A 54,148-nucleotide genomic window follows, 5' to 3' on the forward strand; every position below is an offset into this window, starting at 1 on the left:
TGATCCTCCGATCCGCCATGCCCTCCCACAACGACAACCTGACGTTGACGATGCCACCATATCACGGGATGCTGCGTCGCATCCGAGGTCGGGGCTGAGCCCAAAACATCGGATGTTGCGTAGCGATCGAACATCCGCTTTGCGATTTCACGGCAATAGGGAAGTTGGTTCCATCGTGCATCTCCGCCGATCCCGGATACGAAAATCGTGAACTCTCGGCCAGAACGTCCGCCACAAAAGGGGATGTGGCCACCACTTGCAATAACCATTGGCTAAATGGTTTCCTATTCTAATTGTGTCCCGCAATGTGCATGGTTGGGGCCATGTCTTTCACGCTGAAACAGATCAGGTATTTCGCTGCGGCTGCCGAGATGGGCTCGATCAGCGCCGCGTCGCATTCGCTGTCGATCTCGCAGAGCGCGGTGACTGAGGCGATCAAGGATCTTGAGGCGATCTTGGGCGTGAAGCTGTTCGAGCGCCACCCCCGCGGCCTACACATCACGCCGGAGGGGCGGCGGTTTCAGCGCAGCGTCACCGCGATCCTGGCGGAGGTTGCGAATGCGACCCGCGTGCTGGCCGAGGGTTCAAAGCGCGTTGGCGGGCAGTTGAACCTTGGCGTGACCTCTCTGACGGCGGGCTATGTTTTGTCCGAGATGCTGTCGAAATTCCGGCGCCTTCATCCGGATGTCGAGGTGACCGCCATCGAAGATACCGGGGAATATCTGGAGCATCTTCTGGTCGGCGGGGAGTTGGACGTCGCTGTCATGGTGACGACCAACCTGCGCAATGTTCACGCGCTTCAGTCCGAAATTTTCGAGGTGTCGCCCTTCCGCCTCTGGCTGCCGATCGACCACCCGCTGGCCAAGCAGCAAAGCATCGCGCTGCCGGATGTGGCGGATGAACCCCTGATCGTTCTGGATGTCGACGAGATGGAGCAGGAGGCGGTCAAGCTACTCTCGGCCTTTGGTAAACGGCCCAAGCTGGCCTTCCGCACCCGCAGCGTCGAGGCTGTTCGGTCGCTTGTGGCAACCGGGGCGGGCGTCGCGATTCTGCCCGATCTGGTCTATCGGCCTTGGTCGCTGGAGGGCGATCGGATCGTCAGCCGGGATGTCTCCGGGGCGCTTCCGGTGGTTCAGGTCGGGCTGGTCTGGCGCAAGGGTGCGGGGATGTCCGAAGCCACGCAGGAATTTATCACGATGATGCAAACACTAACCGCGTCCGGGGTCCGATGATGGTGCTCCCTATCGGAAAAGCCGATACAAAACCATCTGATTTTTGAATTTGCGATATCTGGTCGCCGGGCGCATCCTCTCAAAAAAACATATCGAACCTTGGGAGGAGTGACATGAAACGCTATCTGAAATCCTGCACCATATTGACCTTTGCGGTCGGTATCGCAGTTCAGCCGGTTTATGCCGAGATGATGACCTCGCTCGGCGCGGGCGAAGGCCAAGTCAGCATCGTCGCCTGGCCGGGTTATATCGAGCGTGGCGAAACGATGGAGGCCTTCGACTGGGTGACCGGCTTTGAGGCCGCCACTGGCTGTATCGTCAATGTCAAAACCGCGAACACCTCGGACGAGATGGTCGCGCTGATGAACGAAGGCGGGTTTGACCTTGTCACCGCGTCGGGCGACGCGTCGCTGCGCATGATTGCCGGTCGTCGGGTTCAGGAAATCAACCCGGCGCTGATCCCGTCCTGGGGCACTTTGGACCCGCGTCTGGAAAGCGCACCCTGGCATACCGTCGACGGCAAGCATTACGGCACGCCCTATATGTGGGGCCCGAACGTGCTGATGTATAACACCGAGGCCTTTGGCGGCAACGCGCCGACCTCGTGGAATGTGGTCTTTGAAGAGCAGATCCTGCCGGACGGGCAGAGCAACTCGGGCCGCGTGCAGGCCTATGACGGACCGATCCACATCGCCGATGCCGCGCTCTACCTGATGCATCACCAGCCGGAGCTGGGCATTACATCGCCCTACGAGCTGAACGAAGAGCAATATGCGGTTGCGCTGGATTTGCTGCGCGGTCAGCGCAAGCTGGTCGGCCGCTACTGGCATGACGCCTTCATCCAGATCGACGACTTCAAGAACGAAGGCATGGCGGCCTCGGGCTCGTGGCCGTTCCAGGTGAACCTGCTGCAGGGTGATGGCGCACCGATCGCCTCGGTCATCCCGGTCGAGGGCGCAACGGGCTGGGCCGACACCACCATGATGCATGCCGATGCCGAGCATCCGAACTGTGCCTATATGTGGATGGAACACACGCTGAGCTCGAACCTGATGAGCGACCTGTCGGTCTGGTTCGGTGCCAACCCGGCTGTGCCCGCCGCCTGTACCGATGGCCGCGGCATGCAGAATGCCGAGGGCTGCACCAAGAACGGCTTTGACGATTTCGAGCGTATCGCGTTCTGGCAGACCCCGGTCAGCAAATGTGAAAGCCAGGGCGAATGTGTGCCCTACTATCGTTGGGTCTCGGATTATATCGGCGTCATTGGCGGCCGTTGATTTGACCTGAAACCTCTGCCGTCCCGGTCCTGCGGGGCGGCAGGCTGCTATCCTAGAGAGACACCATGACTACTGCAGTCCGATTCCGCGGCGTTTCCCGCCATTTCGGAAATGTGAAAGCTGTTGACCGCGTAGACCTTGAGGTCGCGCCTAGTGAGTTCTTTGCCATGCTTGGCCCGTCGGGCTCGGGCAAGACGACCTGCCTGCGGCTGATCGCCGGGTTCGAACAGCCGACCTCTGGCGAGATCGAGATTTTTGGCGCGGAATCCTCGCGCGTGCCGCCCTATCGCCGCCCTGTAAACACCGTCTTTCAGGATTATGCGCTGTTTCCCCATCTCAGCGTGACCGAAAACGTCGCCTACGGGTTGATGATCAAGGGGCTGGGCAAAGCCGAGCGCCGCCGCGCCGCCGAAGAGGCGCTGGAGCTTGTCGCACTGCCGGGTTATGGCGGCCGCAAGCCCTCGGACCTGTCCGGCGGGCAGCGTCAGCGTGTCGCGCTGGCCCGTGCGCTGGTCAACAAGCCCAAGGTTCTGCTGCTGGACGAGCCGCTGGGCGCGCTGGACCTCAAGCTGCGCGAGGCCATGCAGGAAGAGCTGAAAACCCTTCAACGGCAGCTGGGCATCACCTTTGTCTTTGTCACCCATGATCAGGGCGAAGCCTTGTCGATGGCCGATCGGGTTGCCGTTTTCGATCAGGGCAAGATCCAGCAAATCGGCTCGCCCGAGGATATCTATGACCGCCCCGACACGCCGTTCGTGGCGGATTTCGTGGGCTCTTCCAACGTGCTCCACCCAGAGCTGGTCCGCAAACTGACCGGCAAATCGGCCCATGCCAGCCTGCGCCCCGAGGCGATCCGCCTGACCAGTGAAGGCCCGGCGGCCACGGTGCAGTCCTGCGCCTTTCTGGGCTCGGCGACCCGTGTTTCGCTGGACTGGGATGGCGAACAGGTCGCCGTTCTTCTGCCCAAAGGCGCAGAGATACCGGTGCCGGGTCAGACTGTTCACCTGTCCTGGGAGGCCGATGCGCTTTACCTGATGGAGGGCGCTAATGGCTGACGCACGCCCAAACGGCGCGTTCGGACGCCTGTCGGATCTGCTCTGGCGCAGGCCGCGGGTTCTGCTTCTGCTGCTGATCGGCCCGCCCGCCTTGTGGCTTGGCGTGATCTATCTGGGGTCGCTCTTTGCGCTGCTTGCGCAAAGCTTCTTCTCGATTGACGAGTTCTCGGGCCTGATCAATTACGAATTCACCCTGCGCACTTATGGCGAGCTATTCCGCCCGGCCAATCTGGATATCATCCTGCGCACCGTGGTGATGGCGACCAGCGTGACCATCGCGGCCGCGGTGATCGGCTTTCCGGTCGCCTATTACGCCGCGCGTTTCGCGCGTGGGCGCTGGAAGGCGCTGTTTTATCTGGGCGTGATGCTGCCGCTTTGGTCCAGCTATCTGGTCAAGGTCTATAGCTGGAAGCTGATCCTTGCGAAGGAGGGCATCCTGAGCTGGGTCTTTGCAGAGCTGCACCTGACCTGGCTGCTCGAGGCCTACCTCTCGATCCCGGTGCTGGGCGGTAACTCGCTTTCGGTCAGCTGGACGGGCACCTTCCTTGTGTTCCTCTATGTGTGGATCCCCTTCATGATCCTGCCAATCCAGGCGGCGCTCGAGCGCGTTCCGGCCTCGATGCTCGAGGCCAGCGGAGACCTGGGCGCCCGGCCGGGCCAGACCTTTCGCCATGTGTTGCTGCCGCTCGCGCTGCCGGGTGTCATTGCGGGGTCGATCTTTACCTTCTCGCTGACGCTGGGTGACTACATCATTCCGCAGATCGTTGGCACCTCGGCCAGGATGATCGGTCAGGCGGTCTATCAGTTCCAGGGCACGGCCGGGAATATTCCGCTTGCCGCCGCCTTTGCCATCGTTCCGATCCTGATCATGGGCGTCTATCTCTATGTCGCACAACGAAAGGGGGCTTTCGATGCACTCTGACCGCGCCTCCTTCGGCCTGAAACTCGCAGCAGGGGCGGGGCTGACTTTCATGCACCTGCCGATCCTGTTGATCTTCGTCTATGCCTTCACGACCGAGGACAAATCCTATCAATGGCCGCCCCCCGGCCTGACACTGAAATGGTTCGCCGTGACCTGGGAGCGTCCGGACGTCTGGGAGGCTCTCTCCCTGTCGGTGCGGGTTGCCAGCATCTCGACCGTGATCGCGCTTCTGTTGGGCACGCTCTGCGCGGCGGCCGTGGCACGCGCCAAGTTCTTTGGTCGCGAGACGATCTCGCTGCTTGTGATCCTGCCGATTGCACTTCCCGGCATCATCACCGGCATCTCGCTGCGGGCGGCCTTTAACCTGGGGGACATCCCGTTCAGCTTCTGGACTATCGTCCTGGGCCACGCGACTTTCTGCATCGTGGTTGTCTACAACAACGCGGTGGCGCGGTTCCGGCGGACTTCGGGCAGCCTGGTCGAGGCCTCTATGGATCTGGGCGCGAATACCTTCCAGACCTTCCGCTATGTCATCCTGCCCAATACCGCCACGGCGCTTCTGGCGGGCGGCATGCTGGCCTTCGCCCTAAGCTTTGACGAGGTGATCGTGACCACCTTTACCGCCGGGCAGCAGCAGACGCTCCCAATCTGGATGTTGGAAGAGCTGGTGCGCCCCCGTCAGCGCCCCGTGACGAATGTCGTTGCCATGGTCGTGGTGCTGGTGACCTTCCTGCCGATCCTCGGCGCATATTATCTGACCCGCGGCACGGAGAGCGTGGCCGGGCAAGGCAAATAAAGTAGAAAGGGCTCCCTGATGGAAACCAACATGCTGATTGGCAATTCTTTCGAAGCAGGCACGGATCAGGAAGAAATGGTCCTGAACCCCCGCACGGGCGAGGTGATTATCCAGATCCCCGAGGCCGACCCGGCGCAGATCGACCGCGCCGTCACGGCGGCGCGCGCGGCCTTCACCGGCTGGGCGCTGACCACCCCCGGCGAGCGCGCGGGCTATCTGCTGCGGATCGCGGATGCGGTCGAGGCTAATCTGGAGATGCTCGCCCAGCTAGAGGCACTGAACTGCGGCAAGCCGATCGACGGTGTGCGCAATGACGAAATTCCGGCGGTCGCGGATTGTTTCCGCTTCTTCGCGGGCGCGGTGCGCAACATGCATGGGCCGATTGCCGGGAATTACCTGCCGGGCCATACCAGCATGATCCGCCGCGACCCGATCGGCGTCGTCGCCTCGATTGCGCCGTGGAACTATCCGATCATGATGATGGCCTGGAAACTGGCTCCGGCCCTTGCAGGCGGCAACACCGTTGTCATGAAACCGTCCGAGCAGACGCCCCTGACCGCACTGGCTTTCGCCAAGATCCTAGCCGATATCCTGCCGGAAGGCGTGGTGAACGTGATCGCCGGCAAGGGCGGCTCGGTCGGGAACGCGCTGATCAACCATGACGGCGTCGATATGGTCTCGATCACCGGGGATGTGGCGACGGGGAAAAAGGTGCTTCAGGCCGCCTCGCGCACCGTCAAGCGCACCCATCTGGAGCTGGGCGGCAAGGCTCCGGTCATCGTCTATGACGATGCCGACCTGTCAGCGGTGGTCGAAGGGCTCAAGGCCTTTGGCTATTACAATGCCGGGCAGGACTGCACCGCAGCCTGCCGGATCTATGCGGGCGCAGGGATCTATGAAAACCTTGTGGCCGAGCTGTCCGCCGCAGCGGCCAGCATCGTCTATAACAATGCCGATGACAGCCTGAACGAGATCCCGCCGCTGATCTCGCCGCGCCAGCGCGACCGGGTCGCCAGCTTTGTCCAGCGCGCCGCTGACCTCTCGCATGTCGAGATCGCCACCGGTGGCGCAACGGTGGACGGGCCGGGCTTCTACTACAAACCCACCGTCGTCGCAGGCGCCCGCCAGGAAGACGAAATCGTCCAGCGCGAAGTGTTCGGCCCCGTGGTCTCGGTCACCCGGTTCACCGAGGACGACCCGGTCGTCGATTGGGCCAATGACAGCCAATACGGCCTGGCCTCGTCGGTCTGGACCGGAAATATCGGCCGAGCGATGGATGTCGCCGCCAGGCTGCAATACGGCTGCACCTGGGTGAACACACATTTCATGCTGACAACGGAAATGCCGCATGGTGGGCTCAAGCAATCGGGCTATGGCAAGGACATGTCCATGTATGCGCTCGAGGATTACACTGCGGTCAGACACATCATGGTGGCGCATTGACTGCGAAACTGGAGTTTCCGGTCTTGAACAACTCGGCACTTGGGAAAGCGTCGCGTCACCCCTTGCAACGGGGGTGTCCGGACGTTTGGAAAGTTGGGCGCTTCAGCAGGGGAAGCCGCCGTTCGCAATTCTGAGTCCAAGGCCCGGAAAGTCCCGCATGTAGCGAGTTCAGACAGCCTTTGTTTTGCGCTCGCAGCGAACGGCAGGTTCGACGGGCAGCCGGTAGGTGTAAGCTTCTCTTTGTTTATACTTAATTTTTCTTAGATTGACCAAGCGGCAATGGCAGCCTGATCCGATCAGTCCATATTGAGTGTTAGTGCATGACGGGCCTCTGGTCTATGTGAACGACGATTTCCGGAGCAGGCGGCTGGTATCCCAATGCGCTATGTGGCCGCTTGGTGTTGTAGTGTTTCCTTCAGCCTTCAATGATGATCTGAGCTTCTGTGAGCGATTAGAGAATTTCACGGTTCAACAGCACGTCGAGGAACCGCGCGCTGAAACTCTCGATATAACCGTTCTCCCAAAGTGATCCCGGCTCGATAAAGGCCGTCTTGACACCGACCCTCGCGATCCAATCCCGAACGGGCAATTCAACCGATATGGGATTGAACCGACGCCTGATAGGGATCAAGGCGTAGTCTTTCCGCTCAAACGGCCACAATGTCTGCTAGACCCGCAAAGCAGACGCCCAACGAGCTCTTTCTGATGGCTGCTTCTGACCTCACCAACGCGTATCCTACGCTTTATTTCGATTGGTTGTTAAGGCAATGCGACCGGGTTTTCATCGAGTGTCCGGAGGTAAGAAATCAAGTCTGCGCGATCCTGATCAAACCAAACTCCATCTAAGTCCATCTTTGTTCCCGGAATGTATTCTCGTGGACGCCCAAGAAACGAGTTGAGATTGTCGTAGTCCCAGACACCTGAAGTCGCTGAGAAAGCCGTCGAGTACTCGTAGCCATCGTACGAGCCAATGGTGCGCCCGAGAACTCCCCAAAGTGGCGGACCTTCATTGGCTTGAACTTGCCCATTGTTCTCCAGGCTGTGACAGGCTTTGCAGGCACCTGCCAGAGTTTTTCCTCGGCCCCTGTCGGCATTACCAATCAAGTGCTTCACACTAGGGATACTTGCACTTGTAGGTACGCCAGCATCCAATAGCATGGTCACGATTTCGTCGTGCCCACGCAACGAGGCGAAATGCAGTGCTGTCCCAAGCCAAGGATCCACGACAGTTGGATCAGCACCGGCTTCCAAAAGCAATCGAACAACTTCTGTGTGTCCGTTGCTTGACGCAACATGGATTGGGTATGCAAAAGTTTTTTCGTACTCAGCATTGGGAAGAGAGTAGTTTGGGTCGGCCCCAGCCTCCAACAGGGCCGCGACCACGTCCGTACGACCGAACCGAGATGCTACTACGAGTGGTGACGAACCTTCAAAACGAGCGCCTGTGGTGCTCGGCAGATCCACCGGCACTCCTTTTTCGATTTCTGACATAACTTTTGCGACATCGCCTTTTCGAGCCATCAAGTGGATCATTTCAGCGGAACTTGTCGACATGGTGGCGCATAGCGCAGCCACCCCCGCGAGAAATGTTTTCCAAGTTCTGTTCATTGCGGCATCCCCCCGGTTGTGGGAGCCTTAATATCACAACTAGTCGTCAATTTCATTTCTTGCAAAGAGTGGCCGCTTTGTCCCGCAATTCGGACATCGATCGATTTTCCCCAAATAACCGCTATGCGGGACAAACCGGCCGAACGACAATCGACGCAACCCGCGCATGAGCGGTCTTTCAACGAAAGAAAGCGAATGACCGCTCTTGAATTAGAGTGCCCGACTCCTCTGAGAGGACCGACCCACCTGCGGAAACTGCAACTTACCTGTCGTTACAAGTTACCTCTCGTTACAAGCCCTCTGATGACGCTTCAAGTAACAGAAAAACGGCCCAAGGAAACCAACTGAGCAAAACAAGTGTCATCAGCCGGGCGTATACCAGATTGGCGACGTATAAGCTCGCTCCTGCGTCTCTGTCGGCGCTTCTTCGGGCAGCGACGCGCCCATTCGGAAGGCATCGTAGACCGTCCATCGTGGTGTCGGGATTTCAATGACCCGGGCGTAGTAGAAAGCCGATTGCGAGGGATCGAAGTCGGGGTCAGTCCAGACCGTACCCATCTCTGCCTGACCAATCGAGTTCGTCCACGTGGCGCGCTCCACGTCGACGGTCGATCCGATGGCGGGCAACTTGCCGTTCGCATCGGGCTCGCGGTCCCCCGCCCAGACAACGTCATAAACTTTCTCCTGTGTCTCGCCATCGGCATCGAGCCAGCCCTTGACGATCTGAATGCGATCGAGGTTACCACCAATGGGGTCCTTCAAGGCATAGACCATGAAAGTAGGCGCTTGCGCGCCTTCCGGTGCCGCGGACAGATCACCTCCCATTGGCGTACCCTTTGCGTAGCCCGCCGTCGCGGGGGTCCGCGAGGTCAGATCATCCGTCGTATAGTTCCATCCACCGAAGAAACGCACGCCAATACGTGAACCTGTGGTGGCGTAGACCTCCTTTCGTTCCATCGCGTCGAAAATCGCTTCTCGCGTGTTATCGGTCGCCCAGACCGCTGCTAGACCCGAAGCGACCATCTCCCAGCCAAGGATCGCCACATCACCGAACTGGCCAACGATGTGCTCAGGCCGTTGCGGGTTCGGTTCGGCACCGGAGTGTTTGCCGAAGAAGTTGTCTTCCTGTGCGGTGGCGAGCGATGTATGGCTGTCGGTCGATCCGACCATGCCGAACTTGTAGGGGTTGGTGCCGAGCCGGGCTTCGAGCTTCAGGCCGGTCTTCAGCGCCTCGCGCGCGTACTCGCCCGCCAGCATGTCGTCAGTTTTCAGTTCCGACAGGTTCAAGTTGCCCTTGTCCCAGGTCTCGTAGTCTGCGAATTCGTCGTTGGGGCTGAGGAAGGGATGTGTTTCCCCGTCCCCCTTGATCTGCGTCGCCTCGTACATTGGTTCCCGGAGCGCGCGGGTCGCAACATATTCCTCGTCGAGTTCGGTGCCGTCATACTGAACGGTTTCGGGGAACATGATGCCGTTCGATAGATTCCCGTTGTGCGCCAGCGCCAGCACGTCGCCGCGCGTGCGCTCTTCGTAATTGGCCATCCAAGACCAGAGGTCTCGGGGGTTGATAGAGCCCATTGGCGCTTCAGTTGTAAATGGGTCGACCATGCCGGCCTTTTCGCCTCCGTCGCGGTAGATCACTACGCGATGCATATTCCCGCCCTGAATGAGCGAGGTCCATTCATAGCCTATGAAGCTGGTAAACAGGCCAGGTTCATAAGCCTCTTCGGCAGCCTCGATCTGGCGCTGCCAGACTGAGCGGAAAGGCTTTGAACCCGCTTCGACTGCAAGAACCGGGGAAATGGCCTCACCACGCGAATAGGCGTCGATCAGTTCCAGCGCCGCAGCCACTGCTTCATTCCCGCCATTCGCCACCATGGTAGCAATACGGTTGCCCTCGGGATCCGACATGATGGCCGGGTCCTGCGCGTAGATCATATCGAAGAGACCCATGTTGTCGGAATGGTCGGCGACCACCAGCCAGTCAAGCGGCCGCGACAACCTTGCCATGAAGCCTGTCGTGGCTTCCACTTCCTGTCCTTTGGCGAAGCGATAAGCGGCTCGGGCGTCCAATCTGTTGCCAAAGGCACCCGCATCAAAAGAAGTAGAAGTGTGCAGGTGGGTATCTCCCCACAACGGGCGGTCGGGTATGCCTCGTTGGGCGTAAGGAGAATACGACTTGCCGGGGAAAGCCTTGCTAAGGCTCGATCCCTCAGGTGTTGGTTCGAACGGCAGAGCTGCTGTACCGCAGACGGAAAGTGCTGTCGTTATCGAAAGAAGTAATCTCATAGTGTCCCCCACATTCGGTCCGCATCAAGCTTACCACAGGATGCCCGCACCAGGCTAAGTGAAGTGTGATTTTTTTGTATTCCTTTGACTCGGATCTGGCATCAAAAGCGGACACTCGCGCCGAAAATGCAAATGTCGGGTCCTAATCTAGCGCAAACAGACACAGTAAGATCATGACTTCGGCTTTGGGCTCAATGCGGTCTTTCAGCCAAATTTATTGAACGGCTGCAATGCGGGACAAACCGGTCGCTCATTCGGAGGTGAATGAGCCGAAATGTGTTTGCAACTTCCTTACTCCAAATTGCATCGATCCAGAATTTCTCTCGCTCTGAGAAAATCCGGCAAATCTCTTCCCTCCGTGAACTTTGTCAGGATTGGCTCCAGATGGTCGCGCGCAGCTTGCAGATCCCCGGACTGCAGGCGCAACTTCGTGAGATCCACCGCCGCCCGCAGCTCGAAAAGCCGCGCTTGCCGCGCTTGGGCTGCTGCCTTGGCTCTCTCGAAGCACTCCTTCGCGGCGTGATGCTCCGACGCGTCTTTGCAAAGAAGAATGTTTCCGCGGATCCGGTTAAATTCCGCATCCCACCAATGACCACCCGTATTTCCACCCATCTCGGACGCAGTCTCAACGATCTGCAGCGCAGCCTCGGCATTGCCCTTTTGGGCGAGCGCCAACGCAAAGGCGGCGTCCAACGGAAAACACCAAGCTCCCCAGAAACCCTGCCATCCGGAAATCGACCTTTCCATACGAGCCAGGCCCTCGGTTTCGGAGCCAGTTTCGGTTTCCACCCAGCCGACAAAACCACTTGCCAGATCGCGTGCCTCCGGCGGTAAACGTCCGGCATCCGTCAACGCGATAAGGCGACCGGCTTGTGAATTGATCGCATCATACTCCGATCTGAGCATCATGACGATCAACGAACAGAAGAGCGTTTCGAGAAGCGAATAGCCGTGGTTCAGGCGAATTGCCTGCCCGATCGCTTTATCCGCAATCTCCTTGGCGCGATCCGGATACCCTAAAACACACAAGTTCACTGCCTTCAGACTGTGGGCACAAAGCCCCGGATCGTGACCACCGTAGTGAAATGTCATCCAATGATGTTTTTCCTCTTCATAAGCCTCAATGCCTTTTTCCGTAGACGTCAGCGCACCGGCAAAATCGCCCAGCAAGGACAGAGCAGCCCACTCGCAGTGGTGACCTTCCAATTCGAGCGCTTCGTCCCCGATTTCCTTTGCCAGTGGAATAAGTCGATTTGCGAGGTCGTGCATCTTTGGCACTGCGCCGAGCATGAAATAGTAGAACCAAAGGCCCCAGAGTGCTTTGAACCGTTGCTCCGGCGCCCCGTGATCATCGCCAAGCTGCAGGGCGGTAAAGTAAGTTTCATACACTTCATCACTGGCGGGGCCGAGCACCTGTACCTGGCACGGTCCAATTGAAAGCAGGACGTCGATTTCCTTTGCGTGGCGCGCTTCACTCGCCGAAATCTCCCGCAAGTGTTCCAAAGCACGCGAATAGTTCTCAAGTGCTTCGGCAAATCCAGCAGTTTCATTGGATCGATCACCCGCCGCTATCCAAAAATCGATCGCCTCCGGGCGCAGACCAGCCTCCGTCAAATGATAGGCGATCATCGCAGGATCACTGTATTCGGCATGTTCCATGAGATGGCGTCCGATACGCTCGTGCAAATCGGACCGTCGCGACTTGAGAAGCGACCCATAGGCGGCTTCCTGGATCAAGGCGTGCCGAAATTCGTAGACGGCTTCGGACCCCGAACCGCGCCGTGACAGAAGCCCTTCCAGTTCAAGTGTTCTTAGCGACGAAAAAAGTGTTTCTTGATCGGCTTGATAAGCAACCAGAATAAGATCGGCTGTGAAACGACGACCAATGACTGCGCCAAGCTGTGCAACGTCTTTGACAGGCGACAATCTGTCCAGCCGCGCCATCAGTGTCTCTTGCAACGTCATGGGAATGGCTTGCTGAGGGATGTCACCCGCGACCACAAGGCGGTCCCCATCCTCTCGCAGATAGTCCGAATGAAGTATCGAGCGTGTCAATTCCTCAATAAATAAAGGCACACCGTCCGTACGTTGCGCGATCTGGTCTTGCACGCCGGCGGGCAACGAACGATCTTGCGTAACCGCTTGAATAAGAGCTCGCACCGCCTTCCGGTCCAGTCGCTTCAGCATCATGAATGAAACATGCGGATCGTTGGTCCAAGCCACTTCGACACCTGGACGTGCTGTGACGACCAGTAAAATCGGCAGTCTGGACGCAGCGTCGACAACTCGATTGACGAATTCCAGTGTTGAATCATCGCTCCAATGCAGATCTTCGAACACGATGAGCATGGGCCCCTTCGCGCTGCGTAACTCAACCATTTCCATTAGCTCAACCAGAACATGTTCCCGGCGCAATTCCGGATCAGGTTCGATGTCCGACATCGTGCGAGCGTTTTTCAGACGGAGGAGAGACGCGATTATCTCGTTTGGATTTTCACCAAGCGCGGACTTGAACTTGGACAAGCGTCTTTCAGGGTTGTCGTCGTGGGCAAGCCCTGCCACGTGCTCAAAATACCCGATAACGGGCGCAAAAGCAGTTCCCCTGTGAAAATTCGAACACTGGAATTGCAGTCGGGTGATGTCGTCATTCACAATTTCGCGTCGCAGGCTTTTGAGAAGCCTTGATTTGCCAATTCCAGCTTCTCCCGAAATGAAAACAACGGAACCGGTTCCCTGCTCCACCGAAGCCCATCGGCGCCGAAGCAGGTCGGCTTCCTCTGATCTGCCCACCAAGTCAGTAATGTCGGCGCCGCGCAGCACATCGAACCGGTTGGTGCCTGTCTTCTCGTGTAAAACGCGCCATGCGGGCAGAGGATCGGAAAAACCGGAGATTTGTTGCGCGCCCAACGCTTCGTAATCGAAGACATCTCCGACCAACGCGTGAGTTTCTGCCGAGATGACGATTGAACCGGGGTCGGCCAGGGTTTGGAGGCGGGCCGCCAAATTGGGTGTCTCACCGACGACCGAGTCAAAATCAGTCACTGACGCACCCGTCATATCACCGATCACGACCGTGCCTGTTGCAATCCCAATTCTGACTTCCAGACTGTCCGGGGCGCCAGGTCCGACGGGTGAGACTTGGCTTACACTCGAGACGACATTTCGCGCCGCCCGAACAGCGTTTTCACTGTCATTTTCTTTCGCGTCCGGAAACCCGAAGTAGGCGAGGACCCCGTCGCCCAGCAACTTGGCCACATGGCCACCATGATCGACTATCGTTTGGGAAACTGCGTGATGATACTGCTGCATGAGGCGACGGAGATCTTCCGGGTCGAGTTGGGCAGACAGTTTGGTCGACCCCACTAAATCGCAGAACATAACGGTCAATTGCCGCCGTTCGGCCAGCACGTCTTCCTGCTCAGTTCTTGGCTGTTTCTTTTCAGAGGTTTCGTTCGTTTCCAAGAAATTGAGCGCGGCAATCAATTTTCGCCGGTGACCAAGGGAAAGGCCCAACGAGATCAGATCATCATCAGTCAGATGGTGCAGAGTCTCGAAATCCACATCGTTATCGTTGAAAACACTCAGATACTGCCCAAGGGCCAAGCTCTCGAGAAACTCAGTCAGATCTACCATCGGCGCCCCTCAAAAACCTTTAACTCGCGCTCACGGCACTCGTTGCAAAGAGACCCTAGCAATAACTTAGAAAGTTGTCGCTGCTTACTCTGAACCGCACCGGGTTAGCCGGAGGCTCCAATCACTTCAACCAGGAAAGATTGCTAGCCAGCAGAGATGCCTTCTGGCTAATATGCACCGTCACTCTCGCCGAGTGGAGCGAATTTGGTGCGGCCTAAAAGGCAAGTCTACGAGCCTAGCCGAGACTGGTTCGAACCGGCTGCACAGTATCCATCGATACGCTTATTGATCCTTGTCAAGATTTGAACGAGCAAGGAATGGTACAGTCAATGGTAATTCAGGGCTGAAGCGCTTGAGAAGACTACCGGTGACCGTATCACGTTGCGCAGGACCGCAGTGTATTCGGTGGCAGAAGGCAAGATTGTGCTGGAAGAGTTCTTCATGCTGCCTAAGTAAGAAGAGCGATTAACAACATCGTCTATTTGTTGGTTTAATCAGTGCGCATGGCTCTTGGGCGAATTGAAATTCCGGACGGAGGTCGGGAATGCAACACAGAACAGTGGCATATTATGTAGGAGTTGATGCTGACGACGCGTCGATTTTGGAATGCGCTGAAACTGCCCGTATTCAGAACGGCCACTTGATTTGTGTAATGATCGCGGCTTTACCTAACCTGCCTTACTTAAAGTATGGATCAAACAGGTTCGTTGAGGGGGGTCTTCCCTCAAACTGGTTGGATGTTCTTAACGCGCAAAATGCCGCCTTGATGTCCCGCGCCACTGAAGTTGAAGCGTTTCTGGTCGAGCAGGGCGTACCGGCAAATGTGATCGCCTTTATGGGATCTGGAGCAGAGTTACAGCATCTTGTGGCAGGACAAGCAAATTGCTCTGATATCGCTTTTCTAGACGCTGAGTTGCGAAAAGACCCCGATTTATTTCACAAGATCGCGTGCGGAGTGTTGTTTCATTCGCCGGTCCCCCTGATGATCAATGGAGATCCGTTTGCCCAACGCGACTGCATTTTTTTGGCATGGAATGATAGCCTGCCTTCGTCTAGGGCTGCGCATTTAGCTTTACCCTATTTTCTGGCGGCCAACGAAGTTGTGATTGGGTGTTTTGATTTGCCGTCGCCTGATGACGTAAAAGATCAAGTGCCCGGAACTGACATTGCTGGATGGCTCAGCCATCACGGTTGCAACGCGACCGTGTCGCAGTTCCCATGTAGTGGGGCTTCGATCGAACACTGCATTCAAGAACGCGCAAGAGAATTGGGGGCCGACCTCGTTGCTATGGGCGCTTATGGGCATTCTCATTTGCGTGAGTCAGTTTTTGGGGGAACGACGCAAGCAATGTTAGAGCAGACGAGGTTGCCAGTGCTTTTCGGACACTGATTAAACGAACCGGCGACTGTGATTTGCTGGGAGCCATAGCTAAAAATGTTCACCTGCAAATGCGGGAGCAGCCAGTTGTTATTAGGGAATCGCTTGAGATTGATGCTGGTTTGCCCGACTGTTTCAGCCAAGGAAATCTATTACAATTGACGTCAGTTCGTCCCAGTCAGTAAATTCCCGAGCCCCATCTTGTGGATCGATTTTTCGACCGAGCAAGACAACGTGCTTAAGGACCTCCCTCTCAAAATACCCGTAGTTCTCGGGCCTCACCGCGCCTGCGATCAACGCCGTCGCATTCGGTTCAAAACCTGTTCGCATAAACATTTCGTTGAGATAGTCGCGTGCTTCTTCTCGACCTGACGCGAAAGAAGCTTTTAGACCAACGGAAAGCACGAGAGACTTTCGTTTAGTTAGGGCATCTCTATTTGAAGTGACAAAAGCCTCGAATGACTCGGGGTGCCTACGTTCGTGGACAGGGGCCAGAAGAACAACCTTGACCACACCGTCAAGCGATACGTGGCCAGAGAAATCATCGGTATTGATCAGGTTTGTTTTGAAACCGGCATTCTTCGCGACATTACAGATGAAACGCGCAATCTTTGCTGTGTGGCCTTCGACGGTAGCGAAGGCGATGAGTACGGTCATTCCGATCCTCCCAAAATCGGCCTGAATAGATTTTTTATTATGAGAAAGTGGCGAGCGTTGCCCTTGATCTCCATCAAAGGCGTTTCTTGGCAACATATCGGGATAGTTGTGGTACGTAATTGCTGTCCAAGCGGAGAATGATTTTGAGGAAGTTCGCGACGACAGCTATTTCCAAGAGAACTTGCTTGTTTCGGCTGACAATTTTGAAACTAGCAAGGCCAAATGGTCCGTTTTGCTATCTTAAGGAAAAGGTCAAGGCAGCGGTGAAAATTGTAAAACTGATGCACCCGCATAGTCACATCCATACCTAAGCTGGAAGAGATGAACCTGAACCGGCCAGACAGTAGGAACTCGACTAAGATTATTGAAAACGCAAGCATTCCAAGCCCAGACGCGAGCTCTTGATGAAATGATCGCGGTGGCCATCCCAGAGACCAAGAAAAACCCAAGGGAGCCAAGATCAGCAAAACGTAAATCAGCGCCAGATAAGGCCATTTCATACGGTTTTGCTCCACTGCGCTAAAGGTAGGCAACTCGGGCTCACTTAGAATAAACGCTAAGCTGACCTGGGGTTCCGATCAAGACTACTGAGATTGGTGTTAACTCCAGCACGACCTGGCAAGTCTGTTGGACGACGGTTCCCGTTTCTGTTCGTTCAACCGGTGCGAGCGATCTGGCGACGGATGAGGTTGTATGCTTGCGCAAGATCAAGGTCCTTGACCGCGTTTTCTGCCATAATGTTGCGCGCGAAATCAGACCAAAGGAGGAGGCTCAAAAAATGCTAGAAGACAAAAAGTCCCCGCAACTTTTCACTGGAACGCATCCGCTCTCCGACAACTTTCGGCGTGAAATGGAAACGTTGATGTCGCGTTTTTTGGGGGGAGGATCACCCTTCCTGCCGATGGAAACGGCTGCGCAACGCACGGGTTTTCCGTCTCTCGATATGACGGGGGCGATTTCACCGGCAATCGATGTCCAAGAAACGGATTCTGCGATTGTCCTGACGGCTGAATTGCCAGGGCTGGAAGAGGATGACGTGGAAATTGAAATCAAGGATCGTAGACTAATCCTGCGCGGTCAGAAGAAGATTGCGCATGATGAAACGGGCGACCTGCGTGTCAGCGAAAGAAGCTATGGCAGCTTTTCCAGAGCCATGTCGCTACCAGACACTGTGGAAATCGACAAGATTTCAGCAACATTCGACAAAGGCGTTCTACATATCGAAATGCCGAAGACTGAGCCTCAGGATCCAAGCCGTAAGATCAAGGTATCGTCGAAATAGACGGTCAGCTGGCTCGATACGAAGCTTGAAAATGCCAAAGCAGAGGGTCGATCATTGATTGGCCTTCTTTGAGCTGCGGCCTGAAAGATGTTTTTCGGTTGAATCCGGGCAGACATTGCAAGTGTTTATATAAATGCGTTTTTTGTACATTCGCACCAGGCCATGGGTTTGGTGTTGCAGCGTGGTAGAATGCCCTCACGCGTTTGGATAGGGGGCCTTAATGCAAAACCAGAAGCGAGTAGCATTACACCCTCAGGACACGCTGGTGAAGGTGAGGTTCGGGCCTTTCTGGAGAGCCTGACCGGACCATCGCGCAGAAACGTGAATTGGCTGGTCGATAAAGCTCAGACCGTTTCTGTTGACGATGGCAGGGTGTTAAGCCTTCGACCTAAAGGCAACCTGCCTCCGCATGATAACGATATTGCGACCCTACAGTGGGTTGACGAGGGTTACACAATAACCACGTCAGCAGGGCGCAATATATGGGTATACGGACAAAAAGCCTCATCGGCGTCTCTTAATCATGGCGACATGATCGAGTTTGGCGAAACGAGCCCTATGTCTCGATACAGGTTGTGCGATCACTCATTTCCCGCGCACCATACGGTCGAAGATATCTTTAGTGACGCATATGCCTACGCCCGAGCGAGCCGCCGACCTTTTGCTAAAAAGATGTCTGGTGCCCTGCGCGATAGTGGACGGCGGCTTGCGTCTCAGACCACGATACTGTTCAGGATAACAGTTCTTGCAACGCTTCTTGTGATCGCGGGGATTGGGTACCTGCTTTACTAGAACGACCGGCGCTTGGCGGATATTATCGAACAGGAGTCCCGTAAGATCGAAGCGGTCGCGGTTATGCTCGCCCAGACGCGAGAAGATGCACTTACGCCTGATGAACTGGCTTCGTTGCTGTCTGACGTCAGCACCAATGGGACAGTTTAGGTCGATTTGATAAGAGAGGGTTTCTGGCTCTTCGTAACCGCCAAGGAGTGGAGATGAGACAGAAACCCGGAACACGCAAGAGCCATGGCGAAAAGATCGTCAAGGACATCCGCCGCGCGACGCGCAAACAGTATTCAGCAGAAGAGAAGTTTAGGATCGTGCTGGACGGCCTGAAGGGGGAGGACAGCATTGCGGAGCTATGCCGTCGCGAGGGTATTGCCCAGAGCCTGTTTTACAGTTGGTCCAAGGAGTTCCTCGAAGCTGGGAAGAAGCGCCTGGCGGGTGATACGGCCCGTGCAGCGACATCGACCGAGGTCAAAGATCTGCGCCGCGAGGCACGCGATCTGAAGGAAGTGGTTGCCGAACAGGCTCTTGAACTGCGGTTGCTCAAAAAAAGCATGATCGCGGATGGGGGCGACGACGAATGAGGTATCTGTCACCCGGCAGTCGCTGCTTGCAGCGATGAGAGGGCTGCATCCGAAAACTGGAGATCATCCGCCTCGTCGAAGGTTCGCATCTCCCGACCAAGCGCACTTTGGAAAAGCTGAGCATCCCGAAGTCCACCTTCTATCGCTGGTATGACCGGTATCTGTCGGGTGGTCCTGAGGCGCTTGAGGATCGTAGTCCCAAGCCATCACGGGTCATGTCCGAGGGGCGCCATACTATCCGCAAACTCAGGGAAAGATCGAGCGCTGGCACCAGACCTTGAAGAACCGTATCTTGCTGGAAAACTACTACCTGCCCGGTGATCTCAGGCAGCAGATCGATGCTTTCGTCGATCACTACAACCACCGGCGCTATCATGAGAGCCTGCAAAACCTCACCCCGGCCGATGTCTACTTCGAGCGCGGCCACACCATTCTGAAACAACGAGAAAGGATCAAACGGAAGACAATCGAAACCCGGCGCTTGCTTCACCGCAAATCCGCCGCATAATCAAACCAAACAGATGCGCCAGATCCTCTCTTAGCTCAGCCGGCCATCTGTCCCAAAATCCCTGACGACGGACAGGAGGAGAATATGCAGGTTTATCGAGGCATTTTACTGGCACTGTTAGTCACGGGGCCTGCACTAGCGCAGGAGGTCCGCCTCAGTGAGGGAAGTGATTTGTACCGGACGTATTGCTGGCAATGTCACGGTTTCGAAGCGACCGGAGACGGGCCAATGGCCGAAATGTTGGCTATTCGAACACCCGACCTTACCAAATTGGCGGGCGAAAACGACGGTGTGTTTCCGATAGTTCGCATAGCTGAACAGATTGATGGTCGTTCACAATTGCTCGCTCATGGGGGCGAAATGCCAATCTTTGGCGCGGTGTTTGAGACAGACCAGCAAATCGCGGTGGCTTTGCCCAATGGGCAACCTATGATGGTTGGCCTGCCGTTGGCGAATTTGCTCGCTTTTCTTGAATCGATCCAGTCTGAATAGCCGCTGACCAATCCGCTAGTCGGTATCCGCCGTGCGTCTGATCGACATGAGAGTCAACGGCGGCCCCAACACCTCGAAGGCCACAGTACTGGCCAGAGTAAAGGCCATGATCGACGCGGCCCAATGCGGAAATTGCTCTCCAGCTACAAGGGCCATTCCGACCGCAACACCGGCCTGTGGCAACAAAGCGGGACCGTACCAGCGGGTCTGACGGCGAGGCAGGCCGCCCAGTTTTGCTCCGCAGTAACCTCCGACAAGGCGGGCCACGGCGCGCAAAAACAGAAAAAGTGCACCAGCCCAGCCCATCAAGCCGAAGGCTTCAATGTCCAACGTGGCGCCAGCCAGCAGAAAGAACAGAATCATGAACGGCCACTGAATGTGCTCGATCTCATGAAAAGCACGGTCGTGATGGCGCGCAAGATTTCCGATAACCGCGCCCGCAACCATGCCTGCTACCAAGAATGAAACCTCCAGCCAAAGCGCGAGGCCCGCTGTCAGAAAGACTATGCCCACTGCTTCTGCCTGCATGGGTTCTCCGGGTTTCAAGCGGCCTGTCAGGTAAGCGGATGGCACGCCCAGTGCGGTACCCAATAGTATCGCCCCTCCGAAGTCCCACATCGCTGTGGTCGTGACGGTGGCCCAACCAACCGAATGACCGGCCAGAACCAAGGCGATGCTGAAAACGATCAGACCCCAAGCGTCATCAATTGCGACTACGCCCTTTAATGTTTCGGTAAAGCTGTTGGACACCCCAGATTGTTTGATCACGTCTGCAATGGCGGCCGGAGCTGTAGCCGTGCCAATTGCCGCCAGCACCAACGCCAACCCGAACGGTACGCCAATTGAGGTCAGTCCAACCGACACAATAACAAGGGTTGCAACCACGATTGAAATCGAAATCGTCAGAATGGCTCGGCCATGCCGAACCAGGTTTTTGCGGGTCAAAGATCCTCCAAGAAGAAACGCGACCATCGTCAAGGCAACAATGGAGATCTCATCGAACCACTTGGCAACGTCGACCGGGATCACCCCGAATCCTGCGTTCCCGGCAATCAGGCCGAGGAACAGTAAGGTTGTAACACGAGGAAGATGCGTGGCTCGGCCAAGTTGATCGGCCGCCAATCCGGCAAGGAAAAGGACACCAAGGGTAATCAGAAAGCCGGCAATGTGCATAGAAAACCGCGCGTTAAGTTCTTGTCTAGACTACTCTAACTCCAACCCGGCCTGCTAGGAACCGATGTCGGAGAGATTGCGAGTGTCCCGTCGCATCTTTAGCCGAAGGTCCTAAAAATAAGGGATATTGATCTGTATTAAGGCGAAAGCGCGCCGCAGGTGGCACAATAACCCATTCAGGGAATGAGGAGGAATTTTCGATGCCGACAAAGAAATCTAACACAAATAGCCCGACCTCACTTTTGGATGTTTTCAAGCAAATGCAGCCGCCCATTTCTGGCAATCCGGCCTTTGGTGCCCAGATCGAACAATTTTGGGACGCGCAAGAGAAATTGCTCGAAGAAACCGAGGCCTTTGCGCAGCATTGGTTCGAACGGCGTCATGAGGCGGTCCGGACGGCTCTAAAAGCTGCACGCAATGTGTCTTCCGCGAACCCGTCCGATCCTTCTAAAGCCTTTCAGAGCATGGCGGAGTGGCAGCGCCATTCGGCGGAGCGGTTGGTTGCTGACGCTCAGGAATGGTTCGAAACCGTGTCCCGTTGTGCATCTTATGTCGCTGAAACCGAAGCTGAAGCTGTTGAGAAAACAGTTGATGATGTTGTAGCCGCTACAAAGGGCGCGGGGAAATCTTCAAAGTCTGAGCCTGTGTAGGTTTCCTGCTGCCGAGGAACCAAACTGGAATCATTGGAGCAGTAGATAGGAGGTCAAATGTACAAGAATATCCTGATCCCGGTTGCTCTGGACCAAGAATACGACACACAAGCGTCGTTTGAAGCCGCGCGCCAATTGGCTGATGCGGACGCTGTATTCACTGTGATACACGTCCAAGAGCCAATTCCGGCGTATGTAGGGTCTCAGATTCCCAGCGAAGTACTTGCCAATACGCGGCATGAAATCCTGGAAAACCTGCATCAAACTGCTTCTGAAATTCCAGGCGCGAAGGCTCGGCTCATCTCTGGGCACGCGGGTAGGGCTATTGTAGACTTCGCAAATGAGAGCGACGCGGATTGCATCGTCTTGGTTTCGCACAAGCCTGGTTTTGAGGACATATTTTTAGGTTCCACTGCGAACAGAGTCGTGCATCACGCCAGGTGCTCGGTTCACGTAATTCGCTGAACCAAACCTTGCGGTGAGAGATCTTGATCGAATGGCCTCTTTCTTCGTCTTGATTGTCACTGAGCGGCAATTCAGGAGACGAATTTCCGCTCCTGACGTAGAATTTTTCCTGTGGTGGTCCGCGCTTCGACGGCAGCGTCAGCTAGACCGGTGTGTTTGTGGGCTTCACTGTAGCCATCTGCCGTAAGCCCCCCTCAGCAGGGGATCGACTGTTGAACCGAACGAGGAATTGTGCGCACCCGTGGCCGAATGGGTGGATATTTAGGTGGACAAAATCAAACTTCTATATGGATTTTTTATAAAAATCATAAAGATAATGAATACTAGTGGTGACATTCGCGACACCCTGGCCCCAATCTGGCACACAAAAGCCGACACAGCGCGCAAAGCAATGAACCGGCTAAACATTGTCTTTCGCCACGCGGCCGCGCTTGGATTGGACGTTGACCTTCAGGCAACAGAAAAAGCCAAAGCGTTGTTGGGAAAGTCACGTCACAAGCCGAAACATATCCCAGCAATGCTGTGGAGCGATGTCCCTGCTTTCTACTCAAGCTTAGCGGAACCGTCTATCTCGAACTTTGCAATGAGGCTGCTGATCTTGACAGGCGTTCGTTCAAAACCTTTGCGGTTTCTCAAGCTCGAACAGATTAAGGGAGACGTTTGGACTATACCCGGTGAGGCCATGAAAGGTCGAAAAGGGGCAACAAGTGATTTCCGTGTGCCGCTTTCGCAGGAAGCGCAACGCGTTATCGACCTTGCCCTACCGCATTCCAGAAATGGTTTCCTTTTTCCGAATACACGGCAGGGCGTGATCTCCGATATGACGCTCTCAAGGATGATGGAGCGTCGCAAATTGGACGCCCGCCCGCATGGCTTCCGCAGCAGTCTTCGCGACTGGCTGGCTGAAGCCACCGACGCACCTCACGAAGTAGCGGAAGCAATGCTGGGACACGTAACTGACTCTGGTGTCGTTCGAGCTTACAGACGCACAGATTTTCTTGAGCAGCGTGGGTTGTTGAGCGACCAATGGGCGAGCTACGTGTGCGGTGGAACTAGGGAAGTCGTGTCTTGCGTCTCAACACAGTAATTAACGCTAGCCTGGACCACTCTAAATACAGTGGCTGAGCAAATCTAAACAGCTACATATTGAATTGCACCAATTAGTCCGCTAACATTGGAACTGTTGCTGCGCAAGATGTGCAGCTCGTCTTCCCCGACACGGGGGCACCCATTGGTGGGACGAGCGGCCGTTTGCGATCATTCTGGCTTTCGTCCCGAGTAAGAAAGGACGACTGTCACAATGAGCACATTCACGGCGACTTCCGCAAAATACCTGACCCTAATGGAACTTCGCGAGAAGCTCGGGAACCGTTCTCGTTCATCCATTTATGCCGACCTAGCTGCAGAGCGGCTTCCCAAACCCGTCAAACTCGGTGGCCGTTTGTTGTGGATCGAGGAAGAAATCGATTCCCACCTCCGCGCTCTACGCGATGGCGACATATGCTAATCGCGCGCAGTGGAGGATCCATTATGGTCGATCGCTTCGATACATCGACAATAGCTAACATCACTTGTGACGCTGTAAGCCCAGGGGAACTTGGAAAGCTGCGGAAGGTTACTTAAGATGAGTAATTTCAACGCCAAACGTGCCCGCACAAAACGTCCCTGCCCACTTTGGGTAGACGCATTCCAACGTGATACACAACACCTCGCAGCCGATGAAGTTGGCGCCTACATGCTTATTCTCATGGCGATGTGGGTTCGCGAAACATGTGATTTCCCTGATGATGACCGCCGCCTTGCGGCGGTCTCCAGGGTGTCTTCCCGCCTCTGGAAATCGCGTATCGGATCGGTCATCAGGGAGTTCCTTAAAGTCGACGGCGGCATGCTGGTTTCCCGGAGGTTACGGAAAGAAGCCGCTTACGTTGAACAACAGGTTGCGCGACAGTCAAACCGAAAAAAGGGTCAGAATCCAGATAAGCCTCTGAAAAGTAAAGATACGATAGCAACCGTGGATCCTTCCGCGGAGCAACCTACCCAACAACCCAACAACCCAAATAATTCCGATACTTACGTATCGGCGTTTGCCGACACAGTCGATTTCACAAAAGAAGTCTTCGACAGAGGTGTTGCCTTCCTTGGCAAATACGGAACTCCTGAGCCGAAAGCGCGCACTCTTATTGGGATGTGGCGCAAGCAATCCGGCGACGCGGCCACATTTAATGCGCTTCGGGACGCAAGCCGAATGGGTGTGACAGAGCCAGTCTCTTGGATCACCGCCGCCCTTAAAACCAATACCTCAACCAAGCCCGACCTTGATGCGCTCATGAACGGTGTCAGTTTTGGAGGCCACAAATGAACCATCGTGAGAATTTCTTGAAATCCAAGCTCAAGGATCTGCTTGAACGGCGCTCTATGCCCCGGCATCTGGCCGGGAATGGAAAGGCCCAGAGCGAAGAAATGAAGTCGCTGGCAATCACAGTTGGTAAGTTTGCGCCTCGCAGTGGTTACGAGGATTGGTGGCCGAAGTTCCAACAGCAGTTGGACGAGGACGCCAAAACACGCGCTTGGCCCACGGCCTTCGAAATAAAGTCTGCGGCTCAGTTGGTGCAGGGGACCACGACCCACCGCCCCGCGCAGGGCGACGAGATTGACACTCTTAAGGTTTACGCCGACCGAATCAAGGCAGGCGAAGCTGTTGATGAAGGCTGCCTGTTTGGCGCCATTTGTGTTGAAATGAAGTCTCGCGGACTGATGAAGCCGGACACGCTCCGCAACCTTCGTATGGCTTGGTACTCAAACGTCAAAGAGGTCTATGGCGAGCAAAAGGCAAACCAGATGGAGACAGAAATGATCAAACGTCAAGAAGCCGCTGAGAAGGCAGCGCACGCGGAATCTAAGCCCCAAACTCTCCCCTCCACCAATTCACTGCAGTCAATTCGATACGATTGGGATAGTTCAGAATGAACTCAGTGGAAACACCTGCCATTGTGGGAAGCAAGGCGATGGGCGGTAAACCCGTCGCCTCACGCGCATCATGGGGTTTGCAGAGTATGTTAACAATTGCTGTGGTTTTTTGATGGGGCGACCGACCAATTTTGAGAAGAAATTCCGTGTGCGCTGTCAAGGCGACCCCATAGACTGGCGCGCGCTTCTGTCACGTTGGCGGCCTTGCCCTGCGGAAGCGCACAAACACAGAAACTACCAGAGGGATTGCTCACAGTGCCAAGGCGTAGACTGCAAGCGGATGGCTGAACTGGGCTTGAACGATAGTGGAGAACCACTGCCTAAGTCAGAGCGTCCAACGTGCGGCGCAAAAACACGTAACGGCGGCCAATGTCAGGCCCTAGTCGTTCCTGGCAAACGGCGCTGCCGATTGCATGGTGGGCTTAGTACTGGTCCGAAGGGCAAACATAGAGTTTTCGCAAAGAGTCCGTAGAACCGTAAGCGGCGACTGCAGGTCATTGTGTTTTCAGCTTGACGGCTTAAAGATCCACGAGAGCAGATCGTCGATCTTGTTTTTGGGGTGACCAGTTGCGATGGCTTCGAGCGTGGCCTTGAGATTTGCGAAGGGTTAGGATGCAATTATTCTCAGCACGCTCAAATTGCTCAAGTGTCCGGCGCGCTTCTGCGGGCGTTTGGTTTCCGAGAGATGAGTGCGGTCTGACGTTGTTGTAGTCGTGTCGCCAGAGCGCCAATTTGCGGCGGGAGTCATCCAGACTGTCGAACATCTCCTTGTTCAGAAGTTCATCGCGCAGGCTGCTATTGAATGACTCGATGAAGCATTCTGCTGAGGCTTACCAGGATCGATGTAGTGCCATTCGACTTCGTTGTCGTTGGCCCATTTCAGGATCGCGCGACTGGTGAACTCCGTCCCATTGTCAGTGACAATCCGACCGTTCTGACCGACGCGGCATTTGCCTACATCTGGTTGGGTCTTTTTCTGAAAGCTGAACCCATCGCCGAACGCGCGGTAGAGCTCAATCCGAACTCGGCATTCAACTGTTCTGTCTGCGGCCACGTTCTAGCAATCGTTGGCCGAAAGGACGAGGGCATCAAGTTGACTCGAAAGGCTTTCCTTTTGAGCCCGAGAGATCCGCTGGAATACATGTTTCATCTCTATGAAGGCTCTGCGCTCTTCTTCACAGACGACCTCCGCGCCGCCCAACGTGCTCTTGAACATTCTCTTCGGCTAAAGCCCGATCTTATGTTTCCCCGAATGTTTCTTGCCGCGATCTTTGAAAAAGAAGGCCGCACCGAAGATGCTCAGCTCCAATTGAAAAGAATTATTGATTTCGGATCCGGGGACGCGATCAAGAATATTTTTCGCCCCCGTCCCGAAGGAACCTTGTGGCCCTCCCTAACCGAACCGATCAGGAGGGTTTACGATGGTGATGTTCCTAGTCCGTTAGGTGCCTGAGTGTCTGAGCTCTGTTTCTCGTTTGGTAAAGTCTGCTTAGTCCCGCAAAGCAGATATTGAGCAGATTTCACGAAATGTCCGCTCCGAGCCCAAAGAAGTCGCTGAGTTCCTTTCTGACTGGGGTTGCTTTGCACGAAGGGTTGCCCGCATGCTCTGCGCCATTCATCTGTGTGAAGATAGGATACCAAATGCATATTTTATCCAGGGCCACTGGCCTCCTGTTGTCCGCAATGGGCGCCTTGCCGTTTGCAGCCAGTGCCCAGAGCCAACCGAAACTGATCCTCCAAATAACCGTCGATCAGCTACGCGGCGATATGCCAATCAGACACCTGACGCAATTTGGAGAGGGCGGGTTCCGTTATCTTCTGGAGGAAGGCATTCACTACAACAATGCTCACCACACACATGCCAACACTGAAACGATTGTAGGGCATACGACGTTGGCAACCGGTGCCAATCCCGCAGCGCACGGTATGGTAGGAAACCTGTGGTATGATCGTGAAGCCGGACGCACCGTCTACAACATTGAAGACCCGGATTATTCGATCCTCACAAGTGGTGCCGACGTTGACGACGAAACCGAAATCGACCCCACACAACGCGCCGCAACCAGCGATGGCCGCTCGCCACGCACCATTCTGACATCGACGTTTGGCGATGAACTGTCAGTAAACACAGCCGGTCGGGCAAAAGTTTTTGGTGTCTCTATCAAAGATCGTGGCGCAGTTGCGATGGCGGGACATGCAGGCAAGGCATTCTGGTTTTCCAAGGCTGCCGGGGAATTCGTGACAAGCAGCTACTATTACGATGCCTATCCCAAATGGGTCGATGTGTGGAATGATAGAGGTCTGCCGCAGAGTTTTAGCGGCCGGTCGTGGGACTTGCTGAACCCCATTGACACCTATCTTTTTGCCAATAGTAACGAAGGAGGATACAAGCCGGATTTTGCCGGTTTCGGGAGCACGTTCCCTCATCCTCTTGGGGATGTGGAAGGTAGATATTACACGACTTTTCTTACGCTTAGCCCTTTCGGGGACAAGATGACAGCTGATTTCGCCAAGACCTTGATTGATGCCGAAGACTTGGGCGACGACGACGTTACCGATTTCCTTGCAGTGAGCTTTTCGGTCACCGATTACGTGGGCCATTTCTTCGGTCCCTCAAGCCTTGAGGCCGAAGACAATCTGCTGCAGCTTGATCGAACGCTGGCCGATTTCTTTGCCTACGTCGATACTGAGGTAGGACTTGAGAATACTCTAATCGTTTTGTCTTCAGATCATGGCGCTCCTGAAGCGCCTGGGTATCTTGCTTCCATCGGCATACCGGGGGGGTACGTGACTCCAGATCAGTGGAATACAGCACCCGCTGTTGAGAGGATCAAAGATCGCTTCGGGATAACCGGTGAGTTGTTTGAAGGGTATGACCACCCCTATTTGACCTTGGCCGCGGGCGTGCGTAATAACCCAAATATTGACCGGGTCGCGCTTGAGACCGCAATCGCAGATGAACTGGTATCCTTCGAAGGTGTAGCCTACGCCGTGCCAAGTTCGCGCCTTCGCGAGGGATCACTGCCGGACAACGCTTTGATGCAAGCGGTATTGAATAACTATCACCCTGACCGGTCAGGAGATATTTACCTCGTTTTCCAACCAGAATGGTTCATCAACGATATGGATGGTTTGTCGGTAACGGTGACCCATGGCTCACCGTGGCGCTACGATACTTTTGTTCCGATCCTGTTTGCTGGTTCAGGTATCTCGCCGCAGAAAGTATCGCGTCGCGTGCATACGATTGACGTTGCATTGACCCTGTCCATTGTTGCGGGCACTCGGCCGCCTTCTGGAGCGACTGGAGAGGTTCTGCTCGAAGTTTTGGGGCAATAGAGGGTGCCAGATCAAGCGGAATTGGTTATCGCAAGTTCGATTTCTCGAACGGCAGGATTGTCCCGCACACCCGTCGTTGGTGTCCATTCGTTCGAACGTCCGCTTTTGCGACCGACCCTCGACAAAACAAATTGATTAAACCGAACACTGGCTTCGGCAAGAGAAGTGCCAAACATCATAGGTGGACAGATAGGTGGATAAATTTTAGGCAAGAATGCCTAAATATATGATTTTAAGAGATTTATGATGATATAGTGGTGCCCGGGGGCGGAATCGAACCACCGACACGAGGATTTTCAATCCACTGCTCTACCCCTGAGCTACCCGGGCACGGGAACGACATTTGTCGTTGGGTGGAGGCGTTCTATGACTTGCTACCGGCAGTGTCCAGAGGCTTTTTTACATTTTTTCAGTGCGGTCGCATTGTATTGTGTTCGTCCGCATCGGCCTCGGACTCAGGGTCGTCTTCGCGCTGAGACGGGACCGCGTAAGAGCCGTTCAGCCACTTGGCCAGATCAATGTCTGCGCAGCGTTTCGAACAGAACGGGCGGAACTTCTTTTGCGTTTCTTCTCCGCAGATCGGGCAGCTCATTTCAGGACCTCAGCGACAGGTAACCGGCTGCGTTTGCGCTGCAATTCGAAATGACCCAGAGGTGTCCATCCCGCCAATATCGTCTCATCCGGATCCGACTTGAAGGCCGCACGCAGGGCGGATTCGAACCCTCGGCGGTCTTTCTTGGGCATCGGAGCCAGATCCAGTGTGATCTGCCCTGCCAGCCCGCGCACACGCAATGCACGTGGCAAAGCTTTGGCACAAGCGAAGTTGGCTTTTGTTCCGGCCGCCAGCGACGTATCCGCGCCTGTGTTCACGTCAACGGCCACCAATGCGCGGGTCGGTTCGATATAGAGGTATCCGCCTCCGGGGAGAGGTTCGGAAACACCACGGGCAACATCCAGCGCATCCAACACACCATGGGTTTCAAAACTGCCGGTTTTCGTCACAACCTCGGCAGGATCGGTCCAGTCGCGCCATGCGAGGATATGCGGGCTGTCACCTTCGATGAGCAGTTCGACGTCGGAGCCCTCGTCCGTCATCACTTGTTCAGCTTGCGCAAGCATGGCCGAAATGTCGTCGGCAATGTCACCGGCATCCGCATCCATGCAGCAGGAGCGGAGGATCAACCCGTAGGGGCTGTCGCCCATTTGTTCATGCGCGATTTCAAGCAGTTGATCGCGCTTGTCGTCATCCTTGATGCTGCGCGAGATGTTCAGGCCCGGCGCGTCGGGTGTGACAATGGCAAAGCGGCTTTTGAACAGGATGCGGTTGGTTACAGGGATGGCCTTGCCGGGCTCGGCATATCCGCCCACCTGCACCAGAAGCGAGGCACCCGGCGCTAACCCTTTGACCTGTCGAAGAAAAGCCGGGCCGTCGGGTGTCGTCAGGAACATGCCGCCCTGCCCCTTGACCGGTCGATCGGCGCGGGCGCGATAGATGGTGCCGGGTGCCGGCGCGTCGGCGGCAATCAGGAGATCATCAAGCTTTCCGTCGACCATCAATGCCGCGGCCTCGCGGCCTTGGATATGGTCCAGAACGATGGTGCGACCTTTCATGATGCCTCGCGATATAGTGGGTAGCCGATCCCTTGCAGCAAGGCGGCCGTCTCGGACAGGGGCAGCCCCACGATGCCAGTGAACGAGCCCGAAATCCATGGGATGAACGCACCAGCAGGGCCCTGAATCGCGTAGGCCCCAGCTTTGCCCTGCCAATCACCGGTCGCAAGGTAGGCGTTGATTTCAACGTCAGACAGGCGTTTGACCTTGACCTGCGAGACGACATCACGTTGCAGGATGCGATCCCCGCGCCGAACGGCGACCGAGGTGATCACCCGGTGGCGGCGACCGGACAGAGCGTACAGGAACTCTGCGGCCTGACCCTCATCCTCGGGCTTGCCCAGAATACGCCGCCCCAGTGCAACTGTCGTGTCCGCGCAAAGCGTGATGTCACCTCTATCCGATTGAACTGCCATTACTTTTTCACGCGTAATGCGGCTGCAATAGGGAACAGGAAGCTCACCCTTCAGCGGTGTTTCGTCGATGTCAGGGGGGCGGATGGCGTCGGGCTGCACGCCAAGCTGCGCCAGCAGGTCCAGCCGCCTTGGGCTGCCCGATCCCAGGATAAACGCCATCTCGGCAGGCGTTATTTGAAGCGGTAGTTGATCCGACCCTTGGTCAGATCATAGGGGGTCATCTCGACCTGAACCTTGTCGCCGGCCAGAACACGGATGCGGTTCTTGCGCATCTTTCCTGCCGTATGTGCGATGATTTCATGGCCGTTTTCCAGCTCGACCCGAAACGTCGCATTAGGCAGGAGTTCCTTCACGACACCGGGAAATTCGAGCGTATCTTCCTTGGCCATGTTGTCTCCATCATTAGGTTGCGCCCGCAGAATCTGCGGGGATGTGCGCTTAAATGAGCCTATTTTTCCCTTATTTCAAGGGCGGATTCATCTAAAGGGTGGATAATGTGACCGTTTCGACTCGGGCGTCCTGCTCTGGCCAATGGGTCCGGTTCAGCACGTGCCCATCGGCGCGAACCGCGGCGATGGCGGACAGGTCGACATCCGCATAGGTCCAGCCGGGCTGGTTCAGAGTGCCCTCGGCCAGCACCCCGGTGGCAGGAAACCCCTTGTCCGGCGGGCCGAAAACGCCGCCCATGCCGGTGTTCATGTCCACAGCTACGGACCAGTCGTTGGCTCCGACCAGTGACGACATAACCGTAACGCATTGATTTTCCAAAGCTCTTGACATTGCCCCGATGCGAACACGCCAATACCCTGACAGCGCTTCGGTGCAGGACGGAACAAGGATCATATCCGCTTGGCTGAGTGCGCGGCCCAGCAGGGGAAACTCGCTGTCATAGCAGATCAGAACACCGATTTTACCCAGCGCGGTGTCGAACAGCTTGAGCGGACCGCCCGGCGCAATGTCCCAGTCCTCGCGTTCAAAGCGGGTCATGATCTGCTTGTCCTGATGGTCGCGGCCACCGTCCGGGGCGTAGAACGCGGCGCGGTTCACCGGGCGGCCGGACCCATCCACAACCGGGGCAGATGCACCCAAAATGTACGTTTTGTACGCACTTGCGAGGTGCGAGTGCAAATTTTGTACATTCTCGAACCGGTCCGAAACCGCGCGGATCGAGCGTTCAAGATCACCCGCCACCTCGGCACCATCGAGCGTCGACACCTCCATCGCGCCGTATTCGGGGAACACCAGCAGCCCGGCCCCCTGCCCGGCGGCGTCGGCAACCCAACGGTCCAGCTTGTCCTCGTACTGCGCCCAGCTGTCGAGCCAGTCGAGATTATACGCTGCGGTTGCGACTTTCATTGGTGGTATCCCCTGAGCCGATGTGTCGAGGCACTAAACCGTGAGAGCCGCTGCGTGTACAGTTCAATCTGGTGGTGACGGGGTGAAGGGGGGTGGAAGAGCCCTAGGCAGCCGTCGCCACTAGAACAGGATGCTGCTAGTGCGTTTGACAGCACCGAGCCCGAAGTGCATGATGCTGCGTTCGGCTCGGGTGGCAGCGACCCGTAGCTTTCTGACTTTGCGAGGCGAAGGCGGTTGGGCATTACGGATCGGCGCGACCGGCCCGATAGCGGCCATTCGACGGTCTAGAGCGGACGGGGATTAGCGCTCAAGGTCGGCCCCGAACTAGTCAGAACCTGCCGGGATACATACTCATCATACTTTGGACATCGGCATCGCTGGAGAAGGCGTCCGGGTTGCGGGAAAGAACCTCCCAGATGAATTCCCGCCGGGCCCGGGCGTCATCGGGCTGCGTTTCCTCAGGGCGGGGGCGCGGGGCGAAGTGGAATACACGCTGGATGAAGCCAAGAGCCTTTTGAAGCGGCGGGACTGTGCGGGCGCTGGTCATGAATGCGTTCATCTCTCGGGCCTTTCCTGCTGCTGTGAAGGTGCTCCCACTGTAGCGGCTGCACGATTTTCCCGGTATCGGCTGCGGCGATGTGCTATTCTACAAAAATGAAGAGCGTACTCCGGAGCTGGTCAGAAATCAGGGTCTTTCTTGCCGTCGTGCGCGCGGGGTCCACCTTGGCTGCCTCGCGCCAGCTCGGCATGGCCCAGCCAACCGTTGCGCGCCGCATTGAGGCGCTTGAGCATGAGCTAGGCGTAACCCTGTTCGAGCGGGACACGCGCGGCTTCCGGCCGACCGAAACAGCACGAGCGATCCTGCGGAACGCGGAAGAAATCGAAGCGGCGGCAACCTGCCTGGCCCAGACGGTTGAAACGCTGCGCAGCACCAGGCCGATCCGGATCACGGCCTATTCCGGCAACTTCTCGCCCCGGATCGCAACGATCTTCAACGAGTTCTCTTTGCTCCGCCCCGATGTCAGCTTCGAATTCCTGCCCAGCGTCGAAGTCCTGGATTTATCGGCTGGCGAAGCGGACATAGCACTGCGCGTGACAAGAAGCCCTCCCCATCCGGACCTCATCTGCCGCAAGATAAGCACCGCGCGTTACGCGCTTTTCGGATCCCATTCATACGCCGAAAAACACGGGTTGCCGACCTCGGTAGAAGACTTGTTCAACCATACGTTTGTCAGCTTCCTACGTGAAGGTGTGCCGTCAGCCTTTCACGATTGGCTGATCCGCTATGCGGAACCTGATCAGATCAGGCAAACCTATTCCGAGCTGGACCTGATGCATGCCGCCATCCGGTCGGGTCATGGCCTTGGCATCATAAACGTGAAACTTGCCGAAAGCGATGACACGCTCATTCAATGCTTTGCGCCGCTCGAGGAGATGAACTCGGAGCATTTGATGCTGATTGCGCCAGAGGCTTATAGTCGCCCCGAAGTAAAGGCCTTCGCGAAATTCTTCGCGCCCCGCTATGCTGCCATTTTCAGGTAGAAGCTTCCCGTGAAACCGGAATAGTGAATTGGGGCGGTTAATCACACCGATTGCGTTTTCACCCGCAAACCGACTGTCTTCGAATTGCGCTTCGAACGACCGCTCTCCGGCTAGCCTGCATACGCTCCCTCAAACGAAAATTCCCGTTGGTCACGTCCGCTTCCGGCTAACTGCGGTTATAAACTCAACCGAGGCAGACGACCGCTCGGTCCGCACTGCTGCCATTTAAAATGATCAACACTGCACCTGCAGCGAATGGCAGCTTTGCTGGCCTCCACTCACTTCCGGCAACACACAGAAAAGCCTTGCTGCACCGCCCCCAACCCGAACCCTACAAATCCCTGATCCAGAACTGCAACGGCTTCAGCGTTTCTCCCTCCTCCCCGATATCCTTCCACGAGAATTGGGCGATTGCGCCGGGTAAGGGCTTGTATCCGCGGGCGCGCCAGAAGGTATCCAGCGGGCGGTAGAGGTCGGGGCGCAGGGGGTGGTCGGTGGGGCGTTGCACGCTGCAAAAGGCGCATTTGGTAAAGCCCAGATCGCGGGCGTGCCCCTCGCGCCTGTCGAAGAATTTGTGGCCGACGCCCTGCCCGCGATAGTCCGGCAGCAGGACGGATTCGGCGCAATAGAAGATCTGGGACAGGTCCAGCCCGGTGTCTGCAAAGGCCGCGGCGAAATCGTCGGCGTGGTCGGTCAGCGGCGCACCGGTCGAGGCGCCGATCAGGCGGTCGCCGTCGAAGGCACCGACCACGATGGCCTTGTCGCTGTCTCGGTAGGATTGCAGGTATTTGCGCTCGTATTCCAGATCACCGTCATAGAGGTAGGGCCAGGCGTGAAACACCCTGATCCGCAGGCGGGCAACATCGTCCAGAGCGGCCCCGAGTGCCGCTCCGGTCAGGGGGCGGACGTCGGTGACGTCAGCCATTCGAGACCTGTTTGGTCCAGTCTGCAAGGTTGTAGAAGGTGGTGACGCGGGTGATCTTGCCGTCCCTGAGATCAAAGAACGATCCGGCAGGCAGGCGATAGGTCTGGCCGTGCGCGTCGGGCAGGCCCTCGTCGGTTTCCAGATAGGTGCCGTTGACGATGAACTCGGCCGCGGCGCGGGTGCCGCCTTGGGCTTCGAACACGACGATGTCGGTCAGGTTTTCGCGGTAGCAGCGGTTCATATGGGCGCAAAAGGCCGCGAACTTGTCCTTGCCGAAGCGAATCTGGCCTTCGTTCACGTGATGGGCCACGTCATCGGACAGGCAGGCCAGCATGCCATCGACGTCACCGGCGTTGAAGGCATCGAAATAGGTTTTGACGGTCTGGTTCATGTCCCCTCCGTTGGTTCGCCCCAGCGGTCTTTCAGATGCTGAATGATCTGGTCGCGGGTCTGTCGGTAGTGATGTAGCTTTTGTTCGCGGGTCTCGCCCATCCCGGTAGGGTCCATTATTGGCCAATAATCGACATCGAGGTGAAAAACACGGGTCAGTTCCAGCGCCTGCCGCTGGCTGGCGGGCGACAGCGCCACGACCAGATCGAACGAGCTGAGGTCATCGCCCCATTCCTGCATCTCGTCAAAGGAGCGCGAGCGGTGGCGGGACAGTTCCACGCCGACCTCGTGGCAGACCGCGATGCTGAAGCCGTCGATTTCCAGATCGTTATGCACACCGGCGGACTGGACATAGGTGCCGGTGCCATAGAATTTCTTCATCAGCCCCTCGGCCATTGGGGACCGAACCGCGTTGTGGTCGCAACAGAACAAGACCGACTGCGGCAGAGGCTTCACGCGTCAGCCCCCAAAATGCAGAACGCAGATCAGCGTGAACAGGCGGCGGGCGGTGTCGGTGTCGACATCTGCCTTGCCTTCCAGCCGTTCCTGCAACACGCGGCTGCCTTCGTTGTGGATACCCCGGCGGGCCATGTCGATGGTTTCGATCTGGCTGGGTGGCAGCGATTTCACCGCGTCAAAATAGCTTTCGCAGATCTGGAAGTAATCCTTGACCACCTGCCGGAAGGGACCGAGCGACAGGTGAAACTCGGCCGCTTTTTCGTTGGCCTCGGTTTCAATGTCGAAGACAAGCCGTTTGTCGCGGATCGAAAGCTGAAGGCGATAGGGGCCTTCGGGCACAACGCGGTCGTCGCGTTTGGGCAGCGAGAAGCTGTTTTCTTCAAGCAGATCATAGATGGCGACCTTGCGCTCCTGCTCGATCTCGGGCGTGGGCGGCGGCAGATTTCTATCATCCAGTTCGATATGCGAGATGCGGGTCATCTTTACAGTCACATTCCTTGCGTCAGCACAGACCTATAACAATGATATTCAACGGGCAACGCACAGAAACGCCATATGCGCCCGGTCTTTGCGTCATTTCAGCCATTCAGGCGGTTCAGGCGCGCGGTGACCGAGAGGCCATGCGCCTCGAGGCTTTCCGAGCGCGCCAGCTGTTCGGCGGCAGGGCCGATCGCACGCAGGGCTTCGGGGGTCATCTGGCTGAGCGTGGTGCGCTTGAGGAAGTCCATCACGCTGAGGCCCGACGAAAACCGTGCCGAGCGGGCGGTGGGCAACACGTGGTTGGGGCCGCCCACATAGTCGCCGATGGCTTCGGGTGTGTACTGACCCAGAAAGATGGCTCCGGCGTGGATGGTTTTTTCGCTCAGCGCGCGCGGGTCGGCCACGCAAAGTTCCAGATGTTCCGGGGCAATGCGGTTGGACAGGGCCGCGGCCTCGTCCAGGTTGCGCACGGTGATCACCGCGCCGTAGTCGCGCCAGCTGACCCCGGCGATGGCGCGGCGTTGCAGGGTTTCGAGGCGTTTTTCGACCGCCTGCGCGACAGATTGGCCGAATGCGGCGTCGTCGGTGATCAGGATCGACTGCGCGCTTTCGTCATGTTCGGCCTGGCTGAGCAGGTCCAGCGCGATCCAGTCGGGGTCATTGTCCTTGTCGGCGATGACCAGAATTTCCGAGGGGCCGGCAATCATGTCGATGCCGACCTTGCCAAAGACGCGCCGCTTGGCGGCGGCGACAAAGGCGTTGCCCGGTCCGGTGATCTTGTCGACGGGCGCGATGGTGTCGGTGCCGTAGGCCAGCGCCGCCACGGCCTGCGCGCCGCCGATGCGATAGACCTCGTCCACACCCGACAGCTGTGCCGCCAGCAGCACCAGCGGGTTCACCTGCCCTTCGGGCGTGGGCACCACGATGGCCAGCCGTTCCACACCGGCCACTTTGGCCGGGATGGCGTTCATCAGCACCGATGACGGGTACGAGGCCAGCCCACCCGGCACGTAAAGCCCTGCGGCCGAGACGGCAGACCAGCGCCAGCCAAGGGTGGCCCCGGCCTCATCCGTCCATTCCTGATCCTCGGGCAATTGCCTTTCGTGATAGGCCCGGATACGGGAAGCAGCCAGTTCCAGCGCCGTGCGATCTTCGGCCCCGACCAGCGCTACCGCATCCGCGATATCCTGTGCGCTGAAGGCCAGCGTTTCGGGTGTCAGCGTCAGCCGGTCGAATTTCGCCGTCAGTTCGATAACCGCCGCATCGCCCCGGTTGCGCACGTCGTCGATGATCTGCGCCACAACCGCATCCACATCCGGGCTGTCCTCGCGCTTGGCCGAGAGCAGGGTCCGGAAGGCGGGTTCGAAATCGGGCGATTTGGTATCAAGGAAAACGGGCATGATCTGGCACTCCGGGCGTTGCGCATTGGGACATATCGCCCGGAGCGCGCGGCCTCAACCCTCAGCCCACGGGGTGCAGCGATTTGTGCATGGCAAAGCAGGACAGATCCCCGTGGCCGCAGCACCGGCCGGTAGCCTGCCAGATCTGCGATCCAGGTTTGATCCAGCCCCGGATCGTGGCCGGGTCCTTGTTATCGGTCCATTGCGCGATGGCCTGCGGGTCACCCTGATGATCGGCCCCGCAGAGCTGCGTGATCGAACGGATCAGAACCCGACTGATGTCGAAAACGTCGAAAACGGTGGCGCGACGCAGAGTGACACCTTCGGGCACCTTCGAAAACGCCTGAGATATGCCGCGCTTGTTCTGCATCTATTCGGGGTGATGCGGGGCCTGACCGGAGGGGGCCTGATAGGGGCGCGTCACGTCCTTGAGGGTGGCATCCAGCGCCTCGACCGTCAGGCGGATCGCACCGTCACCGGCCAGCGTCAGCAGGACATGGCCCGCGCCATCCTCGCCGGGTTCGAAAACGACCGACATCAGCGACATGATCATGTCGGTGTCACCGCGATCAATGCCCTGACTGGACACCGAGAGAACCGAACCGAAGACCAGCACCGACTGCACCCGTTCAAACGGGCGGTCGCGGCGGGCGGCGGCATCCTTGTCTTCCCAACGAAAGCGGTTCAGCAGCAGGCCAAAACGGCGCTGCGACGGTTGCCACTTCATCTCGGTCACCGGAAACACGGCATCCTGCGCGAGGGTCGAGATCACCTGAAGGTCATCTGCATCCTCGGCCCCAAGATTTAGCGGCGCCTCGCGCCCGTCTTCAAAACTTGCGTCTGTCATTGGCCCTTGATCCGTTCAATCTTTGCGCCCACACCTTCCAGCTTGCGCACCACATGTTCATATCCGCGGTCCAGATGATAGACCCGGCTGACCGTTGTTTCCCCTTCCGCCGCCAATCCGGCAAGGATCAGCGAGACCGAAGCCCGCAGGTCGGTCGCCATCACCGGCGCGCCTTTCAGACGTTCGACCCCGGTCACCGTGGCGGTGCCGCCATGCACCTCGATCTGCGCGCCCATGCGCACCAGTTCGGGGGCGTGCATGAAGCGGTTTTCGAAAATGCGTTCTTCGAGAACCGAGGTGCCTTCGGCCGTACACATCAGCGCCATCATCTGCGCCTGCAAGTCGGTCGGGAAGCCGGGGAAAGGTTCGGTCACCACATCCACCGCGCGCACGCGCCCGTTTTTGCGCGCCACTTTCAGACCGCCTTCGGTTTCTGAAACGCTGACGCCTGCCGCATCCAGTTTGGCCGCAAAGGATTCGACCAGTGACATGCGACCGCCCAGCAGTTCGACCTCGCCCCCACAAATCGCCGGGGCCAGCATATAGGTGCCCAACTCGATCCGGTCGGTGACAACCTGATGTGTGGCCCCGTGCAGCCGGTCGACGCCCTGAATTTCGATGGTCGGGGTACCTTCGCCGGAAATCTGGGCACCCATCTTGCGCAGGCATTCAACCAGATCGACGATCTCGGGCTCGCGCGCGGCGTTCTTGAGCACCGTGGTGCCCTTGGCCAGCGTGGCGGCCATGACGATGTTTTCGGTGGCCCCGACCGAGGCAAAGCGCATCTGATGCACGGCCCCTTTCAGACCACCCGGAGCCTTGGCGTGCAGATAGCCGTCCTTCAGCTCAACCTCGGCGCCCAGCGCCTCGAGCCCTTCGACATGCAGGTCCATCGGACGGGCGCCGATCGCACAACCGCCCGGCAGTGACACGACCGCCTGCCCGAACCGCGCCAGCAAGGGGCCCAGCACAAGATTAGACGCACGCATCTTGCGCACGATGTCATAATCGGCGGTCTGGCTGGTCAGGCTGTGGCTGGACATTGCAATCACCTGACCGTCTTGCAGCGACGACACCTCGGCCCCCAGCGATTGCAGCAGCGCGGTCATGGTCTTGATATCGCTCAGCCGCGGCGCATTGGTCAGCGTCAGCGGTTCTTCGCTTAACAATGTTGCGGGCATCAGCGTCAGGCACGCATTCTTGGCCCCCGCAATCGGTATCTGACCGTTCAGCGGGCCGTTGCCCGTTACCAGAATCGAATCCATCTGCTCTTATCCCTCGTCCTTGTCAGGCTTGTCCCCCGCGGCCGCGCGCGCCTTGGCCTGCACCTTGCGACGCGCCATGTTGGCCTTGAGCGCCGCCTTCAGCCGCGCCTCGCGCGCATCGCCGGGTTTACCTTGTTTTTTGGGTGAATTTTTATCCGTCATGATCTTTCTCTACAGGAGGCGAAAAAAACCGTCCAGACACCCTTGCGCCGCGTTTCGTTTGAGTCTAATCACCCGCCCACAGCGCTGCTGTAGCTCAGAGGTAGAGCACTCCCTTGGTAAGGGAGAGGTCGAGAGTTCAATTCTCTCCAGCAGCACCATCCTTCATATTCCTGCGAAAAAGCGCGCTTTTATCCGGAAGGGTTTGGGTGTTCCGGCGTCTTTGACCATTGGCGTTTCAGAGACTTTTGTGGTGCGCGTTTGGATTATGGGCGGTTCGATACAGCCCGGAGGCGTCGAGCGCTGTGCGTGGTCGTACCACGAGCTTGGCAAGGGGGACCCGCTGCGCGCGCCCGTTGCATCCCTTGGGCCAGCGGCTCTTTCAGGGCATTGAACCCATTCCAGAGCCATAGATCGTTTCGTGACGGTCGGGCTTAGGTCATGCCCAGCGCTTCTTTGTACATTTCGATGACGGCCTCTTGCTCGGCGATGTCATCCTTGTCCCTTTTTCTGAGCGAGATGATGCTGCGCAAGGCCTTTACGTCATAGCCGCGCGACTTGCTTTCGGCGTAGACCTCTTTGATCTGGTCGGCGATGTCTTTCTTTTCCATCTCAAGGCGCTCGATACGTTCCACAAACTGGCGCAGCTCGCCCGCGGTGACCTTGTAATTTGCTTCTGCTTCTTCAGACATGCTCATCTTTTTTGTTCCCGGTTATGGACCTGCAACCAGAAGAGGACAGCCTGCGGCTGGCGGTGAACGGCGGTGGCCCGATCAACGGGAGCACCTTCGATACGCGCCTGCCCCAGAGGCTGAAACCCTGGTGTGGAATGCCGGATACAGTGCTGCCGCCCGGGTCGCAAGCACCCAATGGGCTGGCGCACTTGTATGACCCCAACCGATCCGTTAAGCGCGTGATCAGGTCACGAGGATATGGGGGGAACCATGTTTGAATTCATCACCTGGGGCGGTGCAGCCCTGTCTGTGGCCGGGCTTGCCGGTCTGGTCTGGTGCATTCTTCGCGTGATGCGGGCGCGCAAGGCCGGTCTGTCGGATGACGAGCTGCGCGCGGTGGTTCAGGGGGTCCTGCCCTGGAACCTGGCCTCGCTGTTTCTGTCGGTGCTTGGATTGATGCTGGTCATCCTCGGGATATCCCTTGGATGACCATCCGGTTCACACCGGCAAGTTATCAAACTGCGCTTCAATCGCATCTTCGCACAAGGCCGCATCCAGACGACGCAGGCGCGAAGGCACCTCCATCCCCTGCTGCCGCATCCGGTCAACAATTTTACTCACACTCGGCTGAAGCGCCAAACGCGTTTCCAGACCCGCGTTCACAAGCTTACGTTCAAGCTGCTCGGCTTCGGAATAAAGACCAGTCGGTGTCATAACTATCCTCCCAAGTGGCGCCAGTATCCCCAATATACGTAACGGGATTACGACCCGCAGATAATATCGTAGCCTTGTGCGGGAAATTGCCTGCCATGGTCGAAGTTTCGGCAATCTGACGCGGATAGGTTAAAGATTAAGCCAGGATTTCAGCGGTTGCTTTGACCGGCATCAAATTCAGGTTCGATATTGCATCACATTCCAATTCACATATATGATATGCGAGACCGAAACGGAGAAGATCATGACACCGAAAGTGAATGCGTTTTTTGACGAGCAGACCTTTACGGTTTCCTACGTGGTTCATGAACCTCAGGGGCGGGCCTGTGCCATCATCGACAGCGTACTGGATTTCGATCATGCCTCGGGGCGGACGGCGACAACCTCGGCGGACAAGATCATCGATTTTGTGCGCGCGCAGGACCTTAAGGTCGAGTGGATTCTGGAAAGCCATGTCCATGCCGACCACCTGTCGGCGGCCCCCTATCTGCAACAGGAGCTGGGCGGAAAGATCGGGATTGGCGACCAGATCGTCACCGTGCAGGACACGTTTGGCAAGGTTTTCAACGAAGGAACCGAGTTTCAGCGCGATGGCAGCCAGTTTGACGCGCTGTTCAAGGAAGGCGACAGTTTTCACATCGGCCAGATGCGGGGCGACGTGCTGCACACCCCCGGCCATACACCGGCCTGCATGACCTATGTGATTGGCGATGCGGCATTTGTGGGTGACACGCTGTTCATGCCCGATTTCGGCACGGCGCGCTGTGATTTTCCCGGAGGATCGTCGGCCACGCTGTTCCAGTCGATCCAAAAGATTCTGTCGCTGCCGGACAATACCCGCATCTATGTCGGGCATGATTACAAGGCTCCGGGCCGCGACGAATACGCGTGGGAGACGACGGTGGGTGAGCAGAAGGCGCTGAACGTCCATATCGGACAGGGGCGCAGCATCGAAGACTTCGTGGAAATGCGCGACGCGCGGGACGCCACGCTGGCCATGCCGCGCCTGATCCTGCCGTCTTTGCAGGTCAACATGCGGGCCGGTCAGATGCCCCCGGCGGATGAACAGGGCGATGTTTTCCTGAAACTGCCGGTCAACAAGCTGTGACGCTAGCACAACAAATCACAAAGGGAATTCCCACATGAATATTGAGTGGATCTGGGGGCTGTGCGGCGGTCTGGTGATCGGTCTGGCCGGGGCGGTCTACCTGCTGGGCAATGGCCGGATCATGGGCGCAAGCGGTATTCTGGGCGGCCTTGTCGATGGCAGTGCCAAGGGGAGCATGGCTGAAAAGCTGGCCTTTATTGCGGGGCTTGTCGGAATGCCCGTTCTTCTGCACCCGTTGATCGCGCCCGAGGCCCAGACGCATCTTACCAGCAATCTGGGCGTTGTCATTCTGGCCGGTCTGCTGGTCGGTATCGGCACACGGATCGCCAATGGCTGCACCTCGGGGCACGGGGTGTGCGGGATCTCTCGGTTCTCGCTGCGCGGCATCGTGGCCACCGTTTTCTATATCCTTGCCGGGGGCGTCACCCTTGTGTTGCTGCGTCATGTGATGGGAGTGATCTGATGCGTCTTATCATTGCGTTGATTGCCGGGTCACTGTTCGGCGCCGGGTTGCTGATTTCGGGCATGACAGACACCACAAAAGTTCAGGGCTGGCTGGATGTGTTTGGCAACTGGGACCCGACGCTGGCCTTTGTGATGGGCGGTGCCATTCTGCCGATGCTTGTGGCATGGCGGATGACAACAGGTCGCCAGAACGCCCTGACCGGCGGAGCCTTTCCACCCCCTGCCAAGCCCGAGGTTGATCGCAGGCTGATCGTGGGTTCGGTTCTGTTCGGGATGGGTTGGGGATTGGCCGGACTGTGCCCCGGACCGGCGATGGCCTCGCTGAGCTATGGCGGGCTGGGCGGGCTGGTCTTTCTGGTTGCAATGGCGGCCGGGATGTTCGTGGCACCACCGCTGGGCGCGCAACTGGACAGGGCGGCAAACGCGGCCTAAGGAATTGGCATGGAGATTCGTCAGATCACCCCCCGCTATGCTGTCTCGCCGCAGATCACGGTCGAGGATGTTCCGGCCATTGCCGAGGCTGGCTTTGCCAAGGTGATCTGCAACCGGCCCAATGCCGAAGTTCCCCCGGCCATGCAATCCGACGCGATCGGCGAAGCGGTGCGGGCTGCCGGTATGGAATACGAGGTGCTGGAGCTGACCCATCAGACGATGACGCCTGAGAACGTGAAGCGGCAGCGCGACATGGCGGAAAACGGCAGTGGTCCTGTACTGGCCTATTGCGCCTCAGGCACGCGGTGTTCGGTGGTTTGGGCGCTGGGCCAGTGCGACCACATGAGCACAGACGACATCCTGAGTGCGACCGGCAAAGCCGGGTATCAGCTGGACAATCTGCGCCCCATGCTGGACCAGATCCGCGGCACTAGCGGCTGAGCGTCACTCAGTATTGCTGCCAAGGTCCGTCGGCCCCAGCCCCGCAAGCTGCGTGATTTCCGCGACCATCCGTTCGGAATCGTTCACGATCAGATCGCTGTCTGTCAGATCTGACACCCCGGCCGGGACGGTCTGGGCGTGCGCATCATGCACAGTTGGTTCGACCGGATGACCCTGCGGTGGTGTTCCACTTTTGCTGGCGATGAAGTCCTGCGCGTCAGCGCCGGTCAGGGCTGGCAATGCAGCGGTTTCATTCAGCCGCACGGCGCGGAGACCACCGCATTGCCCAAGGCGACCGATACCTGCGCGTGTCCGGTCAATCGTCAGAACCTCGGTCCGGTCCAGACGCGCCCCGCGCAACGGCAGAATGTCCCCGATCCGCAGTCCGGACAGGTCGGACAGCGGCAACGACATGCGGCACAGCGCGGCAGTCAGTTCCGCCCGCATCACGCCCGAACACTGATCCATGCGCAGATCAGCCTTGTCCCCGTTATCTTCTGCTTCATCCGAGGTGGCGGGATGTTCAGGCAGAAAAACCGATATGCGGCCCTGCTGCTCTCCGTTCGCGAGATCGACGGTCAGTTCGAAAATGCGATACGCATCTTCCGTCATCGCCAGCGACAGGGTGCGCAAATCCTTGGCGCGCGAGGTAAATTCCAGCCCTTCAAGGCAAATCTGATCGCTTGAGGCGTCGAACAAAGCGGCGGAACCGGTCAACGCGGCTTCGATCAAGGGGGCCACGATGGCGGCGTCGGTATCAGTAAACGTGCGTGCGCCGGGATCACCGGACAGGACCTGACCAATGGTCTGGGCCTGAACAATGGCCGAGACCGCATTCGGGTTGAGACAGGTCGCGGCGCGGCCTTCGGGGCCGTCAAACACCAGCAGCAGCCAATCCTGCCCCGCCGCGTCCCCCGGCACCTCCTGCGACTGGTTGGATTGCTTTGCCCCGATAACCGCCAGCGGCAGGTTCAGCCGGTCGCCCGCAGCCCGTGCGAACCCAAGGCGCAGCGCCCGCAGAACCGAGCGCGGGCGATCCCCCAGATCCTTTTGCCCGACGGACAGTTTGCGCGCCAACGCGGCATTGACATCTTGTGACATGACGCCCGATCACCAATTGTTCCAGAACCTGGCAACCGGTTTACACCCTCGGGCGTTACCAAGTTCTTTATGGCCGCTTCACTGCGCCGCCTGCTGGTAGGCCTGTGGCAGGCTGATCCGGAAGGCCGCACCGCCCTGCCCCGGCAGATAGGTGATCTCACCCCCCAGCCGCTGCATGATTTCGCGGCAGATGGCCAGACCAAGCCCCGCTCCGCCAGCCTTGTCGCCGCCCACGCGGGCAAATTTCTCAAACACCATCGAGCGCGCGCCCGGTGGGATGCCACTGCCATTGTCGATGAAATCGACGATGACCCGCCCGCCGACATCATGGGCAGAGATGACCAGCACCGGATCGTCCGCGTCGCAGTATTTCTGCGCATTCGAGATCAGGTTGATGAACACCTGCCCCAACCGATCCAGATCCGTATGCAGGAAAATACGCTCGGCCGTGCGGGTCCGGCGGACGGTGATCTTTCGGTCCGCCCCGGCCAGAGCGCTGGGCACGGCGCGGTCCAGAACCGAGCGCAGGCTGTCATCGCTGAGATTGAGGCTGACCTGCCCGTTTTCAAGCACGCTCAGATCCAGCAGATCATCGAGCAGCCGGGTCAGGCGCAGGGCTTCGTCATGAATGATCGCGGCGTAGCGGGTCTGCTCCTGGCGGCTGAGGCCATCGGTGTCACGCATGATTTCCGAAAACGCCCGGATCGAGGTCATCGGCGTGCGCAATTCGTGACTGACCTGGCTCAGGAAGCTGTCCTTCTGTTCGGAAATCTGGGTGAGCTTGGCGTTAGCCTCGCGCAATTGCCGAGCGGTTCGGCTGAGTTCGGAGGACTTTTCCTCGAGCTGGCCGGAATATTCCAGCAGCTGCGCGGATTCGTCTGCCACGGCCAGCAGATCCTCGACCGAGACCGACGATCCGCCCACGATCTGGCCGATCATCGCATGGGCCATGGCCGCGCCGACCGAGCCGCTGAGCTCGCGTTCCAGACGGTTGAGAAAGCCCGGCGTCGGTTCCGGCAAGTGCGAACGGCCACCCTGTTTTTGCGCCTCGGCCTGAAAGAACTCCTGCGTGGGGCCGGTGCCCAGAATGCGCTGCGTCATGATCATCAGGTCTTCGCTTTGCGCCACCGACCCGGACCACCCGCGCGGCGCGACCGAGTGATCAAAGACGTTGACGAACTGTGCCCCCTGCAACCGTTCCAAGGGGCTGGGAAAGCTGAGCAGGGACGCGACGCAGAAGGCAAGCGTGTTCAGGGACAAAGACCACATCACCGTATGCACCATCGGATCGATCCCCTCGATCCCGAAGAGGGCATGAGGGCGCAGCCAGCCGAGGCCGAACAAGCCGTTTTGCAGCACGGATTCGGGCATCCACGCGCCGCCCATCCCCGGCAGCAGCAGTGTGTAAATCCACAGCACAAAGCCAACGGTCAGCCCGACCAGCGCCCCGGTCCGGGTTGCCCTGCGCCAGAACAGCCCCCCAACCAGCGCTGGCAGGATCTGCGAGATACCGGCAAAGGCGATCAACCCGATCGAGGCCAGCGCGGCACCGCCCCCGGACAGCCGGTAGTAGAAAAAGCCCAGCGCGATGATGGCGGCAATGGAAACACGGCGTGCCATCAGGACAATGTTGCGCACATCGCCCGATACCGAGCCGGTGCCTTCCTGCGTGTTCAGCCAGATGGGCATGACCACGTGGTTTGACACCATCGTCGACAGGGCCATCGCACTGACGATGACCATCGAGGTCGCCGAGGAAAACCCGCCGATGAAAGACAGCATTGCCAGCCAGTCATTGCCCTGAGACAGCGGCACGGTCAGCACGAAGAGGTCGGGGTTGGCGCCCTGGGGCAGCAGGTCGAGACCGACCACGGCGATGGGCACGACAAACAGGCTCATGAACAGCAGGTAAAGCGGAAAGGCCCAGGCAGCGGTTCTGAGATGGCCCTCGTCATCGTTTTCCACCACCATCACCTGAAACATCCGGGGCAGGCAGATAAAGGCGGCGGCGGACAAAAAGATAAACGTCGTCCAGCGCCCGGCATCGACGTTCCACTGGCCGATTTCCGAGGCGTCGATCCGGTCCATCATCGGGCCAATGCCGCCCGCGATCCCCCAAACCACGAAAACGCCCACGGCGATCAGCGCAAACAGTTTGACAACGGCCTCGACTGCGATGGCCGTGACCACACCGTGATGACGTTCGTTCACGTCCAGATTGCGGGTGCCGAACAGGATGGCAAACACGGCCAGTCCAGCCGCGACCCAGAACACGCTGGACCCTTCGCGATAGAGGCCTGACGGGTCAGCCTCGGCAAAGATCGAGAATGACAGGGTAATGGATTGCAGTTGCAGCGCGATATAGGGCGTGCCGCCGAGCACCGCCAGAATGGTCACGCAGACCGCCAGCGTGTTCGACTTGCCATACCGGGACGACAGCAGGTCGGCGATCGAGGTGACCCGCTGGCTGCGCCCGACGCGCACCAGCTTGCGCAGCCCCCACCACCAGCCGACCATCACCAGCGTCGGACCGAGGTAGATGGTGACAAATTCCAGCCCCGACCGCGCGGCGTTGCCCACCGCGCCATAAAATGTCCAGGCAGTGCAATAGATCGACAGGGACAACGTGTAGATCACAGGTGAACGCAGCCATTTGCCGCGCCCGGCCGCAGCCATGCGATCCGCGGCGAAGGCCACCGCGAACAGGAACACGACATAGGCAAGGCAAACCAGAATCAGAACGTTTATGGTGGCCATCACTCAGCGCCCGTGTCCGATCCCTCGCGCGCGGCCATGCGACGGGCGGCCAGCCCAAAGACAAACCCGGCCAGGATCAGCGCGCCCCAGCAGAGGAATATGTAATACATCGCCGAAGACAGGGGCACCGCCGCATCCCCGCCAGACGGGTCTGGCCACAGCAAAGGAAGCGCCAGCAGCGCCGCACCCAGAAAGGGCAAAATCCGGGCGGCATCCGTCAACCTGTGACGGCGATAGCTTTGACGTTCTAGAAAAAGCGAGGGGCGTGTGCCCGGTGGTTTGGTCTTGTTGCCCTCGCCGGACATCATAAGCGCGTCGCCTGCGCGTGAAGGTCACGCACGGCTGTCAGAACTTCGGCATTGGAAAACGGTTTGGTCATGAAGCGGCTGACGCCTGCGTTTTCGGCCATTTCCCGGTCGCGCGACTGACCCCGTGCGGTCAGCATCAGAACCGGCAAGCCTGCCAGTTCCTCCATTTTTCTGAGTTCCCGCAGGATATCCATACCGTTCTTGCCCGGCAGCATGACATCCAGAATGACCAGATCGGGCCGCGCCCCCTGGATCACCTGAACCGCATCCGTTCCGTCGCCATGCGTTTCGACCTGCCATCCCTCGCGCGACAGCAGGAACCGGATAGCCTCGGCGATGTTCGGTTCGTCCTCAATCAGCAGAACCTTTCGGCTCATATGTTCAGTTCCTCCCATAACCGGTCTTCCATCCCGAGACCGGTTCCCGCCAGATTAAGCGGTCTGTCATGAACGTGTCAAAAACCTTCGCTCAAAATCGACGGCTCGCGCCGGGCCTTGCAATCGCGGTTTGGGCAGACACGGCAATTTGGCCCGACCTGAGTGACCGGCACCCCGTCTGACGGGTCCCTGACCGGGCGCACCACCATGACCGAGCGATAGGCCGGGTCCTGATCGTATCCCGACACCGCATGCGGCCAGGCATAAGCGACGCAGTCGAACACGGCCGAGGACCTGCCGGTCAGGACGACCTGCTTGCGCACCGGCACCAGCGGACGGCTGAGGGCCGTGAACAGCGGCCAGAGCGGGCAGACATCCCCGTGTCGGGGCAAAGTAAACCCCTGAATCGGCTTGAGAAACAGGATGCTTCCGGACGCGTCGCACAGCACCATGCCAACCGATTGTGACAGGGTGCCATCCGGCAGAAAGGCCAGCCGCCGGAGGACAGTCGCAATGTCGACAGACAGCCGCTGCGCCAATTCAATTGGGTCCGGTTCACCCTGCTGAACAACCGCTTTGACAGCATCCGGTGGCAGGGCCTGCGCGTCTGCGCGATAGATTCTGAGAACTTCGCGCGCAACGGTGCGCGCCGCCGAGGTATTGAGCCCGCTCAGGTCAACCGCGTCCACATCGCCACCGTCTTCCAATTCGGAAATCGTATAGGCGCGGGCTTCAAAGAAGGCTTCGACCTCTTCCAGGGGAACGGCACGTGGATCAACCGCCGAGTCGCTCTCGTCGAGGAAGGTCACCAGTGCCTTGGAGCTGCCCGCCAGCCGTTCGGCATCCTGATGCAGGTTCTTGTGAAAACGCTCGCGCCATTCGGCCTCGATATCTTGGGTATCCGCAAGGATCGCGGCGGTCGAGCGTATCGCGGCGGCGGTTGACAGAACCTCGTGCATCGACGCGGCCAGTTGCGGGTCGTGCGTAAGGCGGTCGGACAGGGTTTCGACGTTCCGCTCCAAAGACACGACACGGCGATGCATTTGCGCCAGAACACCGGCCCAGCCGGGAAAGCGACCGGCGAATTCCTCGAGCCCGTCAACCTCGGCCTTCTGTCCGACCGCATCCTCGGCCGCCTCACGCAGGGCGGAAACCAGAGTTGCCTCGATCCCCTGTGTCAGGACCGAAGGTTCAACGCCCAGCGCCGCCGCGATATCGACCAGCAATTTGCCTCCGATCCTGCGGCGATTGTGTTCGATCAGGTTCAGATAAGACGCCGATACTCCGGCCTGCCGCGCCAGTTCCGCCTGCCGCAGCCCGGCAATCTGCCGTCTTTCGCGAATGCGACTGCCTGTCAACGTGTCGCGCATGCTTACTTTCCCTGAATTCAGACCCGTCGAAGTTCACGTTCGTTTTCAGATTATAGCATCTGTTTCCGCAGGTTAATCATTTCTTTTCAGCTGACATTTACAACTTTAACAACTTGGCGCAGACCACAGCATCGGTTTCGGGCGTCAATCTGGCGCAAGACATCGCATCCCCCTTCATTTCCGCGCGCTTTCCCGGCACCATACACGCATGAGCGACCCCGCCTTTGAATATGCGCCGATCGGGCTTGTTGAGCTGGAAAACCGGATCATCCGGCGCTGTAACCTGCAATTTGCCCGCACCTTTGGCGGAGAAGAAAACGACTATCGCAACATGCCGCTGTTGCACCTTTACCCTTCGGTCGCGGATTGGGAGAGGATCGGCGAACGCAGCCTGCAAGTGATGCGCGGCACCGGGTATTACACGGATGAGCGCGTCATGCGCCGCCGCAGCGGGGATCTGTTCTGGTGCCGCGCCCGGGGCCGGTCGCTGACGCCCGACGACCCGTTCCGCCACGGTATCTGGAGCTTTTCCGACATATCCGAGGAACGACCGCTGGTTGAGCTGACCATTCGTGAACGCGAAGTGGCCATCCTGTCCTGCCGTGGCCTGTCGGCCAAGGAAATCGGAGCAGAGCTGGGCCTGAGTTACCGCACAATCGAGGCTTACCGCGCCCGTTTGCTTGAAAAATTCGGCGCGCGAAAGCTGTCTGAACTGGTCGCCAAATTATCGGGGATGCCCCTGTGACCTGTCCGACCCTTTGAAATACGCGTGGAACGCATGACAGATGGTGCGAGTCGGCGCTTTTCATGCACCGCCGCTTAGCCTATAACCCTGCGTAATTTGATCAGAGCCCGCAAGAAACAGACGGGCCAAAGGGGAACCGTCGAGGATACTCATGACAGACACCAAACACGAAGCGGATGTGGCATTCATCAAGGCTCTGGCCGAGTTGCTGCGCGAAAACGATCTGACCGAATTGCAGGTCAAACGCGAATATGGCGAAGAAGACAGCCTGAACGTGCGCGTCAGCCGTATGACACAGACCGTGGCCGCTCCGGTTCAGGTGGCCGTCCCTGCGGCAACGCCCGCCCCCGTTGCGGCACCGGCTGCGGCCCCCGCGGCGGCCCCTGCTGCCGCCGAAGATCCGGCCAGCCATCCGGGCGCTGTCACCTCGCCCATGGTGGGCACGGTCTATATGCAGCCGGAACCCGGCGCGCCCGCTTTCATTTCCGTCGGCGCGACAGTGTCTGAAGGCGACACGCTGCTGATCGTCGAAGCGATGAAGACCATGAACCACATCCACGCCCCCAAATCGGGCACCATCAAGCGCGTGCTGGTGGGCGATGGCGACGCTGTTGAGTTCGGCACCCCTCTGGTCATCATCGAGTAAGGCGGGCCCATGTTCGACAAGATCCTGATTGCCAACCGAGGCGAGATCGCCCTGCGCGTCATCCGCGCCGCGCGCGAGATGGGGATAAAGACGGTTGCCGTCCACTCCACCGCCGACAGCGACGCGATGCATGTGCGCATGGCGGACGAATCGGTCTGCATCGGCCCCCCGCCCAGCCCGCAAAGCTATCTGTCGGTGCCTGCGATCATTTCGGCCTGTGAGATCACCGGCGCGCAGGCGATCCATCCCGGCTATGGCTTTTTGTCCGAAAACGCCGAGTTCGTGCAGATCGTCGAAGATCATGGCATCACGTTCATTGGCCCCACCGCGGAACATATCCGCGTCATGGGCGACAAGATCACCGCCAAGGACACGATGAAGGCGCTGGGTGTGCCTTGTGTTCCCGGTTCGGACGGTGGCGTTCCCACGCTGGCCGACGCCAAGCGCATCGGTGAGGAATTCGGCTATCCCGTCATCATCAAAGCCACAGCTGGCGGCGGTGGGCGCGGCATGAAAGTCGCGATGAACGCGAAAGAGATGGAAAGCGCCTTCATGACTGCGCGCGCCGAAGGCAAGGCCGCCTTTGGCAATGACGAGGTCTATATCGAGAAATATCTGACCACGCCGCGCCATATCGAGATTCAGGTCTTTGGCGACGGCAAGGGCAATGCGGTGCATCTGGGCGAACGTGACTGTTCGTTGCAGCGCCGTCACCAGAAGGTCTTTGAAGAGGCCCCCGGCCCCTGCATCACCGCCGAAGAGCGCGCCCGGATCGGCAAGATCTGCGCCGACGCGGTGGCCAAGATCAACTATATCGGCGCAGGCACCATCGAGTTCCTGTATGAAAAGGGCGAGTTCTATTTCATCGAGATGAACACTCGCCTTCAGGTGGAACACCCGGTCACCGAAGGGATCTTTGGCGTCGATCTGGTGCGCGAACAAATCCTTGTCGCAGCGGGTGAACCAATGTCATTCGGTCAGGACGATCTGAAGATCAACGGTCACGCCATCGAGGTTCGGATCAACGCAGAAAAGCTGCCGAATTTTTCGCCCTGCCCTGGCAAGATCACGGCCTATCACGCGCCGGGCGGTCTGGGCGTGCGGATGGATTCGGCGCTTTATGACGGCTATTCGATCCCGCCCTATTACGACTCGCTGATTGGCAAGCTGATCGTGCAGGGCCGCGACCGGGCCGAGGCGCTGGCGCGTCTGCAACGCGCGTTGGGCGAGTTGATCGTCGACGGTATCGACACCACCGTGCCCCTGTTCCACGCCCTGTTGCAGGAGCCCGATCTGCACAGCGGCGAGTACAACATCCACTGGCTGGAGCGCTGGCTTGCGGAGAACATGGAAAAATAAGGGCCAAGTGCCAGAGGGCCCGCGCCCTCTGGTCGCCCTATCACCGGCATGAGCCTGACCCCAGAACTGCTGCTGCACGGGTATTCCATCGGCATTTTCCCGATGGCCGAACACCGCGACGATCCTGAACTGTTCTGGGTTGATCCCAAGTTTCGCGGGATATTTCCGCTGGACGGGTTCCACATCTCGCGCAGCCTTGCGCGCCGCATCCGGAACTGCGGGTTCGAGATTTCAATCAATCGGGATTTCTCCGGCGTTGTTGATGGGTGCGCTGACCGGTCCGACACCTGGATCAACGCGGAACTGCACGCCCTTTATCGCCAGCTGCATCAATCCGGCCATGCGCATTCACTGGAAGTCTGGGACGGAGCGGCGCTGGTGGGCGGCGTTTATGGCGTGACGCTGGGGGCCGCGTTCTTTGGCGAAAGCATGTTTTCGCGCCGCACGGATGCCTCGAAAATCGCGCTCGCCTATCTTGTGGACCGGTTGCGGCAAACCGGCTTTCACCTGTTTGACACGCAGTTCCTGACCGCGCATCTGGCATCCCTTGGGGCGATCGAAATCCCGCGTGGGGCTTACAAGAAAGAACTGGAAGAAGCCCTGAACCAGAGCGCCGATTTTGCTGCGCCGATCACTCAGTCCGCAGAAGGCGTGATACAACGGATGACCCAAACGTCATACCGCGCGTGATCCAGCGCATTCAGCGCCGGAGAGGTCGCGATCATCCAGCCATCAAATAGCTGATCCGCTTTGCCCATTTCCCAAATGGTCAGATAGGCGAAGGCATCGCCTGTCGGGTTATCCACCGGATACCGGCAATCCCCCAGCGCCACATCCAGCCCGAACACAGCTTCGGTTTGACCTGTCTGCAATTCGATATCAACCGTCTGGCCACTGACTTTGTCGAGCCCGCGCAGCATGGCGCCGGGGCCAGAGTTGACTTTCTGCTGCGCGACGGCGCCGGTTCCAGCCAGCAACAGGGCAATCAGGGCGGCGCGCATCATTCGCTGCCATCTCCGGCTACGAACTTGACCAGCAGCGAAATCAGGCTGACCGCACCCTGGGTATCCTGAATCTCGTCTCCAGGTTCAAAAAAGAAGGGCGAACCGCCAGGCATGACTTCGACAAAGTTCCCACCCAACAGCCCTTCGGACGAGATCACGATGGCGCTGTCATCGGGTACAAGAACGCCTTCGGCAACAGAGAAAGTCGTGTCGGCACGATAGGTGTCCGGGTTCAGCTTGACCCCGGTAACGGTGCCGATTTTCACACCGGCAAGACGGACATCCGTGCCGACGCCAACCCCTTCCAGCGACCGGAACGAGGCGCCCAGCTCATAGCCCGCAGCACCTTGCGACAGGCCGGTCGATTGGCTGGCATAAACACCAAAAGCAAGGGCACCGGCCAATACGACGCCTCCGACAACAACTTCGGTCCAGTTATGGGTCGACATCTTCGCCTCGTTTATTCCGGGCTCCAGGCCTCGTAATCCCTGCGCTCAACCGGCTGGGCCCGCCGAAGCGACCCGGCAGGTGCATAAGCCAGTGCCGTACCTGTCAGGTTCTCCTGATGCGGTTTTTCCCAGGCTTTGTGCGGCAGCGGTTTGTCGGTCGGGGGTTCGTCCCAGGTGCGGTGCAACCAGCCGTGCCATTCCGGGTCAACCCGGCTGGCTTCGGCCTCGCCATTGAAAATCACCCAGCGCCTGCTGTCGTCGGCGGTGCGATAAAACACATTGCCTTCATTGTCTTCGCCCACTTTCACACCCTTGCGCGCCGTATAGAGCTGCGTGTTCAGTGTTGACCCGTTCCACCAGGTCACGGCTCGTAAAAGACTGTTCAGGATTCCCATCGGCTGCCTCCGGCATTTCGGTCGAGAGAAGGTATGGACCAAAGGCTCGCCAAGGTCCAGTGCCCCTTGGGCTTCCAGCGTCACTGCGGCAGGAAGGCGGTCACTTCGATCTCGATCCGGTACTTCGGATCAATCAAACCGCATTCGATCATCGTCGCAGCCGGTGGGTTGGCGCCAAACGTCTCGGCCAGAACCGGCCAGCACGGCGCGAATTCATTGCGGTCCGGCAACATGTAGGTGACCCGAACCACATCTTCAAAACCCGCGCCCGCCTCAGCCAGCACCTTGCCGATGATGTCCAGCGCAGACCGGCATTGCGCCACCACGTCCTCGCCCTGCCCGACGGTCCCGGCGACATGAACCCAGCCGCCCGCAACCACTGCGCGGCAATAGCCGACTTTCGCCTCAAACTCACCGCCCGAA

At 58.1% G+C, this 54,148-nt stretch carries 60 protein-coding genes, 2 tRNA genes and 3 pseudogenes (1 of these 65 cut by a window edge); 31 read left to right on the plus strand and 34 right to left on the minus strand.

Annotation, left to right across the window (positions count from 1 at the left end):
• The first annotated feature begins 323 nt into the window (after positions 1-323).
• The 6 genes from I9182_RS09590 to I9182_RS09615 all read left to right on the plus strand — a co-directional run bounded on the left by I9182_RS09590 (position 324) and on the right by I9182_RS09615 (position 6,725).
• Complete coding sequence (locus I9182_RS09590) at positions 324-1,232, plus strand: LysR family transcriptional regulator (RefSeq protein WP_209598099.1); 909 nt, start codon at positions 324-326, stop codon at positions 1,230-1,232.
• 113 nt (positions 1,233-1,345) lie between these two features.
• Positions 1,346-2,509, plus strand: coding sequence for an ABC transporter substrate-binding protein (locus I9182_RS09595; RefSeq protein WP_209598100.1), 1,164 nt, complete (start codon positions 1,346-1,348; stop codon positions 2,507-2,509).
• Positions 2,510-2,574: 65 nt separating this feature from the next.
• On the plus strand, positions 2,575-3,564 hold the full coding sequence (locus I9182_RS09600; protein ID WP_209598101.1) for an ABC transporter ATP-binding protein: 990 nt from the start codon (positions 2,575-2,577) through the stop codon (positions 3,562-3,564).
• Entirely contained in the window at positions 3,557-4,486 is a 930-nt protein-coding gene (locus I9182_RS09605) for an ABC transporter permease (protein WP_209598102.1), read from the plus strand. The genes I9182_RS09600 and I9182_RS09605 overlap by 8 nt, the downstream gene beginning before the upstream one ends.
• Positions 4,476-5,282 (plus strand): ABC transporter permease, encoded by an 807-nt coding sequence (locus I9182_RS09610; protein ID WP_209598103.1) that lies wholly within the window; start codon positions 4,476-4,478, stop codon positions 5,280-5,282. The genes I9182_RS09605 and I9182_RS09610 overlap by 11 nt, the downstream gene beginning before the upstream one ends.
• Before the next feature lie 18 nt (positions 5,283-5,300).
• Complete coding sequence (locus I9182_RS09615) at positions 5,301-6,725, plus strand: gamma-aminobutyraldehyde dehydrogenase (protein ID WP_209598104.1); 1,425 nt, start codon at positions 5,301-5,303, stop codon at positions 6,723-6,725.
• 313 nt (positions 6,726-7,038) lie between these two features.
• Here the strand turns inward: I9182_RS09615 and I9182_RS09620 are convergent.
• From I9182_RS09620 to I9182_RS09635, 4 genes and pseudogenes are all read right to left on the minus strand, one after another.
• Positions 7,039-7,308: pseudogene (locus I9182_RS09620) on the minus strand (transposase); the annotation flags it as partial.
• 176 nt (positions 7,309-7,484) lie between these two features.
• The gene (locus I9182_RS09625) at positions 7,485-8,333 is read right to left on the minus strand and encodes an ankyrin repeat domain-containing protein (RefSeq protein WP_209598105.1); all 849 of its coding nucleotides are present in this window, start codon (positions 8,331-8,333) and stop codon (positions 7,485-7,487) included.
• Positions 8,334-8,696: 363 nt separating this feature from the next.
• Positions 8,697-10,619, minus strand: coding sequence for a DUF3604 domain-containing protein (locus I9182_RS09630; RefSeq protein WP_209598106.1), 1,923 nt, complete (start codon positions 10,617-10,619; stop codon positions 8,697-8,699).
• A gap of 291 nt (positions 10,620-10,910) precedes the next feature.
• The gene (locus I9182_RS09635; RefSeq protein WP_209598107.1) at positions 10,911-14,252 is read right to left on the minus strand and encodes an adenylate/guanylate cyclase domain-containing protein; all 3,342 of its coding nucleotides are present in this window, start codon (positions 14,250-14,252) and stop codon (positions 10,911-10,913) included.
• Between the two features lie 544 nt (positions 14,253-14,796).
• On the opposite strand from I9182_RS09635, the gene I9182_RS09640 reads away from it, so the two are divergent.
• Positions 14,797-15,642: a universal stress protein gene (locus I9182_RS09640; protein ID WP_209508035.1), complete on the plus strand. Its 846-nt coding sequence runs from the start codon at positions 14,797-14,799 to the stop codon at positions 15,640-15,642.
• 123 nt (positions 15,643-15,765) lie between these two features.
• Here I9182_RS09640 and I9182_RS09645 read toward each other — a convergent pair whose 3' ends face one another.
• On the minus strand, positions 15,766-16,287 hold the full coding sequence (locus I9182_RS09645) for a flavodoxin domain-containing protein (RefSeq protein ID WP_209508037.1): 522 nt from the start codon (positions 16,285-16,287) through the stop codon (positions 15,766-15,768).
• Positions 16,288-16,984: 697 nt separating this feature from the next.
• Between I9182_RS09645 and I9182_RS09650 the strand changes: the two genes are divergently transcribed.
• The 3 genes and pseudogenes from I9182_RS09650 to I9182_RS09660 all read left to right on the plus strand — a co-directional run bounded on the left by I9182_RS09650 (position 16,985) and on the right by I9182_RS09660 (position 19,939).
• Positions 16,985-17,569, plus strand: a complete 585-nt coding sequence (locus I9182_RS09650) for an Hsp20/alpha crystallin family protein (RefSeq protein WP_209508039.1) — start codon at positions 16,985-16,987, stop codon at positions 17,567-17,569.
• Between the two features lie 995 nt (positions 17,570-18,564).
• A pseudogene (locus tag I9182_RS09655) lies at positions 18,565-19,447 on the plus strand (helix-turn-helix domain-containing protein).
• A gap of 84 nt (positions 19,448-19,531) precedes the next feature.
• Positions 19,532-19,939: a c-type cytochrome gene (locus I9182_RS09660; protein WP_209508044.1), complete on the plus strand. Its 408-nt coding sequence runs from the start codon at positions 19,532-19,534 to the stop codon at positions 19,937-19,939.
• A 15-nt stretch (positions 19,940-19,954) separates the two neighbouring features.
• On the opposite strand, the gene I9182_RS09665 is transcribed toward I9182_RS09660, so the two are convergent.
• Complete coding sequence (locus I9182_RS09665) at positions 19,955-21,112, minus strand: cation:proton antiporter (protein ID WP_209598108.1); 1,158 nt, start codon at positions 21,110-21,112, stop codon at positions 19,955-19,957.
• A 200-nt stretch (positions 21,113-21,312) separates the two neighbouring features.
• Between I9182_RS09665 and I9182_RS09670 the strand changes: the two genes are divergently transcribed.
• From I9182_RS09670 to I9182_RS20535, 7 genes are all read left to right on the plus strand, one after another.
• Positions 21,313-21,762 (plus strand): phasin family protein, encoded by a 450-nt coding sequence (locus tag I9182_RS09670; protein WP_209508048.1) that lies wholly within the window; start codon positions 21,313-21,315, stop codon positions 21,760-21,762.
• A 57-nt stretch (positions 21,763-21,819) separates the two neighbouring features.
• Positions 21,820-22,227: a universal stress protein gene (locus tag I9182_RS09675; protein ID WP_209508050.1), complete on the plus strand. Its 408-nt coding sequence runs from the start codon at positions 21,820-21,822 to the stop codon at positions 22,225-22,227.
• Positions 22,228-22,492: 265 nt separating this feature from the next.
• Positions 22,493-23,314 carry a tyrosine-type recombinase/integrase gene (locus tag I9182_RS09680; RefSeq protein WP_348540394.1) on the plus strand — a complete coding sequence of 274 codons (822 nt, stop codon included), beginning with the start codon at positions 22,493-22,495 and terminating at the stop codon, positions 23,312-23,314.
• Positions 23,315-23,569: 255 nt separating this feature from the next.
• The gene (locus tag I9182_RS09685; protein WP_245222591.1) at positions 23,570-23,734 is read left to right on the plus strand and encodes an AlpA family phage regulatory protein; all 165 of its coding nucleotides are present in this window, start codon (positions 23,570-23,572) and stop codon (positions 23,732-23,734) included.
• 117 nt (positions 23,735-23,851) lie between these two features.
• Positions 23,852-24,586, plus strand: coding sequence for a DUF1376 domain-containing protein (locus tag I9182_RS09690; RefSeq protein WP_209598109.1), 735 nt, complete (start codon positions 23,852-23,854; stop codon positions 24,584-24,586).
• Positions 24,583-25,194, plus strand: a complete 612-nt coding sequence (locus I9182_RS09695) for a hypothetical protein (protein ID WP_209598110.1) — start codon at positions 24,583-24,585, stop codon at positions 25,192-25,194. The genes I9182_RS09690 and I9182_RS09695 overlap by 4 nt, the downstream gene beginning before the upstream one ends.
• Positions 25,195-25,474: 280 nt before the next feature.
• Positions 25,475-25,666, plus strand: a complete 192-nt coding sequence (locus I9182_RS20535) for an HGGxSTG domain-containing protein (RefSeq protein ID WP_280922669.1) — start codon at positions 25,475-25,477, stop codon at positions 25,664-25,666.
• A gap of 166 nt (positions 25,667-25,832) precedes the next feature.
• Here the strand turns inward: I9182_RS20535 and I9182_RS09700 are convergent.
• A pseudogene (locus I9182_RS09700) lies at positions 25,833-26,140 on the minus strand (integrase core domain-containing protein); the annotation flags it as partial.
• Here I9182_RS09700 and I9182_RS09705 point away from each other — a divergent pair.
• Both I9182_RS09705 and I9182_RS09710 read left to right on the plus strand, forming a co-directional pair.
• Positions 26,042-26,647, plus strand: coding sequence for a tetratricopeptide repeat protein (locus I9182_RS09705; RefSeq protein WP_209598316.1), 606 nt, complete (start codon positions 26,042-26,044; stop codon positions 26,645-26,647). The pseudogene I9182_RS09700 and the gene I9182_RS09705 overlap by 99 nt on opposite strands.
• 188 nt (positions 26,648-26,835) lie before the next feature.
• Positions 26,836-28,530 carry an alkaline phosphatase family protein gene (locus I9182_RS09710; RefSeq protein ID WP_245222577.1) on the plus strand — a complete coding sequence of 565 codons (1,695 nt, stop codon included), beginning with the start codon at positions 26,836-26,838 and terminating at the stop codon, positions 28,528-28,530.
• Between the two features lie 255 nt (positions 28,531-28,785).
• Here the strand turns inward: I9182_RS09710 and I9182_RS09715 are convergent.
• The 7 genes from I9182_RS09715 to I9182_RS09745 form a co-directional block, all read right to left on the minus strand.
• A tRNA-Phe gene (locus I9182_RS09715) sits at positions 28,786-28,860 on the minus strand.
• 79 nt (positions 28,861-28,939) lie between these two features.
• Positions 28,940-29,122: a DNA gyrase inhibitor YacG gene (gene yacG, locus I9182_RS09720; protein ID WP_209598111.1), complete on the minus strand. Its 183-nt coding sequence runs from the start codon at positions 29,120-29,122 to the stop codon at positions 28,940-28,942.
• The gene (locus I9182_RS09725; RefSeq protein WP_209598112.1) at positions 29,119-30,141 is read right to left on the minus strand and encodes a ribonuclease E/G; all 1,023 of its coding nucleotides are present in this window, start codon (positions 30,139-30,141) and stop codon (positions 29,119-29,121) included. The genes yacG and I9182_RS09725 overlap by 4 nt, the downstream gene beginning before the upstream one ends.
• A complete protein-coding gene (locus I9182_RS09730; RefSeq protein WP_209598113.1) occupies positions 30,138-30,716 on the minus strand; it encodes a Maf family protein in 579 nt (192 codons plus the stop codon). Before I9182_RS09730 ends, I9182_RS09725 begins: the two co-directional genes overlap by 4 nt.
• Before the next feature lie 11 nt (positions 30,717-30,727).
• Positions 30,728-30,946: a translation initiation factor IF-1 gene (infA, locus tag I9182_RS09735; RefSeq protein WP_005978431.1), complete on the minus strand. Its 219-nt coding sequence runs from the start codon at positions 30,944-30,946 to the stop codon at positions 30,728-30,730.
• 91 nt (positions 30,947-31,037) lie between these two features.
• A complete protein-coding gene (locus tag I9182_RS09740; RefSeq protein ID WP_209598114.1) occupies positions 31,038-31,913 on the minus strand; it encodes a carbon-nitrogen hydrolase family protein in 876 nt (291 codons plus the stop codon).
• 328 nt (positions 31,914-32,241) lie between these two features.
• A complete protein-coding gene (locus I9182_RS09745; protein WP_209506266.1) occupies positions 32,242-32,472 on the minus strand; it encodes a hypothetical protein in 231 nt (76 codons plus the stop codon).
• Positions 32,473-32,567: 95 nt separating this feature from the next.
• Between I9182_RS09745 and I9182_RS09750 the strand changes: the two genes are divergently transcribed.
• Entirely contained in the window at positions 32,568-33,455 is an 888-nt protein-coding gene (locus I9182_RS09750; protein WP_170442075.1) for a LysR family transcriptional regulator, read from the plus strand.
• A 331-nt stretch (positions 33,456-33,786) separates the two neighbouring features.
• Here I9182_RS09750 and I9182_RS09755 read toward each other — a convergent pair whose 3' ends face one another.
• The 9 genes from I9182_RS09755 to I9182_RS09795 form a co-directional block, all read right to left on the minus strand.
• Entirely contained in the window at positions 33,787-34,380 is a 594-nt protein-coding gene (locus I9182_RS09755; protein WP_209598115.1) for a GNAT family N-acetyltransferase, read from the minus strand.
• Positions 34,373-34,771 (minus strand): ketosteroid isomerase-related protein, encoded by a 399-nt coding sequence (locus I9182_RS09760; protein ID WP_209598116.1) that lies wholly within the window; start codon positions 34,769-34,771, stop codon positions 34,373-34,375. Before I9182_RS09760 ends, I9182_RS09755 begins: the two co-directional genes overlap by 8 nt.
• Positions 34,768-35,226 (minus strand): low molecular weight phosphatase family protein, encoded by a 459-nt coding sequence (locus I9182_RS09765; RefSeq protein WP_209505795.1) that lies wholly within the window; start codon positions 35,224-35,226, stop codon positions 34,768-34,770. The genes I9182_RS09760 and I9182_RS09765 overlap by 4 nt, the downstream gene beginning before the upstream one ends.
• 3 nt (positions 35,227-35,229) lie before the next feature.
• Positions 35,230-35,709, minus strand: a complete 480-nt coding sequence (locus I9182_RS09770; RefSeq protein WP_171722821.1) for a UPF0262 family protein — start codon at positions 35,707-35,709, stop codon at positions 35,230-35,232.
• A 98-nt stretch (positions 35,710-35,807) separates the two neighbouring features.
• Entirely contained in the window at positions 35,808-37,109 is a 1,302-nt protein-coding gene (gene hisD / locus I9182_RS09775) for a histidinol dehydrogenase (protein ID WP_209505793.1), read from the minus strand.
• A gap of 61 nt (positions 37,110-37,170) precedes the next feature.
• A complete protein-coding gene (locus I9182_RS09780; RefSeq protein ID WP_209598117.1) occupies positions 37,171-37,479 on the minus strand; it encodes a hypothetical protein in 309 nt (102 codons plus the stop codon).
• Complete coding sequence (locus I9182_RS09785; RefSeq protein WP_209598118.1) at positions 37,480-37,956, minus strand: DUF2948 family protein; 477 nt, start codon at positions 37,954-37,956, stop codon at positions 37,480-37,482.
• On the minus strand, positions 37,953-39,221 hold the full coding sequence (murA, locus tag I9182_RS09790; protein WP_209598119.1) for a UDP-N-acetylglucosamine 1-carboxyvinyltransferase: 1,269 nt from the start codon (positions 39,219-39,221) through the stop codon (positions 37,953-37,955). The genes I9182_RS09785 and murA overlap by 4 nt, the downstream gene beginning before the upstream one ends.
• 6 nt (positions 39,222-39,227) lie before the next feature.
• Complete coding sequence (locus I9182_RS09795; protein WP_209598120.1) at positions 39,228-39,383, minus strand: hypothetical protein; 156 nt, start codon at positions 39,381-39,383, stop codon at positions 39,228-39,230.
• 83 nt (positions 39,384-39,466) lie between these two features.
• Here I9182_RS09795 and I9182_RS09800 point away from each other — a divergent pair.
• A tRNA-Thr gene (locus I9182_RS09800) sits at positions 39,467-39,541 on the plus strand.
• A 273-nt stretch (positions 39,542-39,814) separates the two neighbouring features.
• On the opposite strand, the gene I9182_RS09805 is transcribed toward I9182_RS09800, so the two are convergent.
• Positions 39,815-40,078: a DUF2312 domain-containing protein gene (locus I9182_RS09805; RefSeq protein WP_209505782.1), complete on the minus strand. Its 264-nt coding sequence runs from the start codon at positions 40,076-40,078 to the stop codon at positions 39,815-39,817.
• Between the two features lie 17 nt (positions 40,079-40,095).
• Here I9182_RS09805 and I9182_RS09810 point away from each other — a divergent pair, with 17 nt between their 5' ends.
• Together I9182_RS09810 and I9182_RS09815 are read left to right on the plus strand one after the other, a co-directional pair.
• Positions 40,096-40,332, plus strand: a complete 237-nt coding sequence (locus tag I9182_RS09810; RefSeq protein ID WP_209598121.1) for a hypothetical protein — start codon at positions 40,096-40,098, stop codon at positions 40,330-40,332.
• Positions 40,325-40,543: a hypothetical protein gene (locus I9182_RS09815; protein WP_209505778.1), complete on the plus strand. Its 219-nt coding sequence runs from the start codon at positions 40,325-40,327 to the stop codon at positions 40,541-40,543. The genes I9182_RS09810 and I9182_RS09815 overlap by 8 nt, the downstream gene beginning before the upstream one ends.
• 9 nt (positions 40,544-40,552) lie before the next feature.
• Here I9182_RS09815 and I9182_RS09820 read toward each other — a convergent pair whose 3' ends face one another.
• Positions 40,553-40,768 (minus strand): hypothetical protein, encoded by a 216-nt coding sequence (locus I9182_RS09820; protein WP_209505776.1) that lies wholly within the window; start codon positions 40,766-40,768, stop codon positions 40,553-40,555.
• A gap of 244 nt (positions 40,769-41,012) precedes the next feature.
• Between I9182_RS09820 and I9182_RS09825 the strand changes: the two genes are divergently transcribed.
• Genes I9182_RS09825 through I9182_RS09840 form a run of 4 tightly spaced genes read left to right on the plus strand, consistent with a single transcriptional unit; the run spans position 41,013 to position 43,214 of the window.
• A complete protein-coding gene (locus I9182_RS09825) occupies positions 41,013-41,876 on the plus strand; it encodes an MBL fold metallo-hydrolase (RefSeq protein ID WP_209598122.1) in 864 nt (287 codons plus the stop codon).
• A gap of 34 nt (positions 41,877-41,910) precedes the next feature.
• Positions 41,911-42,339, plus strand: coding sequence for a YeeE/YedE thiosulfate transporter family protein (locus I9182_RS09830; protein WP_209505772.1), 429 nt, complete (start codon positions 41,911-41,913; stop codon positions 42,337-42,339).
• Positions 42,339-42,773: a DUF6691 family protein gene (locus I9182_RS09835; RefSeq protein ID WP_209505770.1), complete on the plus strand. Its 435-nt coding sequence runs from the start codon at positions 42,339-42,341 to the stop codon at positions 42,771-42,773. Before I9182_RS09830 ends, I9182_RS09835 begins: the two co-directional genes overlap by 1 nt.
• Before the next feature lie 9 nt (positions 42,774-42,782).
• Positions 42,783-43,214, plus strand: coding sequence for a TIGR01244 family sulfur transferase (locus tag I9182_RS09840; protein WP_209598123.1), 432 nt, complete (start codon positions 42,783-42,785; stop codon positions 43,212-43,214).
• Positions 43,215-43,217: 3 nt separating this feature from the next.
• Here I9182_RS09840 and I9182_RS09845 read toward each other — a convergent pair whose 3' ends face one another.
• The 5 genes from I9182_RS09845 to I9182_RS09865 all read right to left on the minus strand — a co-directional run bounded on the left by I9182_RS09845 (position 43,218) and on the right by I9182_RS09865 (position 49,127).
• Positions 43,218-44,315, minus strand: a complete 1,098-nt coding sequence (locus tag I9182_RS09845; RefSeq protein WP_209598124.1) for a FliM/FliN family flagellar motor C-terminal domain-containing protein — start codon at positions 44,313-44,315, stop codon at positions 43,218-43,220.
• 78 nt (positions 44,316-44,393) lie between these two features.
• The gene (locus tag I9182_RS09850; RefSeq protein WP_209505764.1) at positions 44,394-47,072 is read right to left on the minus strand and encodes a sensor histidine kinase; all 2,679 of its coding nucleotides are present in this window, start codon (positions 47,070-47,072) and stop codon (positions 44,394-44,396) included.
• Positions 47,072-47,380 carry a hypothetical protein gene (locus I9182_RS09855; RefSeq protein ID WP_209505761.1) on the minus strand — a complete coding sequence of 103 codons (309 nt, stop codon included), beginning with the start codon at positions 47,378-47,380 and terminating at the stop codon, positions 47,072-47,074. The genes I9182_RS09850 and I9182_RS09855 overlap by 1 nt, the downstream gene beginning before the upstream one ends.
• Positions 47,377-47,757, minus strand: coding sequence for a response regulator (locus I9182_RS09860; protein WP_209505759.1), 381 nt, complete (start codon positions 47,755-47,757; stop codon positions 47,377-47,379). Before I9182_RS09860 ends, I9182_RS09855 begins: the two co-directional genes overlap by 4 nt.
• 77 nt (positions 47,758-47,834) lie before the next feature.
• Positions 47,835-49,127 carry a helix-turn-helix transcriptional regulator gene (locus I9182_RS09865; RefSeq protein WP_209598125.1) on the minus strand — a complete coding sequence of 431 codons (1,293 nt, stop codon included), beginning with the start codon at positions 49,125-49,127 and terminating at the stop codon, positions 47,835-47,837.
• Positions 49,128-49,335: 208 nt separating this feature from the next.
• Here I9182_RS09865 and I9182_RS09870 point away from each other — a divergent pair, with 208 nt between their 5' ends.
• From I9182_RS09870 to aat, 4 genes are all read left to right on the plus strand, one after another.
• Positions 49,336-49,872 carry a helix-turn-helix transcriptional regulator gene (locus I9182_RS09870; RefSeq protein WP_209505755.1) on the plus strand — a complete coding sequence of 179 codons (537 nt, stop codon included), beginning with the start codon at positions 49,336-49,338 and terminating at the stop codon, positions 49,870-49,872.
• 151 nt (positions 49,873-50,023) lie between these two features.
• Positions 50,024-50,518: an acetyl-CoA carboxylase biotin carboxyl carrier protein gene (gene accB / locus I9182_RS09875; protein WP_209598126.1), complete on the plus strand. Its 495-nt coding sequence runs from the start codon at positions 50,024-50,026 to the stop codon at positions 50,516-50,518.
• A 9-nt stretch (positions 50,519-50,527) separates the two neighbouring features.
• Entirely contained in the window at positions 50,528-51,877 is a 1,350-nt protein-coding gene (gene accC / locus I9182_RS09880; protein WP_209505751.1) for an acetyl-CoA carboxylase biotin carboxylase subunit, read from the plus strand.
• Positions 51,878-51,925: 48 nt separating this feature from the next.
• Positions 51,926-52,567 (plus strand): leucyl/phenylalanyl-tRNA--protein transferase, encoded by a 642-nt coding sequence (aat, locus tag I9182_RS09885; RefSeq protein WP_245222579.1) that lies wholly within the window; start codon positions 51,926-51,928, stop codon positions 52,565-52,567.
• Here aat and I9182_RS09890 read toward each other — a convergent pair.
• The 4 genes from I9182_RS09890 to I9182_RS09905 form a co-directional block, all read right to left on the minus strand.
• Positions 52,513-52,881 (minus strand): DUF2155 domain-containing protein, encoded by a 369-nt coding sequence (locus I9182_RS09890; RefSeq protein ID WP_209598127.1) that lies wholly within the window; start codon positions 52,879-52,881, stop codon positions 52,513-52,515. The genes aat and I9182_RS09890 overlap by 55 nt on opposite strands.
• Positions 52,878-53,330 (minus strand): outer membrane lipid asymmetry maintenance protein MlaD, encoded by a 453-nt coding sequence (gene mlaD / locus I9182_RS09895; protein ID WP_209505747.1) that lies wholly within the window; start codon positions 53,328-53,330, stop codon positions 52,878-52,880. Before mlaD ends, I9182_RS09890 begins: the two co-directional genes overlap by 4 nt.
• An 11-nt stretch (positions 53,331-53,341) precedes the next feature.
• On the minus strand, positions 53,342-53,725 hold the full coding sequence (locus I9182_RS09900; protein WP_209505745.1) for an NADH:ubiquinone oxidoreductase subunit NDUFA12: 384 nt from the start codon (positions 53,723-53,725) through the stop codon (positions 53,342-53,344).
• An 80-nt stretch (positions 53,726-53,805) separates the two neighbouring features.
• Positions 53,806-54,148: the 3' portion of a RidA family protein gene (locus I9182_RS09905; protein ID WP_209598128.1), read on the minus strand. Its footprint extends 20 nt past the window's final position; the window shows 343 of its 363 coding nt (coding positions 21-363); its start codon lies off the right edge, out of view — the gene reads right to left on this strand; it ends in the stop codon at positions 53,806-53,808.

Source organism: Ruegeria sp. HKCCSP351 (genome assembly GCF_017872535.1).
Classification (GTDB): Bacteria; Pseudomonadota; Alphaproteobacteria; order Rhodobacterales; family Rhodobacteraceae; genus Ruegeria.

What these genes read in the sequence shown, in the direction of transcription:
- I9182_RS09750 (WP_170442075.1), top strand. Translation starts at nt 32,568, where the DNA reads ATGAAGAGCGTACTCCGGAGCTGGTCAGAAATCAGGGTCTTTCTTGCC.
- I9182_RS09730 (WP_209598113.1), bottom strand. Translation starts at nt 30,716, where the DNA reads ATGGCGTTTATCCTGGGATCGGGCAGCCCAAGGCGGCTGGACCTGCTG.
- I9182_RS20535 (WP_280922669.1), top strand. Translation starts at nt 25,475, where the DNA reads ATGGCTGAACTGGGCTTGAACGATAGTGGAGAACCACTGCCTAAGTCA.
- I9182_RS09690 (WP_209598109.1), top strand. Translation starts at nt 23,852, where the DNA reads ATGAGTAATTTCAACGCCAAACGTGCCCGCACAAAACGTCCCTGCCCA.
- I9182_RS09615 (WP_209598104.1), top strand. Translation starts at nt 5,301, where the DNA reads ATGGAAACCAACATGCTGATTGGCAATTCTTTCGAAGCAGGCACGGAT.
- murA (WP_209598119.1), bottom strand. Translation starts at nt 39,221, where the DNA reads ATGGATTCGATTCTGGTAACGGGCAACGGCCCGCTGAACGGTCAGATA.
- yacG (WP_209598111.1), bottom strand. Translation starts at nt 29,122, where the DNA reads ATGAGCTGCCCGATCTGCGGAGAAGAAACGCAAAAGAAGTTCCGCCCG.
- I9182_RS09795 (WP_209598120.1), bottom strand. Translation starts at nt 39,383, where the DNA reads ATGACGGATAAAAATTCACCCAAAAAACAAGGTAAACCCGGCGATGCG.
- I9182_RS09695 (WP_209598110.1), top strand. Translation starts at nt 24,583, where the DNA reads ATGAACCATCGTGAGAATTTCTTGAAATCCAAGCTCAAGGATCTGCTT.
- I9182_RS09845 (WP_209598124.1), bottom strand. Translation starts at nt 44,315, where the DNA reads ATGTCACAAGATGTCAATGCCGCGTTGGCGCGCAAACTGTCCGTCGGG.
- I9182_RS09830 (WP_209505772.1), top strand. Translation starts at nt 41,911, where the DNA reads ATGAATATTGAGTGGATCTGGGGGCTGTGCGGCGGTCTGGTGATCGGT.
- I9182_RS09630 (WP_209598106.1), bottom strand. Translation starts at nt 10,619, where the DNA reads ATGAGATTACTTCTTTCGATAACGACAGCACTTTCCGTCTGCGGTACA.
- I9182_RS09660 (WP_209508044.1), top strand. Translation starts at nt 19,532, where the DNA reads ATGCAGGTTTATCGAGGCATTTTACTGGCACTGTTAGTCACGGGGCCT.
- hisD (WP_209505793.1), bottom strand. Translation starts at nt 37,109, where the DNA reads ATGCCCGTTTTCCTTGATACCAAATCGCCCGATTTCGAACCCGCCTTC.
- accB (WP_209598126.1), top strand. Translation starts at nt 50,024, where the DNA reads ATGACAGACACCAAACACGAAGCGGATGTGGCATTCATCAAGGCTCTG.
- infA (WP_005978431.1), bottom strand. Translation starts at nt 30,946, where the DNA reads ATGGCCAAGGAAGATACGCTCGAATTTCCCGGTGTCGTGAAGGAACTC.
- I9182_RS09635 (WP_209598107.1), bottom strand. Translation starts at nt 14,252, where the DNA reads ATGGTAGATCTGACTGAGTTTCTCGAGAGCTTGGCCCTTGGGCAGTAT.
- I9182_RS09625 (WP_209598105.1), bottom strand. Translation starts at nt 8,333, where the DNA reads ATGAACAGAACTTGGAAAACATTTCTCGCGGGGGTGGCTGCGCTATGC.
- I9182_RS09840 (WP_209598123.1), top strand. Translation starts at nt 42,783, where the DNA reads ATGGAGATTCGTCAGATCACCCCCCGCTATGCTGTCTCGCCGCAGATC.
- I9182_RS09890 (WP_209598127.1), bottom strand. Translation starts at nt 52,881, where the DNA reads ATGATGCGCGCCGCCCTGATTGCCCTGTTGCTGGCTGGAACCGGCGCC.
- I9182_RS09785 (WP_209598118.1), bottom strand. Translation starts at nt 37,956, where the DNA reads ATGACAGACGCAAGTTTTGAAGACGGGCGCGAGGCGCCGCTAAATCTT.
- I9182_RS09610 (WP_209598103.1), top strand. Translation starts at nt 4,476, where the DNA reads ATGCACTCTGACCGCGCCTCCTTCGGCCTGAAACTCGCAGCAGGGGCG.
- I9182_RS09770 (WP_171722821.1), bottom strand. Translation starts at nt 35,709, where the DNA reads ATGACCCGCATCTCGCATATCGAACTGGATGATAGAAATCTGCCGCCG.
- I9182_RS09725 (WP_209598112.1), bottom strand. Translation starts at nt 30,141, where the DNA reads ATGAAAGGTCGCACCATCGTTCTGGACCATATCCAAGGCCGCGAGGCC.
- I9182_RS09860 (WP_209505759.1), bottom strand. Translation starts at nt 47,757, where the DNA reads ATGAGCCGAAAGGTTCTGCTGATTGAGGACGAACCGAACATCGCCGAG.
- I9182_RS09665 (WP_209598108.1), bottom strand. Translation starts at nt 21,112, where the DNA reads ATGCACATTGCCGGCTTTCTGATTACCCTTGGTGTCCTTTTCCTTGCC.
- I9182_RS09855 (WP_209505761.1), bottom strand. Translation starts at nt 47,380, where the DNA reads ATGATGTCCGGCGAGGGCAACAAGACCAAACCACCGGGCACACGCCCC.
- I9182_RS09740 (WP_209598114.1), bottom strand. Translation starts at nt 31,913, where the DNA reads ATGAAAGTCGCAACCGCAGCGTATAATCTCGACTGGCTCGACAGCTGG.
- accC (WP_209505751.1), top strand. Translation starts at nt 50,528, where the DNA reads ATGTTCGACAAGATCCTGATTGCCAACCGAGGCGAGATCGCCCTGCGC.
- I9182_RS09835 (WP_209505770.1), top strand. Translation starts at nt 42,339, where the DNA reads ATGCGTCTTATCATTGCGTTGATTGCCGGGTCACTGTTCGGCGCCGGG.
- I9182_RS09755 (WP_209598115.1), bottom strand. Translation starts at nt 34,380, where the DNA reads ATGGCTGACGTCACCGACGTCCGCCCCCTGACCGGAGCGGCACTCGGG.
- I9182_RS09825 (WP_209598122.1), top strand. Translation starts at nt 41,013, where the DNA reads ATGACACCGAAAGTGAATGCGTTTTTTGACGAGCAGACCTTTACGGTT.
- I9182_RS09640 (WP_209508035.1), top strand. Translation starts at nt 14,797, where the DNA reads ATGCAACACAGAACAGTGGCATATTATGTAGGAGTTGATGCTGACGAC.
- I9182_RS09605 (WP_209598102.1), top strand. Translation starts at nt 3,557, where the DNA reads ATGGCTGACGCACGCCCAAACGGCGCGTTCGGACGCCTGTCGGATCTG.
- I9182_RS09810 (WP_209598121.1), top strand. Translation starts at nt 40,096, where the DNA reads ATGGACCTGCAACCAGAAGAGGACAGCCTGCGGCTGGCGGTGAACGGC.
- I9182_RS09670 (WP_209508048.1), top strand. Translation starts at nt 21,313, where the DNA reads ATGCCGACAAAGAAATCTAACACAAATAGCCCGACCTCACTTTTGGAT.
- I9182_RS09805 (WP_209505782.1), bottom strand. Translation starts at nt 40,078, where the DNA reads ATGAGCATGTCTGAAGAAGCAGAAGCAAATTACAAGGTCACCGCGGGC.
- I9182_RS09820 (WP_209505776.1), bottom strand. Translation starts at nt 40,768, where the DNA reads ATGACACCGACTGGTCTTTATTCCGAAGCCGAGCAGCTTGAACGTAAG.
- I9182_RS09675 (WP_209508050.1), top strand. Translation starts at nt 21,820, where the DNA reads ATGTACAAGAATATCCTGATCCCGGTTGCTCTGGACCAAGAATACGAC.
- I9182_RS09600 (WP_209598101.1), top strand. Translation starts at nt 2,575, where the DNA reads ATGACTACTGCAGTCCGATTCCGCGGCGTTTCCCGCCATTTCGGAAAT.
- I9182_RS09870 (WP_209505755.1), top strand. Translation starts at nt 49,336, where the DNA reads ATGAGCGACCCCGCCTTTGAATATGCGCCGATCGGGCTTGTTGAGCTG.
- I9182_RS09685 (WP_245222591.1), top strand. Translation starts at nt 23,570, where the DNA reads ATGGAACTTCGCGAGAAGCTCGGGAACCGTTCTCGTTCATCCATTTAT.
- I9182_RS09745 (WP_209506266.1), bottom strand. Translation starts at nt 32,472, where the DNA reads ATGAACGCATTCATGACCAGCGCCCGCACAGTCCCGCCGCTTCAAAAG.
- I9182_RS09590 (WP_209598099.1), top strand. Translation starts at nt 324, where the DNA reads ATGTCTTTCACGCTGAAACAGATCAGGTATTTCGCTGCGGCTGCCGAG.
- mlaD (WP_209505747.1), bottom strand. Translation starts at nt 53,330, where the DNA reads ATGTCGACCCATAACTGGACCGAAGTTGTTGTCGGAGGCGTCGTATTG.
- I9182_RS09815 (WP_209505778.1), top strand. Translation starts at nt 40,325, where the DNA reads ATGTTTGAATTCATCACCTGGGGCGGTGCAGCCCTGTCTGTGGCCGGG.
- I9182_RS09645 (WP_209508037.1), bottom strand. Translation starts at nt 16,287, where the DNA reads ATGACCGTACTCATCGCCTTCGCTACCGTCGAAGGCCACACAGCAAAG.
- I9182_RS09710 (WP_245222577.1), top strand. Translation starts at nt 26,836, where the DNA reads ATGCATATTTTATCCAGGGCCACTGGCCTCCTGTTGTCCGCAATGGGC.
- I9182_RS09850 (WP_209505764.1), bottom strand. Translation starts at nt 47,072, where the DNA reads ATGGCCACCATAAACGTTCTGATTCTGGTTTGCCTTGCCTATGTCGTG.
- aat (WP_245222579.1), top strand. Translation starts at nt 51,926, where the DNA reads ATGAGCCTGACCCCAGAACTGCTGCTGCACGGGTATTCCATCGGCATT.
- I9182_RS09595 (WP_209598100.1), top strand. Translation starts at nt 1,346, where the DNA reads ATGAAACGCTATCTGAAATCCTGCACCATATTGACCTTTGCGGTCGGT.
- I9182_RS09780 (WP_209598117.1), bottom strand. Translation starts at nt 37,479, where the DNA reads ATGCAGAACAAGCGCGGCATATCTCAGGCGTTTTCGAAGGTGCCCGAA.
- I9182_RS09900 (WP_209505745.1), bottom strand. Translation starts at nt 53,725, where the DNA reads ATGGGAATCCTGAACAGTCTTTTACGAGCCGTGACCTGGTGGAACGGG.
- I9182_RS09760 (WP_209598116.1), bottom strand. Translation starts at nt 34,771, where the DNA reads ATGAACCAGACCGTCAAAACCTATTTCGATGCCTTCAACGCCGGTGAC.
- I9182_RS09865 (WP_209598125.1), bottom strand. Translation starts at nt 49,127, where the DNA reads ATGCGCGACACGTTGACAGGCAGTCGCATTCGCGAAAGACGGCAGATT.